Source organism: Microcystis sp. M144S2 (genome assembly GCF_020246065.1).
GTDB classification, from domain to species: domain Bacteria; phylum Cyanobacteriota; class Cyanobacteriia; order Cyanobacteriales; family Microcystaceae; genus Microcystis; species Microcystis ichthyoblabe_A.
Genome location: NZ_JADBTR010000033.1, coordinates 1 through 57671 on the forward strand (window position 1 = coordinate 1; position 57671 = coordinate 57671).

At 43.3% G+C, this 57671-nt stretch carries 57 protein-coding genes, 2 tRNA genes and 4 pseudogenes; 31 read left to right on the forward strand and 32 right to left on the reverse strand.

The genetic code is table 11. The features are described 5' to 3' along the window. Positions 1-1074: bluetail domain-containing putative surface protein (locus tag IM462_RS04240; protein WP_287700957.1), on the forward strand; the 1074-nt coding region annotated here is incomplete at its 5' end. A gap of 173 nt (positions 1075-1247) precedes the next feature. Next, a complete protein-coding gene (locus IM462_RS04245; protein WP_002766059.1) occupies positions 1248-1571 on the forward strand; it encodes a HesB/IscA family protein in 324 nt (107 codons plus the stop codon). On the opposite strand, the gene mraY is transcribed toward IM462_RS04245, so the two are convergent. From mraY to mutT, 3 genes are read right to left on the reverse strand one after another with little or no spacing between them, the layout of a single operon-like run. Beyond that, the gene (gene mraY / locus IM462_RS04250) at positions 1572-2639 is read right to left on the reverse strand and encodes a phospho-N-acetylmuramoyl-pentapeptide-transferase (protein WP_287700959.1); all 1068 of its coding nucleotides are present in this window, start codon (positions 2637-2639) and stop codon (positions 1572-1574) included. Positions 2640-2684: 45 nt separating this feature from the next. Further along, the gene (locus IM462_RS04255) at positions 2685-2948 is read right to left on the reverse strand and encodes a DUF3134 domain-containing protein (RefSeq protein WP_002735746.1); all 264 of its coding nucleotides are present in this window, start codon (positions 2946-2948) and stop codon (positions 2685-2687) included. Then, complete coding sequence (gene mutT, locus IM462_RS04260) at positions 2945-3367, reverse strand: 8-oxo-dGTP diphosphatase MutT (protein WP_287700961.1); 423 nt, start codon at positions 3365-3367, stop codon at positions 2945-2947. Before mutT ends, IM462_RS04255 begins: the two co-directional genes overlap by 4 nt. 103 nt (positions 3368-3470) lie before the next feature. On the opposite strand from mutT, the gene IM462_RS04265 reads away from it, so the two are divergent. After that, positions 3471-3794, forward strand: a complete 324-nt coding sequence (locus IM462_RS04265; RefSeq protein ID WP_002760450.1) for a 30S ribosomal protein PSRP-3 — start codon at positions 3471-3473, stop codon at positions 3792-3794. Positions 3795-3938: 144 nt separating this feature from the next. On the opposite strand, the gene atpC is transcribed toward IM462_RS04265, so the two are convergent. Both atpC and atpD read right to left on the reverse strand, forming a co-directional pair. Further along, positions 3939-4355 carry an ATP synthase F1 subunit epsilon gene (gene atpC / locus IM462_RS04270; protein WP_002735380.1) on the reverse strand — a complete coding sequence of 139 codons (417 nt, stop codon included), beginning with the start codon at positions 4353-4355 and terminating at the stop codon, positions 3939-3941. 74 nt (positions 4356-4429) lie between these two features. Further along, positions 4430-5878, reverse strand: a complete 1449-nt coding sequence (atpD, locus tag IM462_RS04275) for a F0F1 ATP synthase subunit beta (protein ID WP_149986192.1) — start codon at positions 5876-5878, stop codon at positions 4430-4432. A 591-nt stretch (positions 5879-6469) separates the two neighbouring features. Here atpD and IM462_RS04280 point away from each other — a divergent pair. Continuing rightward, complete coding sequence (locus IM462_RS04280) at positions 6470-6610, forward strand: hypothetical protein (RefSeq protein ID WP_170863676.1); 141 nt, start codon at positions 6470-6472, stop codon at positions 6608-6610. 54 nt (positions 6611-6664) lie between these two features. Here IM462_RS04280 and IM462_RS04285 read toward each other — a convergent pair whose 3' ends face one another. Next, positions 6665-9052 (reverse strand): ATP-dependent Clp protease ATP-binding subunit, encoded by a 2388-nt coding sequence (locus IM462_RS04285; protein ID WP_287700962.1) that lies wholly within the window; start codon positions 9050-9052, stop codon positions 6665-6667. 1210 nt (positions 9053-10262) lie between these two features. Next, on the reverse strand, positions 10263-10496 hold the full coding sequence (locus IM462_RS04290; RefSeq protein WP_287700964.1) for a hypothetical protein: 234 nt from the start codon (positions 10494-10496) through the stop codon (positions 10263-10265). Positions 10497-10562: 66 nt separating this feature from the next. Here IM462_RS04290 and IM462_RS04295 point away from each other — a divergent pair. Continuing rightward, positions 10563-10894 (forward strand): annotated as a pseudogene (locus IM462_RS04295) (transposase); the annotation flags it as partial. Positions 10895-11302: 408 nt separating this feature from the next. Here the strand turns inward: IM462_RS04295 and IM462_RS04300 are convergent. Together IM462_RS04300 and IM462_RS04305 are read right to left on the reverse strand one after the other, a co-directional pair. After that, positions 11303-11375 (reverse strand) — tRNA-Arg (locus IM462_RS04300). Positions 11376-11463: 88 nt separating this feature from the next. Then, positions 11464-12603 (reverse strand): ferrochelatase, encoded by a 1140-nt coding sequence (locus IM462_RS04305; RefSeq protein WP_287700966.1) that lies wholly within the window; start codon positions 12601-12603, stop codon positions 11464-11466. Positions 12604-12802: 199 nt separating this feature from the next. On the opposite strand from IM462_RS04305, the gene IM462_RS04310 reads away from it, so the two are divergent. Then, positions 12803-13561 (forward strand): LmeA family phospholipid-binding protein, encoded by a 759-nt coding sequence (locus tag IM462_RS04310; protein WP_287700968.1) that lies wholly within the window; start codon positions 12803-12805, stop codon positions 13559-13561. A 16-nt stretch (positions 13562-13577) separates the two neighbouring features. On the opposite strand, the gene yidD is transcribed toward IM462_RS04310, so the two are convergent. After that, positions 13578-13808 (reverse strand): membrane protein insertion efficiency factor YidD, encoded by a 231-nt coding sequence (gene yidD, locus IM462_RS04315; RefSeq protein ID WP_287700970.1) that lies wholly within the window; start codon positions 13806-13808, stop codon positions 13578-13580. A gap of 54 nt (positions 13809-13862) precedes the next feature. Here yidD and IM462_RS04320 point away from each other — a divergent pair, with 54 nt between their 5' ends. From IM462_RS04320 to tsaB, 4 genes are all read left to right on the forward strand, one after another. After that, entirely contained in the window at positions 13863-14549 is a 687-nt protein-coding gene (locus tag IM462_RS04320; RefSeq protein ID WP_287700972.1) for a diacylglycerol/polyprenol kinase family protein, read from the forward strand. A 67-nt stretch (positions 14550-14616) separates the two neighbouring features. Next, positions 14617-15489 (forward strand): aldose epimerase family protein, encoded by an 873-nt coding sequence (locus IM462_RS04325; protein WP_287700974.1) that lies wholly within the window; start codon positions 14617-14619, stop codon positions 15487-15489. 63 nt (positions 15490-15552) lie between these two features. After that, positions 15553-15624 (forward strand) — tRNA-Lys (locus IM462_RS04330). Positions 15625-15653: 29 nt separating this feature from the next. After that, positions 15654-16256 (forward strand): tRNA (adenosine(37)-N6)-threonylcarbamoyltransferase complex dimerization subunit type 1 TsaB, encoded by a 603-nt coding sequence (tsaB, locus tag IM462_RS04335; protein WP_287700976.1) that lies wholly within the window; start codon positions 15654-15656, stop codon positions 16254-16256. Between the two features lie 430 nt (positions 16257-16686). Here tsaB and IM462_RS04340 read toward each other — a convergent pair. After that, a pseudogene (locus IM462_RS04340) lies at positions 16687-17747 on the reverse strand (IS630 family transposase). An 88-nt stretch (positions 17748-17835) separates the two neighbouring features. Here IM462_RS04340 and IM462_RS04345 point away from each other — a divergent pair. Beyond that, a pseudogene (locus IM462_RS04345) lies at positions 17836-18162 on the forward strand (ISL3 family transposase); the annotation flags it as partial. 139 nt (positions 18163-18301) lie between these two features. On the opposite strand, the gene IM462_RS04350 reads toward IM462_RS04345, so the two are convergent. Next, on the reverse strand, positions 18302-18541 hold the full coding sequence (locus tag IM462_RS04350; RefSeq protein ID WP_287700978.1) for a hypothetical protein: 240 nt from the start codon (positions 18539-18541) through the stop codon (positions 18302-18304). An 8-nt stretch (positions 18542-18549) separates the two neighbouring features. Between IM462_RS04350 and IM462_RS04355 the strand changes: the two genes are divergently transcribed. Next, positions 18550-18816: a glutaredoxin family protein gene (locus IM462_RS04355; RefSeq protein WP_287700980.1), complete on the forward strand. Its 267-nt coding sequence runs from the start codon at positions 18550-18552 to the stop codon at positions 18814-18816. A gap of 268 nt (positions 18817-19084) precedes the next feature. Here the strand turns inward: IM462_RS04355 and IM462_RS04360 are convergent, their stop codons facing one another. Then, positions 19085-20266 (reverse strand): serine hydrolase, encoded by a 1182-nt coding sequence (locus IM462_RS04360; RefSeq protein ID WP_287700981.1) that lies wholly within the window; start codon positions 20264-20266, stop codon positions 19085-19087. A gap of 27 nt (positions 20267-20293) precedes the next feature. After that, a complete protein-coding gene (locus IM462_RS04365) occupies positions 20294-21094 on the reverse strand; it encodes an RNA methyltransferase (RefSeq protein ID WP_046662435.1) in 801 nt (266 codons plus the stop codon). Positions 21095-21130: 36 nt separating this feature from the next. On the opposite strand from IM462_RS04365, the gene IM462_RS04370 reads away from it, so the two are divergent. From IM462_RS04370 to IM462_RS04385, 4 genes are all read left to right on the forward strand, one after another. Next, the gene (locus IM462_RS04370) at positions 21131-21286 is read left to right on the forward strand and encodes a DUF2256 domain-containing protein (RefSeq protein ID WP_002801262.1); all 156 of its coding nucleotides are present in this window, start codon (positions 21131-21133) and stop codon (positions 21284-21286) included. A gap of 169 nt (positions 21287-21455) precedes the next feature. Continuing rightward, positions 21456-22604: a glycosyltransferase family 4 protein gene (locus IM462_RS04375; protein ID WP_271930172.1), complete on the forward strand. Its 1149-nt coding sequence runs from the start codon at positions 21456-21458 to the stop codon at positions 22602-22604. Positions 22605-22613: 9 nt separating this feature from the next. Beyond that, positions 22614-23948 carry a TrkH family potassium uptake protein gene (locus tag IM462_RS04380; protein WP_287700984.1) on the forward strand — a complete coding sequence of 445 codons (1335 nt, stop codon included), beginning with the start codon at positions 22614-22616 and terminating at the stop codon, positions 23946-23948. Positions 23949-24040: 92 nt separating this feature from the next. Continuing rightward, positions 24041-24730 carry a potassium channel family protein gene (locus IM462_RS04385; protein WP_002732601.1) on the forward strand — a complete coding sequence of 230 codons (690 nt, stop codon included), beginning with the start codon at positions 24041-24043 and terminating at the stop codon, positions 24728-24730. A 139-nt stretch (positions 24731-24869) separates the two neighbouring features. Here IM462_RS04385 and IM462_RS04390 read toward each other — a convergent pair whose 3' ends face one another. The 6 genes from IM462_RS04390 to pirA form a co-directional block, all read right to left on the reverse strand. After that, the gene (locus IM462_RS04390) at positions 24870-26468 is read right to left on the reverse strand and encodes a SpoIID/LytB domain-containing protein (protein WP_287700985.1); all 1599 of its coding nucleotides are present in this window, start codon (positions 26466-26468) and stop codon (positions 24870-24872) included. Positions 26469-26617: 149 nt separating this feature from the next. Further along, complete coding sequence (locus IM462_RS04395) at positions 26618-27667, reverse strand: hypothetical protein (RefSeq protein WP_002798288.1); 1050 nt, start codon at positions 27665-27667, stop codon at positions 26618-26620. Positions 27668-27790: 123 nt separating this feature from the next. Continuing rightward, on the reverse strand, positions 27791-29857 hold the full coding sequence (locus IM462_RS04400; protein WP_287714877.1) for a PP2C family protein-serine/threonine phosphatase: 2067 nt from the start codon (positions 29855-29857) through the stop codon (positions 27791-27793). 281 nt (positions 29858-30138) lie between these two features. After that, on the reverse strand, positions 30139-30594 hold the full coding sequence (locus IM462_RS04405; RefSeq protein WP_287700987.1) for a GNAT family N-acetyltransferase: 456 nt from the start codon (positions 30592-30594) through the stop codon (positions 30139-30141). Further along, positions 30587-30751, reverse strand: a complete 165-nt coding sequence (locus IM462_RS04410; protein ID WP_016516873.1) for a DUF8624 family small hydrophobic protein — start codon at positions 30749-30751, stop codon at positions 30587-30589. The genes IM462_RS04405 and IM462_RS04410 overlap by 8 nt, the downstream gene beginning before the upstream one ends. Positions 30752-30906: 155 nt before the next feature. Further along, positions 30907-31068, reverse strand: coding sequence for an arginine synthesis PII-interacting regulator PirA (gene pirA, locus IM462_RS04415; protein ID WP_002733724.1), 162 nt, complete (start codon positions 31066-31068; stop codon positions 30907-30909). A 134-nt stretch (positions 31069-31202) separates the two neighbouring features. On the opposite strand from pirA, the gene IM462_RS04420 reads away from it, so the two are divergent. Next, entirely contained in the window at positions 31203-32000 is a 798-nt protein-coding gene (locus tag IM462_RS04420; protein ID WP_287700989.1) for an SAM hydrolase/SAM-dependent halogenase family protein, read from the forward strand. A 61-nt stretch (positions 32001-32061) separates the two neighbouring features. Here IM462_RS04420 and nadC read toward each other — a convergent pair whose 3' ends face one another. Both nadC and IM462_RS04430 read right to left on the reverse strand, forming a co-directional pair. After that, a complete protein-coding gene (gene nadC / locus IM462_RS04425; protein ID WP_287700991.1) occupies positions 32062-32910 on the reverse strand; it encodes a carboxylating nicotinate-nucleotide diphosphorylase in 849 nt (282 codons plus the stop codon). Between the two features lie 71 nt (positions 32911-32981). Continuing rightward, positions 32982-33548, reverse strand: a complete 567-nt coding sequence (locus tag IM462_RS04430; RefSeq protein WP_287700992.1) for a Uma2 family endonuclease — start codon at positions 33546-33548, stop codon at positions 32982-32984. A gap of 161 nt (positions 33549-33709) precedes the next feature. Between IM462_RS04430 and IM462_RS04435 the strand changes: the two genes are divergently transcribed. Genes IM462_RS04435 through IM462_RS04445 form a run of 3 tightly spaced genes read left to right on the forward strand, consistent with a single transcriptional unit; the run spans position 33710 to position 35557 of the window. Further along, positions 33710-34177 carry a CBS domain-containing protein gene (locus IM462_RS04435; RefSeq protein WP_043997632.1) on the forward strand — a complete coding sequence of 156 codons (468 nt, stop codon included), beginning with the start codon at positions 33710-33712 and terminating at the stop codon, positions 34175-34177. Positions 34178-34219: 42 nt separating this feature from the next. Then, positions 34220-34471 carry a hemolysin XhlA family protein gene (locus IM462_RS04440; RefSeq protein WP_287700994.1) on the forward strand — a complete coding sequence of 84 codons (252 nt, stop codon included), beginning with the start codon at positions 34220-34222 and terminating at the stop codon, positions 34469-34471. A gap of 39 nt (positions 34472-34510) precedes the next feature. Continuing rightward, positions 34511-35557, forward strand: coding sequence for a S66 peptidase family protein (locus IM462_RS04445; protein WP_287700996.1), 1047 nt, complete (start codon positions 34511-34513; stop codon positions 35555-35557). Between the two features lie 389 nt (positions 35558-35946). Here IM462_RS04445 and IM462_RS04450 read toward each other — a convergent pair whose 3' ends face one another. The 5 genes from IM462_RS04450 to rimM form a co-directional block, all read right to left on the reverse strand. Continuing rightward, positions 35947-38037, reverse strand: a complete 2091-nt coding sequence (locus IM462_RS04450; RefSeq protein ID WP_287714881.1) for a secretin GspD/PilQ domain-containing protein — start codon at positions 38035-38037, stop codon at positions 35947-35949. Positions 38038-38110: 73 nt separating this feature from the next. Then, positions 38111-38884, reverse strand: coding sequence for a pilus assembly protein (locus IM462_RS04455; protein ID WP_287714882.1), 774 nt, complete (start codon positions 38882-38884; stop codon positions 38111-38113). Next, positions 38881-39651: a PilN domain-containing protein gene (locus IM462_RS04460; protein ID WP_287701002.1), complete on the reverse strand. Its 771-nt coding sequence runs from the start codon at positions 39649-39651 to the stop codon at positions 38881-38883. Before IM462_RS04460 ends, IM462_RS04455 begins: the two co-directional genes overlap by 4 nt. A 168-nt stretch (positions 39652-39819) precedes the next feature. After that, positions 39820-40431, reverse strand: coding sequence for a zinc ribbon domain-containing protein (locus IM462_RS04465; RefSeq protein WP_287701004.1), 612 nt, complete (start codon positions 40429-40431; stop codon positions 39820-39822). 661 nt (positions 40432-41092) lie between these two features. Then, positions 41093-41671, reverse strand: a complete 579-nt coding sequence (rimM, locus tag IM462_RS04470) for a ribosome maturation factor RimM (protein ID WP_287701006.1) — start codon at positions 41669-41671, stop codon at positions 41093-41095. A gap of 150 nt (positions 41672-41821) precedes the next feature. Between rimM and IM462_RS04475 the strand changes: the two genes are divergently transcribed. Then, on the forward strand, positions 41822-42619 hold the full coding sequence (locus IM462_RS04475; RefSeq protein WP_287701008.1) for a Tab2/Atab2 family RNA-binding protein: 798 nt from the start codon (positions 41822-41824) through the stop codon (positions 42617-42619). Here IM462_RS04475 and IM462_RS04480 read toward each other — a convergent pair. After that, positions 42602-43396, reverse strand: coding sequence for a CPBP family intramembrane glutamic endopeptidase (locus IM462_RS04480; protein ID WP_287701010.1), 795 nt, complete (start codon positions 43394-43396; stop codon positions 42602-42604). The genes IM462_RS04475 and IM462_RS04480 overlap by 18 nt on opposite strands. 405 nt (positions 43397-43801) lie before the next feature. Next, a complete protein-coding gene (locus IM462_RS04485; protein ID WP_002782369.1) occupies positions 43802-44188 on the reverse strand; it encodes an AbrB family transcriptional regulator in 387 nt (128 codons plus the stop codon). A gap of 532 nt (positions 44189-44720) precedes the next feature. Here IM462_RS04485 and IM462_RS04490 point away from each other — a divergent pair. The 3 genes from IM462_RS04490 to IM462_RS04500 all read left to right on the forward strand — a co-directional run bounded on the left by IM462_RS04490 (position 44721) and on the right by IM462_RS04500 (position 47971). Continuing rightward, positions 44721-45707 carry a succinate dehydrogenase/fumarate reductase iron-sulfur subunit gene (locus tag IM462_RS04490; RefSeq protein WP_287701012.1) on the forward strand — a complete coding sequence of 329 codons (987 nt, stop codon included), beginning with the start codon at positions 44721-44723 and terminating at the stop codon, positions 45705-45707. Between the two features lie 59 nt (positions 45708-45766). Beyond that, a complete protein-coding gene (locus IM462_RS04495; RefSeq protein WP_287701014.1) occupies positions 45767-46768 on the forward strand; it encodes a CsgG/HfaB family protein in 1002 nt (333 codons plus the stop codon). Positions 46769-47008: 240 nt separating this feature from the next. Then, positions 47009-47971 (forward strand): protochlorophyllide reductase, encoded by a 963-nt coding sequence (locus tag IM462_RS04500; protein WP_287701016.1) that lies wholly within the window; start codon positions 47009-47011, stop codon positions 47969-47971. 232 nt (positions 47972-48203) lie between these two features. On the opposite strand, the gene gltS is transcribed toward IM462_RS04500, so the two are convergent. After that, positions 48204-49412, reverse strand: a complete 1209-nt coding sequence (gene gltS, locus IM462_RS04505) for a sodium/glutamate symporter (RefSeq protein ID WP_287701020.1) — start codon at positions 49410-49412, stop codon at positions 48204-48206. 444 nt (positions 49413-49856) lie between these two features. Between gltS and IM462_RS04510 the strand changes: the two are divergent. The 7 genes and pseudogenes from IM462_RS04510 to IM462_RS04540 all read left to right on the forward strand — a co-directional run. Next, positions 49857-50057 (forward strand): annotated as a pseudogene (locus IM462_RS04510) (Uma2 family endonuclease); the annotation flags it as partial. Positions 50058-50229: 172 nt separating this feature from the next. After that, positions 50230-51294 carry a ParA family protein gene (locus IM462_RS04515; RefSeq protein WP_287701021.1) on the forward strand — a complete coding sequence of 355 codons (1065 nt, stop codon included), beginning with the start codon at positions 50230-50232 and terminating at the stop codon, positions 51292-51294. After that, complete coding sequence (locus IM462_RS04520) at positions 51278-52039, forward strand: HEPN domain-containing protein (protein ID WP_287701022.1); 762 nt, start codon at positions 51278-51280, stop codon at positions 52037-52039. Before IM462_RS04515 ends, IM462_RS04520 begins: the two co-directional genes overlap by 17 nt. A 146-nt stretch (positions 52040-52185) precedes the next feature. Then, on the forward strand, positions 52186-53904 hold the full coding sequence (locus IM462_RS04525) for an ABC1 kinase family protein (RefSeq protein WP_287701024.1): 1719 nt from the start codon (positions 52186-52188) through the stop codon (positions 53902-53904). 36 nt (positions 53905-53940) lie between these two features. Continuing rightward, positions 53941-54318 carry a hypothetical protein gene (locus tag IM462_RS04530; RefSeq protein ID WP_002734118.1) on the forward strand — a complete coding sequence of 126 codons (378 nt, stop codon included), beginning with the start codon at positions 53941-53943 and terminating at the stop codon, positions 54316-54318. A gap of 129 nt (positions 54319-54447) precedes the next feature. Next, positions 54448-55785, forward strand: coding sequence for an anthranilate synthase component I (locus IM462_RS04535; RefSeq protein ID WP_287701026.1), 1338 nt, complete (start codon positions 54448-54450; stop codon positions 55783-55785). A gap of 106 nt (positions 55786-55891) precedes the next feature. After that, complete coding sequence (locus tag IM462_RS04540; protein ID WP_287701028.1) at positions 55892-56857, forward strand: permease; 966 nt, start codon at positions 55892-55894, stop codon at positions 56855-56857. A gap of 192 nt (positions 56858-57049) precedes the next feature. On the opposite strand, the gene IM462_RS04545 is transcribed toward IM462_RS04540, so the two are convergent. Beyond that, the gene (locus tag IM462_RS04545; RefSeq protein ID WP_002760924.1) at positions 57050-57304 is read right to left on the reverse strand and encodes a type II toxin-antitoxin system RelE family toxin; all 255 of its coding nucleotides are present in this window, start codon (positions 57302-57304) and stop codon (positions 57050-57052) included. Then, positions 57301-57510, reverse strand: coding sequence for a DUF2281 domain-containing protein (locus IM462_RS04550; protein ID WP_287701030.1), 210 nt, complete (start codon positions 57508-57510; stop codon positions 57301-57303). The genes IM462_RS04545 and IM462_RS04550 overlap by 4 nt, the downstream gene beginning before the upstream one ends. Between the last annotated feature and the right edge of the window lie 161 nt (positions 57511-57671).

Sequence of the window (57671 nt, forward strand, 5' to 3'; positions counted from 1 at the left end):
AGCGTCACCTTTGCTGCTGGTTCATCCACTGCGACTGTAACCGTTGACCCCACTGCTGATACAACAGTAGAAAGTGATGAAACTGTTGCTTTAACTCTTACTTCTGGGACTGGTTATACAGTTGGGACAACTACCGCAGTTACGGGGACAATTAATAATGACGACTTTTCCCAACTCTCCATCAATAATATCACCGTTGTCGAAGGTCAAAATAGTAATGCAATCCTCACCGTTACTGTCAACAATCCCAATCCACAAGCAATTAGTGTCAATTATACTACTGCACCCGTTAACGCTACCGCTAATGTAGATTACACTAGCAAAACTGGAACTATCACCATTGCACCTAATACTTCCACTGCTACTATTACCATTCCCATCCTCAATGATAACCTTAATGAGGCAAACGAAACTTTTGCCATTAACCTCAGTAATCCCGTCAATGCAACTCTTACCAATAATAAGGGAATTGTCACCATCAGCGACACCTTAACCGCTAATGTCACCACTACCCTACCCGCTAATGTGGAAAATCTGACCCTAACAGGAACCGCCAATATTAACGGTACAGGTAACGCCGGTAACAATAAAATCACCGGAAATAGTGGCAATAATCAAATCAATGGACGTGCTGGAATCGATACTTTAACTGGTGGTTTAGGTGCAGATACTTTTATCTTCCAATTTGGCCAATCTACCAGATCAACAACCGATCATATCACAGATTTTGCCATTAATAGTGATAAAATTGACTTATTAACTCAAGCTGGAAACGCCACGAGTGCGCCTAGCAATTTCAGTCGTGCTGCTAATAGCACTGCTACCACTTTACAGAATTTAATCAATCAGGTATTTACTGATGCTAATGGAGCGATTACAGGTAATCAAGGATTAGGGGTTAATAGTGCCGCCTTAGTGCAAGTAACAACCGGTGCAATAGCTGGAACTTACCTCGTTATTAATGATAGCACGGCTGGCTTCCAATCCAGCAATGATTTATTAATAAATATCACCGGATTTACTGGTGCTTTACCAGCTTTAGGGAACATTAATGTTAGTAATTTCTTTATCTAAGTTTCTAAGTCACCTAGAAAACGGGTTTCTTCAAGGAACCCGTTTTCTGTGTTAAAAATTGTCAGCTACCCCCGCCATCCATTAGTCACATCTTTCTTAACATAAAGTTTGACAACAACTGTGGTATAACTTCACAATAACTTGATATTATTATTACAATAGTCTCAAAAACAATGATCGAATTAAGTCCCGCCGCCGCTAGAGAAATTGAACGTTGGAGTCAAAGCCGTCGTCTGACTGGTTCCTATCTGCGTTTGGCAGTAAAAAACGGTGGTTGTTCGGGACTTCACTATCATCTCGAATTAACCCCTATTGCGGCAGAAAACGATCGCTTTTATCAAAGTCAGGGTATTAATATTTTAGTCGATCCTGACAGCGATCGCTACCTACAAATTTTAAAATTAGACTATTCAGAAGATCTCATGGGTGGTGGTTTCCGTTTTACCAATGCCAACACCCAAAATACCTGCGGTTGTGGTCTTTCCTTTAGTGCTTAATTAACTACTCCAAATAGCCAGGACAACTAAAAGCGCATTAACCAGATAAAATGCTCCCACGATCTTGGTTTCGGTCCAACCACTTAATTCTAAATGATGATGAAAAGGAGCCATTTTTAACAATCTTTTGCCCTTGCCATCGGGTCCTTTTGTGGCTTTATAATAGATAACCTGAGCGATTACCGAAAGAGATTCCAGAAAGAAGAGACCACTAATTAAAAATAATCCCCAGAGATGTCCAGTAATTAAACCCACCGCAGCTAAAGCACCTCCCAAAGCGAGGGAACCCGTATCACCCATAAAGACTTTAGCGGGGTTGCGGTTATGAAAAATGAAGCCTAGACAAGCACCAGCAAAACAAGTGCAGAAAATCGCCAAATCTGGATGACTAGGAGCGATAATAATACCTAAACCCAAAAATGCGATCGCACCTGTTCCCCCCGCTAATCCATCCACCCCATCAGTGAGATTAGTGGCGTTACTTTCAGCCACAAGGACAAATCCCGCCAAAATCCAGAAGAAAAAGCCCAAAGGAATCACTAATCGACCCCAAAGGCCGATATCGGTACTCACCTGATTGAACGACATCCAGAGGCAAAAAAGCACCGCCCCCGTTATCTGTAAAATTAACTTCATCCGGGGAGATAGGCCCTTATTCGACTTATAACGCAGAATTTGCCAATCATCTAACCAACCGATACCCATGTAAACAAAGGTCAGCAAAGCAACCGCCACCACATTAGGAGTGAATTTAGACCAGATTAAAGCGAAAATAAGGGCTACTGGCACAAAAAAGCTGCCTCCCATTGTCGGGGTTCCTGCTTTCTTTAAATGAGCCTGTGGTCCATCTTCGCGCATGATCTGACCCATTTTCAAGCGCCGCAGCATCGGTACTACTTGACAACCAAGACCACCACTGATTAACGTTGTGGCCATCAGGGGGAGTAACAGGGAATTAGTGGACTGAAAAAAAACTACTAACAGAAATAGTAATCCCGTTAGTAGAATCAGGAGATGGGTTCCAGTGGGTTTTTTAAAGATAGGGGCGGAAAAAATGTTAGCGTTCACGACTAAAGCGCCAGATAAGGGTAAAATTTGCCAAAGAAGACGGGATTAATCTTCATCTAAGACTAATTCATCTTCGTCGTCATCATAACCGATATCATCGACATCCATCAGTTCAGATAGTTCCACATCTTCTTCGAGAGTCAGATCTGGTTCGGCGATTTTATCCCGGGGAATCATGCGATTATTTTTTTCTAACCACTCGACAATGGAAGCGTCTTTTTTTAGGGGAATAACCGCGGCCGGTTCGTAGCGGGGTTCTTGACGAATAGAAGGATTAAGCATAATCACTCGACGATTAACAGCAATCATTTCGAGTTTACCATGTCTTTTAAGGCTCTGATAATCTCTTGATTGGCAGCGGGGAAAGTGTAATGATCTAGTTCCTGGATAGTTACCCAGCGGATTTCTTCACATTCGATCGCCCTTGCTTTGCCGCTGAGATAACGACAGTTATATACTTGTAGATTAACCCGAAAATGACTATAGGTGTGATCGATAGTGATTAAATGACTATCCACTGCGATTTCAATGCCAATTTCTTCTAATATCTCCCGTTTAATACATTCCTGTACCGTTTCATTGCCTTCGATTTTGCCCCCGGGGAATTCCCAAAAACCGCCCAAGAGTCCCTTGGCTAGACGGCGATCGATTAAAATTAAATCTCGATCATCTCTAATTACGGCCACACCGATTTGTTTAGAAGCTAAAGAGTCTGTTTCGGGAATCATAGCGGTTATTGGCGAAAAAATAGGAAAAAATAGTTAAAAACTGACTGCGGAAAATTGAGTCAAAAGATGATATAATCGAGAATTGTACGATTAACGATTAACAATGACAGTCAGTTCCGAATCAAAGTTTATTTTAAAAGTATTGTGGTTAGATCAGAACGTAGCGATCGCTGTGGATCAGGTGGTCGGCAAAGGAACTAGCCCCCTCACCGCTTATTTTTTCTGGCCGCGCAATGATGCTTGGCAACAACTGCAAGAGGAGTTAGAAGCAAAACACTGGATTGATGAGTCCGATCGCGTTGATGTTCTCAACAAAGCCACAGAAGTAATTAATTTTTGGCAAGAGTTACGCAATCAAGGCCGACAAATCCCCATGGCCGATGCACAGTTAAAATTCCCCGAAGTTGTTTTTAGTGGTAGCAATTAATCGGCTTTTTAGCCGTCAGCTAGATAATCTTGATAATAGGCAGAAAAATGGCTAAAAGCTGATTGCTAAAGGCTAAAAAATTAATCGGGTAGGTTTATATAAACCCGCCCGATTTTGCTTTAATTTAATTTGATTTGGTTGGGTTTAAACCGATACTAAACCGCCGGCGGCCTGGTATCTAGCGCGAGCTTTGCGCCATGATTGTTGCGCTTGGATAGTTTTGCGACGGTCATCCCCTTTACTGACTTCATCGAGACGGGTTTGGGCCCGTTCGTATTCGGCGCGAGCTTTTTCTTTATCGATTTTTGAGCCTAATTCCGCCCCATTAACGAGGACTTTGATCTCATTATTTTCGACTTCAGCAAAACCGCCCAAAACTGCGATATTTTCCCAGTCTTTCCCCGGTCGAATTCGCATTACGCCAATATTCAGGGCAGTTAATAAAGGAGCGTGACCGCTAAGAATACCTAATTGTCCCGTGGAACTGGGTAGGATTACTTCTTCAGCCACGTTATCCCAGACAATGCGATCGGGTGTAATAACCCGTACTGTAATGCTCATTGGTGATAATAACGATAATTTTGGCAGATTTCTGGGTTAAGTAACCGCTAAACGCGGTTACTACTGACTTTTAATTAGCCTTTTTTGAGTTTTTCGCCTTTAGCGATCGCTTCATCGATATTGCCGACCATATAGAACGCTTGTTCGGGTAAGCTATCGAGTTCACCTTTGAGGATCATCTGGAAGCCTTTGATCGTATCGGCGAGAGTAACGTATTTACCCGGAGAACCGGTGAACACTTCGGCCACGAAGAAAGGTTGCGAGAGGAAACGCTCAATTTTGCGAGCGCGGTCAACGGTGAGACGATCTTCTTCCGACAATTCGTCTAAACCGAGAATAGCGATGATGTCCTGTAACTCTTTATAGCGCTGCAGGGTAGATTGGACGGCGCGAGCGGTGCCGTAGTGTTCATCACCGACGATATCAGCTTGGAGCATGGTGCTGGTGGAACCGAGGGGATCTACCGCCGGATAGATACCTTTGGAAGCCAGACCACGGGATAGTACAGTAGTTCCATCCAAGTGAGCGAAGGTAGTAGCGGGAGCGGGGTCAGTCAAGTCATCCGCAGGTACATAGACCGCTTGGATGGAAGTGATCGATCCTTCTTTGGTGGAGGTAATCCGCTCTTGCAGGTCGCCTACATCAGTGCCGAGGGTGGGTTGGTATCCTACCGCAGAAGGCATCCGACCGAGGAGCGCCGATACTTCCGAACCAGCTTGCACGAAACGGAAGATATTATCAATAAATAAGAGTACGTCTTGCTTGCTGACATCGCGGAAATATTCGGCCATGGTCAAAGCAGAGAGACCGACGCGCATTCTCGCTCCGGGGGGTTCGTTCATCTGACCGTAAACGAGGGCAATTTTCGAGTCTTCGGGGTTATCAGCGTTGATTACCTTCGATTCGATCATCTCGTTGTAGAGGTCGTTTCCTTCGCGGGTTCTTTCACCCACACCGCCAAAAACCGAGACACCCCCGTGTTGAATGGCGATATTGTTGATTAATTCCATCATAATGACGGTTTTGCCCACACCAGCACCCCCAAAGAGGCCGATTTTGCCACCTTGACGGTAGGGGGTGAGCAGGTCAATTACCTTGATACCGGTTTCAAAAACCGTCGGTGTTACTTCAAGATCGACTAATTTGGGAGCGGGACGGTGAATAGGAGAGGTTTCGGTGACGTTAACCGGTCCTTTTTCGTCCACGGGTTCACCAAGAACGTTAAAAATCCGACCGAGGGTGCATTTACCCACGGGAACGCTAATCGCTGCACCGGTATCGACGATATCCATACCGCGCACTAAACCATCGGTGGTACTCATGGCAACGGCCCGCACTTGGTTGTCACCGAGTAACTGTTGTACTTCACAAGTAACGGATAAATTTTGACCAGCGGAGTTGGTTCCTTTTACGGTTAAGGCATTATAAATACGGGGCAGTTTGCCACTGGGAAATTCGGCATCGATGACAGGACCGATGATCTGGACGATTTTACCAACGTTAGTTTCTGTTGTCGCTACCATTGTTTATGTCTACTCTGGGTTTTAGCTGATAACTCCCACAAGGGGAAAGTCTTAATTTTTTGTAAAATTAGCCAATACACAGCTTATCACGCTAGGGGATCAGATCAGTTATCAGTTACCAGTGATCAGATGTGAGTTTTCCGTGGACAGTCTGAGCGGTGATCGGTATTAAATGGCAATTTTCTGCTTACTGGTTACTGATCACTGATAAAAAGTAAGGCAGGCCTGAGCCTACCTTAAAACAAAGCGAGGTTGATCAACTTTGAAGATGCCGATGCGGATGCAGTGCATGGAATTGGTCTATTACCATATATTGTCGATTATAGCAAGGGTTTTGCTGGTTGTATAGATTCAATTAACAAATAATTGTAAGCTTGACCATAGATTTTAATCTATAAATCGATCCACAAGAACTATCTCCTGTCAAATTTTCAAGGGACAGCTTTACCGAGATGCACTCCCTTCTCTCAACTGTCCGGGAGAATTGTGCTGTAAGATATCCTCAGTTTCAATTGTTTAGGCTCGCAATCGTAGATGAGAATAAATTTCGGTAGCTTTTGCGGCAATCTCAGGAAATTATCGGTTAATTATATGAATTCTGGTAAAATTATCGCCATTATCACAGGAGCGATTTCGATTTTAATCGCCGTTGCCTATTTAATCCTAGTCCAGATTCTGGACTTTCGCACCGAGATGATTCCCGCTCCCCTAGAAGTTATTTTTCCAGGATGATAAAAATCGGGGTTGAAAAATTTTCAACCCCGAAAAAAGCAATTTTTGAGGGGATTAACCCACCGGTTGTAACTGTAATTGCGAGAGAATATCGCTCTGCTCAGAGCGCTGATGACTAGAGACTGTCACCACAGCTTCAGCAGTTACATCTAATATCGCATGGTCTCCAGAATTGACTTTTCCCGATAACATCGCCTCGGCTAAACTATCCTCTAAGCGTCGAGTTAAGGCACGACGTAAAGGCCGCGCACCGTAGCTAGGATCATAACCCTCATTGATGACCAAATCCTTAAAAGCGGCGGTAACTTGCACAGAAATGCCTTTTTCTGTCAATTGTTTGGCTAGATCCGCGATCAGAATATCGGCAATCTGGGTAACTTCTTCGCGAGTTAACTGTCGGAAAACAATGATTTCATCGAGACGGTTGAGAAATTCGGGACGGAAATATTGTTTTAACTCGTCTGTCACCCGATTAGAAATCTGTTGGTAACGGGATTGAGCAAAATCGTCAGCAATCTCGAATCCTAAGCTATTACCGCCCTTTTCGATGACTTTTGAGCCAATATTCGAGGTCATGATAATTAGGGTATTCTTAAAGTCCACCCGACGACCTTGGGAATCGGTCAAATGACCATCTTCTAACAGTTGCAGGAGAAGATTAAAAACATCGGGATGTGCTTTCTCGATTTCGTCAAACAAAACCACTCTATAGGGTTGACGACGCACTGCTTCCGTTAACTGACCGCCTTCATTGTAACCGATGTATCCGGGAGGCGCACCAATTAACTTAGAAACCGTATGGGATTCCATAAATTCCGACATATCTAGGCGAATCATACTGGATTCCGAGCCAAAGAGCAACTTAGCTAAGGCTTTCGTTAATTCAGTTTTACCGACTCCCGTGGGACCGGCAAAAATAAACGAGGCAATCGGACGGTTAGGATTCTTTAAATTTACTCGCGCTCGACGAATGGCACGAGAAACGGCATTTACTGCCTCCTGTTGACCAATAATCCGCTCGTGCAGTTGAGATTCCAGATTTAAGAGCGATTCTGACTCAGTTTCAGTTAATTGGGTAACGGGAATACCTGTCCAAGCGGCGACAATTTGGGCAATTTCCTCCGCATCTACCACGGGAATCAAAGATTCGGGGTTAATTAGGGGTGATTCTTCCCTAACCTCCGCAGGACTTTTACTTTGTAGGGAATAGCGTAGATGGGTGCGGGATCCCGCTTCATCAAGAAGATCGATCGCTTTGTCCGGTAAAAAGCGATCATTGATATAGCGAGAGGATAGATTAACGGCAGCTTCGATCGCTTTTTGATCGTATTTTACCTGATGGAAATCCTCGTAGGTGGCTTTTAAACCCTGTAAAATCTCGATCGCCTGCTCTTTAGTCGGTTCTCCCACCATAACTGGCTGAAAACGTCTTTCTAGAGCCGCATCTCGCTCAATATGCTGTTTATACTCATCGAGAGTAGTTGCCCCTAAACACTGTAACTCGCCGCGAGCTAAAGCAGGTTTCAGTAAGTTAGAAGCATCCATGGCTCCTCCCATGCTACCAGCACCCACAAGAGTGTGAATTTCATCGATAAACAGGATAATACTGCCCGATTTGCGAACTTCCTCCACAACACCCTTTAAACGTTCCTCAAAATCGCCGCGAAAACGGGTTCCTGCCAGTAAAGACCCCATATCGAGGGCAATTACCTGTTTATCCTGCAAAAGTTCGGGAATATCGCCATTATGGATGCGTTGTGCTAACCCTTCAGCGATCGCAGTTTTCCCCACCCCCGGCTCACCCAGTAAAATCGGGTTACTTTTGGTACGACGGCCTAAAATTTGGACAACTCGCTCGATTTCTGGCTCTCTACCGATTACAGGGTCAATTTTGCCATTTTTGACCTCTTGGCTTAAATTGCGACCATATTGGGCTAAAATACCGTCTTTGGGAGTATTTTTCTGGTCTTCATAGTCACTATCACTCGTGAAGCGACCACTAGCGACTTTTTCCCCGGCATTTTTAATTAAAAGGCCGCGAAGTTGCAGGAGATCAACACCCTGCATAATTAAAATTTTAGCGGCTAGGGATTCGGGATCGGCGGTGATAGCGAGTAATAGATGTTCAGGTGCGATCGCTTTTTCCCCTAATTGTCGAGCTTCCTGAAATGCTTGCTCGAACATCTTTTTCGCTTTCGGGGTAAAAGGGATATTAACGGGACTGTAACCCGTGCCGCGGCCGGTCATTCCTTCAATCAGGCGGCGACTTTCGTGCAGGGTGACTTTTAAATCCTTGAGAATTAAGGCTGCGGTGGCGGTGGCTTCTCCTATCAATCCTAACAGTAAATGCTCCGTACCCACGACACTGTGACCGGTACGACGGGCCTCTTCTTGGGCGAACATCACCGCTTTGATAGCTTTCTGGTTAAAGTATTCAAACATGATTGACGGCTTCCTGGCTACTGGGCTTTACCTGTTACTGTAACGTTTTCTTTACATTAGCCGGAAGGGTGATATCCGTATCAGTAGGGTGGGTTAGGGGACAGGAGTAGGGAGTAGGGGCAATTCATGAATTGCCCCTACTAGCGGGCGCATCGCACGGGTCATTTTCTACACCATCCAACGGGCGGCTTCTTTGGTAGGCCGCCAATTGCGAATCGAGTTGCTCTGATGAGCTTCTGGTATTGCATTATGAACTGGAGGCGGCGTAAATTCTGCTTAAGGGAAAACGCTATGGCTCAAGTAGCGGTTAGCGAAATTTTGAACCCTATTACCGAATCTGACACACCGCGCCACAATCCCTCACGGAAGGCGATAGGTCGCCTGAGAAGCAGTAAAACAGGGGAAAATACCTGAAACTCTTTACCCTGTGAATCCCTAAGCGAGGGAGAAGAATATAAAGATTTATTAAATTGTAGCTTTTGCTACAGTTGTGGGGGGGAGTGTGTATTAGTTTTCTATCTCATTTTGGTGTTGGGTTGGGGTGTTGCTTTACCTAGCTACGAAGAAGCGATCGCAATACCCGCAATTTCAACAATGGCATGGGCAAGGATGCGCGAGTCTATCTCGATTCGATAGAAACACTACTAAAAAGATTAATATTCATTATGGGTTGGAGAAATTCACTTTTACTAACATTGTTGATTTTTGTTGGTCTTAGACCTCTTGGAGTCTTAGTGACAGCACTTTGGGCAGCAATTGATTCCCATAGAATAGAAATTCATAAGTATAAAATTACAGGATCATTCGTACCCTCATTTGGTAATTCATGGTCAGTTTTTTTGTTTGTATTGCTCCTTTGGGTGTATTGTTTTCCTGTCTATTTGATTATTAGAGGAAAGATTCTTAAAGGAATTATACCTTTAAGAAACGAAGACGAATAAGGCTACTAATGAATCCAGACTAACTCCCCTCTCCTGCTCCCAGAGGGGTTGGGGGAGAGGTCAAATCATCAAACCATTATCTATCAACGAGTTGCTCATCGCCAAGAAATTTATAAAATTTTCCCTTAGTGCGATAACATGATCTTGTATGGTATTTTCTTCAAACGCAAACTAAAACCTTCCCAATCTACCGAAAAAGAAACAACAAAAGCCGGCTAAATTGTTTCTAAAAATACCATAAATGCCCCCTTGATTCAGTCAGACCAAGTTTAGAGTAAAACTCGTAGTTTGGGTTGACGCAAGGAAACCCAACAACTTCCCGGAATATTTTCACAATCTTGGTTGGGTTTCGCCTTTTGAGCCGATTGGTAATACCTGCTCAATAATGATAGCTCAACCCAACCTTGTATTCTTTCTTTTCCTGAACCAGTTTTTTCTTTTCTAAGCAGTTCCTTGAGTTCTGCTTCACTTTCAGATATTTCTATCTTATAAACTCCTGCCATATTTTTCCTTTAACTCTACTAATATGATATTCTAGCCTATCTGTAGTCACATTTTGGAGAATTGGTATCAATTACAGTTTCAAAAAAAAATACTACACGCGGCGGAAAAAGAAAGTGAAAGGGTACAGCAAAAAAGAGTGGAATACTGGTCTCAAGTGCGGGAAATTGAGGCATCAAAACTAATTTTTATCGATGAATCGGGGGTAAATTTAGCCCTTTTGAGACTCTATGCTAGAGCCTTAATTGGCCAAAGAGCTAGGGGAAGAAAACCACAAAAAAGAGGGAGAAATATTTCAGTAATTAGTGCTATAAGCTTAGAAAAAGTTGTGGCATCAGTCAACATATACGGTGCAGTGGATGCGGTAACATACGATACATCTGTACTAAAAAAGTGCCTGGCTTTTAGGGTATTTTACCTTTTTTTGGGCCTTTCTTATAGACTTTATTGAGTCGAAACCTTTTTCCTATCGGCATTTCAGGCTTTTTCAGCAAGCCCTAATTAATGCCGTTCTGAAAAAATATATGCTAGAACATAATCGTTAAGTGTGATCGCTACAAGCACCACAAATTAACAAATCTCTGCATTCCTCTCCCTAGCGGCGATTCATCTCGGACAATAGCGACATCCCCTCCTTCCGCCAGGAAACGCCTCCTCAACACCCAGATGAGTTTGGAGTTACAGCACAACCAGAATAAGGACTAATATCAACCGACGGGATTCAACTGACCTAATTCGACGCTCACCGCATCAAAGCGATTGTCCCCGGGACGATAGGAGAGAATTTTCAACCCCTAGTTAACAATAACGGGTACGGTAGGGATCGAACCTACAACCGTCCGCTTAGAAGGCGGATGCTCTATCCATTGAGCTACGTACCCAGGAAAGCACAATTATAGATCATACCTCCAAAAGTGACAAGTGGTAGGACTAATTTTCGCCGTTGCCCCTCTTTGCCACTGTCCAAGCTTAATGATGATGGTGATGTCCGTGGTGATGATGGTGGTCGGAATGAATGTGAGGAATTGTTACAGAACTATTGACAGATAAAGCCTCTTGTGATCCGAGAGCTTCGATATGTTCCTCGGCCCAATCGGCGACCATCTGGCAAAATTCGGGGTTATCGTTGACACAGGCCATCTGCACATAATTAACCTGGTCGTGTTTGCGGCGTAAAGCTTCGATAATATGCTCCACATCCAGTAAAGTTTCGTGATTTTCCGTAGCAAAGCCAATCGGCATGAAAATTAAGGCTTTGGCCCCCAATTCGATTAAATTCTTCGCCGCTAACTCTGCATTCGGTTGCGTCCATTTAATTAAAGGGGTTTGGTGATTTAACCAACCCACAGAAATCAAGGGATAACGATAGATTAATTTTTCCCGGACCAACTCGTATAAAGCTTGACTTTCATCGATTCCCGACGTAAATCCCTTAGCTTCGTGGGGACAACCGTGATTCATTAAAATAATGCCAATTTGCGAGGGAAGACAGCTACTAGCTACCTCGGCCGCGATTTTTTCCTCCACTAACCGCGCCATTAAATCTATATAAGCGGGTTGGTTATAAAACGAGGGAATATAGCGCAATCCTTTAACCCAATGTTCCCCCGTTTGTCCTTGAGCTAAAGCTTTGTTAACTTGTTCGATCGCAATGCCACTGGTAAAGATAGAATCAACCACGAGGAGAGGATAGATCAAAATTTTCTCGAATCCCCGCTCGCGGATTTCCGTTAATACTTGTGCTGGTAAAAAAGGCGCGCAGAAGTTAAACGCTTTGAATACCTCCACCCGATTACCCCATTTTGCCTGTAAATTGCGCTCGATTTCCTGTCTTTGATGCTCGAAAATGTGGTTATGGGGCGAAATAAAGTGATTATGCTGGTGTTGCCATTCGTGTAGGTCAAATAGGGCCAATAATTTCGCTAGGGGAGGATAAACCCAAGTCGGTACGGGAGCGAACTTAGCCGTCAGCAGATTTAAGGCCTGTTCATTATAGTTGGCAAAGTCCTCGTAACTCTCCACCTCCCCGTATCCCATCAATAATACCGCCACTCGATCGCTGTGGTTGTGGGTAGCGGCTAACTGTTGTTGATCTGAAATGGCAACCACGTTTTTAACCCCGATTTTCTTAAGTGAAAAACGCTATATCACTGGGATAGTAGCATTTTTCCATCCTATCCCCTCGCACGGGATAGACCGCTAAAAATTTATAACCTCTACAGAATCATACAGATTGCTTATCATCTTCATTAATAAAACGATATGTAAAGAAACTTTAAATAATGTTAAGATCGTTGCAGTCCCACCTATGAGAGATATGACAGCAGGCGTGTTTGGTAGCTTACCTTTTCCCAATCAGAGCGGCGATCAACTCATCAGTAAAGTGGTGAGTGCTGCGATCGCTGCATTATTCAAACGTACAGGCAAGCTGACAGCGACTGTCCGCGCCGAACCCGTAGCCAAATTACTGCAAGGCAGTATCGACGGTTTTGACTTTATCGGTCAGTCGATGCTGATGTACAATGGCCTACGCATCGAAGCCATGGAATTGTATGTGCAAGCGGTGGCGATCGATTTTAGTGCCATTTTTACCGGACAGGTAAAACTCCGTCAACCGACGCGGGCCACTTTGCGGGTAGTTTTAACGGAAGAAGACTTAACCACCTCTTTTAATACACCTTTTATTGTCGAAAAACTGCAAAGATTAGAGTACGAAGGTAAATCAATTCACTGTCAGAATACGGAATTAATTCTCAATGACGACAAAACTTTAACTCTGAAAAGTCTAATTAAATTAGGAGAAGAAGCACCAATTCTTCTAGAAATGACCACTGCTGTGGTTGTGGAAGAACGGCGAAAAATTCAATTTGTTGATGTGGTTTATCAAGGCGACGAAAGATCGAAAGCTTTAGGAGAAGCTTTAATCAGCCACGTTAACAACCTCATGGATTTAGATAAATTTGCCCTCGATGGTACTCAATTAAGGGTTGATCGACTACGTTTAAAAGATAAACAGATTATCTTTTATGGTATCGCCGATATCGAGCGTTTTCCCCAAAGAAAATAGGCAGTATTTTGGCCTTTTAATCGTGCTTGTGGCTACAGGGAGGTACAGGATCGTAACCTCCGGGGTGAAAGGGATGACAACGGAGAATACGCTTAATTGCCAACCAAGAACCCCGCAGCACACCAAAGCGATCAATCGCTTCCATGGCATACTGGGAACAGGTGGGTTGAAAACGACAGGAAGGGGGAAATAGCGGCGAAATAAACCGTTTATATCCCTTAATTAAACCAATAAAAATTCCTTTCATCAATGTCACCTCGATCGCCTAAACTAATAGATAGTCAATTTTCGCTTTTGCCACGTGGAACTATCCGACTCTCTCCTATTTTCGATCTTTTTAGTCGCCTGTTACCTAGTTGTTCTGATTCTGATCGCTGAAAAATTAAAAAGTCTTTTCAGTACCGATGGCGAAATTACCCGCAAAGTTGTCCACATTGGCACGGGAAACGTCATCCTTTTGGCCTGGTGGTTAAATATCCCCGCTTGGGTGGGAATAAGTGCGGCCATCCTAGCGGCAACTATCGCTATACTATCCTATTTTTTACCCATTTTACCTAGTCTTAATAGTGTCGGTCGCCGTAGTTGGGGAACTTTTTTTTATGCTGTTAGTATAGGTGTTCTCGTGGCTTATTTTTGGCCAATTTCTCACCCCGAATACGCGGCAATGGGTATTTTAATTATGGCTTTGGGAGACGGATTTGCGGCCCTAGTCGGACAAAATTTTGGTCAACATCCCTACAAAATTTTCGGCAGTGGCAAAAGTCTGGAAGGTTCCCTGACTATGTTAGCAATCAGCTTTTTAGTCAGCTTGATTATTTTATCTTTTATTAATGGCATGAATCCGCCAATTATTTTAGTATCTTTATTAACAGCGATCGGAGCTACTATTCTAGAAACTTTCTCGAAACTAGGTATAGATAATCTCACTGTACCGATTGGTAGCGCCGCCATTGCCTATTTTCTTACCCAAATTTTCATCTCAAGCTAGTCTATCCCAGCTTTCAAGCGACCGAAAACCGAAGATATTCACTGATAACTGATAACTGATAACTGATATGACCTTTACGATCACTCAAAACCAAAATCAATATCTTACCTATTGTCTCAAGGATGAAGAGGCCGACGCTTATCTGGAAGTGGTTCCCGCTAGGGGAGGAATCATCACCCGTTGGCAAATTTGCGGAGAAGATATTTTCTATCTGGACACAGAAAGATTCAAAGATCCTAACCTCAGTGTGCGCGGAGGAGTTCCGATTTTATTCCCTATCTGTGGCAACTTACCCGATAATACCTATCAATACCAAGGCCGAAACTATAGCCTTAAACAACACGGATTTGCTCGTGATTTACCCTGGCAAGTGAGCAAACAAAGCAGCGAAACTGCCGCTAGTTTAACCCTAGAATTAAACAGTAATCCGGCCACTCGTCAAGTCTATCCCTTTGATTTTCAATTAATCTTTACCTATCAACTGCAAGGAAACAGCCTCAAAATTCACCAAAAAGTGATTAATCTTTCTCCCGAAAGAATGCCCTTTTCTATCGGGTTCCATCCCTATTTTCAAGTCACCGATAAAACCCGATTATCCTTTGATATTCCCTCTTCCCAATACCTCGATCAACGCACGAAAACCTTCCATTCCTACTCCGGCAACTTTGACTTTAATCTCGAAGAAATTGATGCCGCTTTTCCGCAAATTACACGCCATCAAAGTAGTTTTAGTGATTCCTATCATCAGCGTCAAATTGTCCTCGGTTACGATAATCTCTATACGACTCTAGTTTTTTGGACCCTGAAAGATAAAAATTATATCTGTCTCGAACCCTGGAGCGCTCCCCGCAACGCCCTCAACACAGGCGAACATTTGACCTACTTAGAACCCCAGAGCAGCCGCGAGGCGATCGTGGAAATGCGAGTCAATCAAATTTAAATTACCCCTTGACTTAGCCCAAATAAGATGTTATATTGATAAATCGTGTGCAGAACACGAAACGGGTCGCTAGCTCAGCGGTAGAGCACTCGGCTTTTAACCGATTGGTCTTGGGTTCGAATCCCAGGCGACCCATAAAAACTTACTAATACAGAAAGATTGACTTGTCTTCCCCTGTCTATGGATTAGCCTTGCATACCAGCAGTCCCCAACTAGGACTGGCCCTCTCTAATTTCAGCGATGATAGTCGTCAACAAACTTGGGACTTAGACAGGGATTTATCGAACCTATTCCACCCCTATCTAAAACAGTTCCTAGCCCCGCAAAAATGGGCTGATTTAGCCTTTATAGCCACCGCTAAGGGGCCGGGTAGCTTTACCAGTACCCGCATCGGTATAGTCACCGCTAGAACCCTAGCACAACAATTACAGCTACCGATTTTTACCGTCTCCAGTTTAGCGGCCTTTGCTTGGTCACAAGGGGATTTTTACCCCCTTGATACCTATCTAGCCCTAGAAATGCCCGCAACTAGGGGACAATTGTATGTGGGCATCTATCGGGGTAATCGGGTTTATTTAGCTGATAGCCTGATGACTCCAGAACAATGGCATCAGACTTTAGAAAACTTAACTATTCCCTATCAAAGATTAGCCACACCCAGTTGTTTAGGCATAAATGCCACTGATATCCTCGATTTAGCCTATTTGGACTGGCAAATGGGAAAACGCCTCCATTGGTCGGAGGCGCTCCCATTTTACGGGATGTGATTAGGGTTGGCTGAAAAAGTTTCTCGTGGGGGCAGGCTGTGGGGTGTAGGGTGTGGGCTTCGGCCGTGAGCTCAGCCGAACGGGTGTGGGGTGTAGGGTGTAGGATGTAGGGTTTTAGCGATTTTGAGGGGGTCAATTACCTAATTTTCAGGGAAAAAGTACCTGAATTTTCCCCCCGATCCCTCCAATGGCTGGCACTTTTTGATTTCTCAAAAGTCTAAAAGTCTTACCCAACAAGGTTTTTAGATTTATTCAGCCAACCCTAATTAAGTAGTGATTCGGTAGTAGTGGTGAGCCATCTTGCTTATCTGGACTGAGTCGTGTAGAATGTTTATTGATAAAAATAATTGCTTGATAAATGTTGATGATTTGGTTTTTATGATTGCTATTTTTATCAATAGAACTCTTGCAAATTAATTATATAGTGCGCCTAAATGAATTGTGAAAAGGCATCAAATCTTTTCAAGTTAGGAAATTTGAAAAGATTATATTTGGCAAAAAATTCAAATAAAAGATTAATAATCTTAAAGTTTTTGCCGAAACGATAAAACCTCCTAAGCAAATTTTTTAATTGAAACCAAATTGCTTCAACTGGATTTTCTTCGGCGCATAAGGGGCAAAAAGTTCACAAGTAATTTTCCATTCTGATTTGGCTAATCCTTCATTTTGCTCTCCCCAAAAATTCTGCATATTTTCTCCTCTATGATGTCTAACTCTATCCCAAAATATCAACAATCTTTTTCCCGCATTTTTACTTTGTAAACTTTCTAGAAACTTGACGGTATTTTCTCCATTTACTCTGGGATATTTTTCTAAAATTAAATCTGGCTCTAACAAGTTTAATGCACCATAATAAGTTTGTCTATCTTTATAATTATTAATTGGTATTTCCCCTCGCTCTTTTGACTTATTCCAGGCTTTACCTGCGATATCTTCCCCCATTAGATGGCATTCGTCTATCGCATATACCATAAGCTTTCCCGACTCTATCTCCTCTCTATGCTCTTCGAGAATTTGCTTAATTTCTTCATTTCTTTGTTTGACTTTTTCTTCATCTTTTCTTGGGTTTACTTTTTCAGCTTTCTGTCTAGTTATCTTCGCTTTTCTGTAAATCTTATAGTAACTTTATTTTGATTCAAATACTACATCATACTCTTCTATTAAATAGATTTTTAGTTCTGATAAATCCCAATATTCTTGGCATAATAACCATTTTATTGTCTCTTCTTCTTTCTCTTTAGTCAGCTTTGTTTTGGCTCCTTTGTAACCTAGTCTTAGTCCTTCTATTCCTTGTTTGATAAATCTTTTTTTCCATTTACTTACATAACCTTGAGATACATTTAGTATATTTTCTATCGCTTTGTAGGCATAACCCTGTAGAGCCAATTTTACTGCTAAGGCTCTCTTCATCTCTCGCGAGTCTCCATTACTGTTTATAAAATTGATTAAACGCTCTATTTGTCTTTCTCTTTCATTTTGATTGGTTTCCATTTGCTTTTTTTTCTTTCATTTCTTGGCAGAACGTTTCTAATTTACCATAGCAAGCTCTATTTACGTATCAAATGGAATTGCTATATATATCAAAGAAAATTTCCCAAATTTGAAAAAGATGCAGGAATTAAAGGAAGAATTCAGAAAGATTTACGAAACCTCAAAGAATCCGACAGAAGGACTGCTATCCATCTCGGAATGGTTGGTAAAATCCTCCAGTGTTTTTACCAAGAGTTGTCAAAGAATCCGAAACTGGTTTGGAGAAATCATTAGTTATTTCGAGCCAAGGACAAGGAATGGGGTGGTCGAGGGAATCAACAATCAACTTAAACTAATAAAACGGAGAGGCTATGGCTTGAGAAACTTTCGGAATTTTTGGGTTAGAAGTATGTTATCTTGGCATCTTGTCTGTTGATTTAGCATAAAGAGTAACGAAGAGCCGATTTTTGTCAAGTCTGAACTCGAATTAGTTAACAATTCGGTGAAGGTGAATCAACGAGAGCCGTCAAGCTTTATTAACGGGGATTTGCCCTCAATTTCCTTCGTTGAAGGACTTATAAAAACCAGAAGAAGGCAACTAAAATAACAGTGAGAGTGGCGGCAAAAATGAGAGCATATTCAATTTTTTGATTGATAATACCAATAACCACAACTAGGGTAATTGCCAGAAGAAACACACCGATATAGACTAGATCTTGAGTACCTGAATTAACTAAATTATTATTTAAAGTCGGTGGGGGTGTGGGAGTTTGTATAATTGTTGACGAGAGACTAATCGTGGAAGTAATGAACATAAATATTTATGACTACCATAGAACTAATTTTATACAGTAAACCGGACTGTCATCTTTGCGAAGGGTTGCTAGAGAAACTAGAAAAAATCCGTCAACCGGAGTGGCAGTTAGAAATTAGGGACATTACCAGTCGAGAGGATTGGTTTAACGCTTATCAGTACGAAGTCCCCGTCCTCTGTCAAAAACTGGCCACGGGGGAAAAAATCCTTCCTCGTCTTTCCCCCCGGGCAAATGCCGAACAATTGGCCCGTCTTTTAGCCAATAATTTAACCTAGGGGCTAATTAGGGTTTGCTTAATAAATCTAAAAACCTTGTTGGATAAGACTTTTAGACTTTTTTTCCCTCAAAAAGTGCCAGCCATTGCGGGGATCGGGGGCAAAATTCAGGTACTTTTTCCCTGAAAATTAGGTAATTGACCACGGCTCGACTGAGCTTCGCCGAACGTCCTGAAAATGGGTAAAACCCCACACCCCACACCCGTTCGGCTGAGCTCACGGCCGAAGCCCACACCCCACCCCCACGAAAAACTTTTTGCCGCAAACCCTAATTACCCGGACTAGGAATAACGACCGGACTCGGAGAGGGAGAAGACTGGGGGACTGGTTGCTGTTTGGCTGCGGGTTTAGATTGATACCATTTAAAGTGTTGGTAGGCCGTGCGCGATATCTGTTGAATCAGAGTCCTAGCGTTACTATCATTGTGGGGACGTTTCACCATCACTGCTCCTAGATAGCGTTTCCCGTTGGGCATATCAATAATCCCCGCATCCGCTAACATCGAGCCAATATCACCGGTTTTATGGGCAATATCGGCGGATTTCTCGATACCTTGCGGCAGCAGGGTGCGAGTGCGCGTTTCCTGCATAATATTCAATAGACGATCTCTGGAACGTAAACTGAGTAATTCCCCTTGATTAACTTTTCCTAAGATTGTCACCAAATCTCTCGGACTTGTGGTATTGGTTCCTTCCAAGTCTGGTAAAGCGTTATTAATTACCGTACTGGTCAAACCCCAAGCTTGAAAACGCTGATTAAGAGCCTTTTTGCCGCCCATGCGCTTAATTAACATATTAGTAGCAGTATTATCGCTAATTACGTTCATTTTAGTGGCGGTTTCTAGGGCAGTATAGGTTTTATTCGCTCCTAGATACTGCATATCTCCGGACCCACTGGCCAGGACATCCTTACTGGCCACAAGGGGTTCATCGAGACGAATTTTTCCCGCGTCCACATCCTCAAAAAAGGCCACCAGAATGGGGATTTTAATCGTACTAGCGGCGGCAAAAATAGTATCTCCGCGAAAATTAGAGTAAGCACCGTTATCGAGGTCAATAAATAAAGCTCCCGCCTGTAATTTCGGATATTTGACCACTAAAGCCTGTAATTTCTGGTTAAGGCTGCTGAGATTTTCGTTGAAAACTAAGGTGGTCGGTTTTGGGGTGACGGGTTGGGGAGTCGGGGAATTAGTAGCGGTGGGTTTTGGGTGTAGAGGTAATTTGCTCGGATCCACCACCGTTAAAACCGTACCAGCGATCGCACCTAAACCGACACCAAGGATAGAGAAACGAAGAACCTGAAGGAGAAAAGAGGCGATTAGGTTAGGTTTACGCTGTTTTTTTGCCCTTTTAACCGGTAAAGACTTTTTTTTGTTGTTTGAGTCCAGGGACCTAGGGGACTCAGGGCCAGATTGGACTTTAGTAGGACGACGAGTTACTTGACGAGTCACGGTTTTCCTCAAGGGTATCCAGATTTATTATCGATCGCTAGGAGAATTTTTTTTCTTGCCCTTGAGACTATCAAGACCGAGAAAAAGTTGCCCGATACTTTCAATATGACCGATAATGCCCCGCAGCAGGGCTAATTCCTCCACCGTGGGCCGGGCCCGATGATAAAATTGCCGGAATTTCTCCATCCTAGCGGCGGCGGTGTGGGGGTAAAGATAGCCAATTTTGAGCAAAAAGCTCTCCAAGTGCTGATAATAGCCTTCTAGAGCCTCAAAAGTGGCATTAGGGAGCGTTTCTACCGGGGGTTCGAGCCTATTTTCCGTTGCCATTTGGTACAGTTCGTAGGAGCAAACCGCCACCGCTTGGGCCAGATTAAGGGAGGAATATTGAGGATTAGCGGGAATACCGACAAAACGCTGGGCGTGGTTCAGTTCGCTGTTACTTAAACCCCGGTCTTCTGGCCCGAAAATTAAGGCCGATTCCAGGTTAGGGGTGAGTAACCAGGGTAAGGCGGTCCGGGGTGTTTCGAGGGGAGTATTCAGGTGACGGGGTTTTGAGGTGGTGGCAATGATGCGATGACAACCCTGCAAAGCTTCCCCAAGGGTGGCTACCCGTGAACAGTTTTCTAGGACTTCAATCCCGTGTACTGCCATGCGTCGCGCTTCTTCTGCAAGGATATCACAGGCGGGATTGACGATAATTAAGCGACTTAAGCCCATATTCCGCATAATTCTGGCAGTGGAACCCACATTTAAGGCTCCAGCTGGTTCAACCAAAATAATTCTCAGGCGATCGAGTGGGGAACTCTGATTATTTTCATCTACACTCATAGATAAGGCGCAGTTTTTGACTTTTTAATTTTAATCATGGCACGTCAGGTCTCGAAGTCCGATCTTCCCAGTAAAATTTGTCCCGTTTGCGGTTTATCCTTTACTTGGCGCAAAAAGTGGCAAAACTGTTGGCATGAGGTCAAATACTGTTCAGAACGTTGTCGTCGTCGCAAGTCCTCGGCCAATCAGTAAAAAGCCGAGAATTTTAACTATCAAATAGGCACTCTTGCAAAGGGCAATTTTTAGCTGAGGACTTAGATGGGTAATTAATTTTGCTTGGGTACTCTATTAGCTTTTAATTTTACGGCTAATTTAGTAAGCTGATACTTGGCTAAATTAACTTTTTCTTAAGAGAATCTGAATGCACATTGCCTGGTTAGGAAAAAAATCTCCTTTTTGCGGTAACGTTACCTATGGGCGAGAAGTGACTAATTCCCTGCTCGATCGAGATTATCAAGTCAGTTTTCTGCATTTTTCTTCCGAAAAACCCACCGTAAGCGATTGGCCCGACTTTTACGACGAAATCACCCTGCCACGTCTCTATAGTTCCCAAGTCTATACTATTCCCACCCTGAAATCGAGTCGGGTTCTACAGGATAAACTCAGGGAACTGAAACCCGATCTAGTTCATGCGTCCTTACCCCTGTCTCCCCTCGATTTTCTGCTACCAGAAATTTGTGAGTCTTTAGATTTGCCTCTGGTGGCGACTTTTCACCCGGCTTTTGATAGTAAAATTCGCAATCTCATCTCCAGTACCCAATTATTAACCTACCAACTACACGCCCCTTTTTTAGCTAATTACGATAAAGTAATTATTTTTTCCACCTCTCAACGGGATTTTTTAGTTAAATTGGGAGTTCCCGAAGAAAAATTAGCAATTATTCCCAATGGGGTTGATGTTAATAAGTATTGTCCAGGACAATCGAATATTAAAGCGCAATATAATGCCGATTGTTTATTTATTTATCTCGGTCGGATCATGCCGGAGAAAAATGTAGAATCTTTATTGAAAGCTTGGAAAAAAACCAATTTAGGGGGTAGATGCAAACTGCTCATTGTTGGCGATGGTCCGTTAACTCCTTCCCTCAAACCTTTTTATGGAGAAGAAGATGGTATTATCTGGTTAGGTTTTATCGGCGATGAAAATAAACGAATTGAAATTTTGCGCGGGGTTGACGGCTTTATTTTACCCTCATTAGTGGAAGGTTTATCGATTTCCCTTTTGGAAGCGATGGCCTGCGGTGTTGCTTGTCTGGCTACGGATGTGGGTGCCGATGGGGAAGTGTTAAAAGGTGCGGGAATAGTTCTAGATACTAAAGGACTAATTACCCAATTAAAAACTCTCTTGCCTGTATTACGAGATCATCCCGAATTAACCACAATTTTAGGACAAAAAGCCCGTCAAAGAGTTTTAGACTCCTACACTCTCAGCAAAAATATTGACCGCTTACAGTTAGTTTATCAAGAAGTGTTAGCCAAAAAACAATCTTCTCTTAGCTACTTTCACTAAGGAATTTATATGACGATTGCCCGGACAATTTGCTTGGGATTTATGGCGGTAATTTTAGCGGGAACTTCCCTGTTGATGTTGCCTGTTTCTACCACCAGCGGCACTTGGAATGACCCAATTGTTGCCCTCTTTACCTCCACTTCTGCCGTCTGTGTCACGGGTTTAGCAGTAGTAGATACGGGGACTTATTTTTCTTTTTGGGGTCAATTATTTATTGCTTTATTAGTGCAAGTGGGGGGGTTAGGATATATGACCACTACCACTTTTTTAATGTTATTAATTGGGCGAAAATTTGACCTGAGACAGAAGTTAGCAATTCAAGAATCCTTCGATCGACCTTTCCTACAAGGTAGTCAAAGTTTAATGAAATCAGTGATTGCTACTACTCTAGTTTTTGAGTTAACAGCAACTTTGGTTATGTTAACTGTCTTCGCCCAAAAGTATGATTTTAGATATGCGGTGTGGTTATCTTTATTTCATAGTATTAGTGCTTGGAATAATGCGGGTTTTGGCTTGTTTAAAGATAACTTAATGTCCTATCAGTCTTCAATTATTATTAACTTATCTATCACAGGATTGATCATTTTTGGAGGTATCGGCTATCAGGTAATTATCGAGTTTTACACTTGGTTTATTTACCGCTTTCAATATAAACGAAAAGGCTTTGTTTTTTCCCTTAACTATAAAGTTGCTATCAGCACAACTATATTTTTATTAGTGATAGGAACCTTGGCTTTTTTACTTACTGAACAGGGAAATGGTGACACTTTGGCTAATTTATCAATTAAAGATAAATTGCTGGCTGCTTGGTTCCAATCGGTAACATCGAGAACAGCAGGATTTAATACTATTGATATTGGTAAAATTTCCGTAGAAGGTTTGTTAATCACCATGGCTTTGATGTTTATAGGAGCCAGTCCTAGCGGTACAGGGGGAGGTATTAAAACCACAACTTTTAGGATTTTATATAACTGTACCCGCTCGGTTTTAAGAGGCCGTGAAGAAGTTACTCTCTATCAAAGACGCATTCCCATGCCGTTAATTTTAAAGTCAATGGCGGTGGTTTTTGGTTCGGTTATAGCGATTATTATTTCCACCCTAGCCATCTCATTTGTGGAGACAGATTTTCAAATGATTCAACTGTTTTTTGAGGTAGTTTCTGCCTTTGGAACTGTCGGCTTATCTATGGGTATAACCGCCGCTTTATCGCCGATTTCTAAGTTAATTATTGTTTTTATGATGTATCTGGGACGGGTAGGAGTTATACTTTTAATAGCGGCTATTATCGGCGATCCGAAACCAACAGTTATTAACTACCCCGAAGAAAACCTTTTAGTGGGATAATTAATATCAGTTATCAGTTATCAGTTATCAGTTTCTCCTGTCTCCTCACTCATTGACACTAGCATTTTAAATGCGTAACAGTTTAACTTCTTATGCAATCAATTAAATTTTTTAGTAGTATGCGTCCCCAAAATCGTCAATTTGCCGTCATCGGATTAGGCAGATTTGGGCGTGCCGTTTGTGAAACCTTACGCAAACAAGGTTATCAGGTGGTAGGGACAGATATTGACGAAGGATTAGTAGCACAAGCGTTATCTGATCGGATAGTAGATAATGCGATCGAGCTTGATTCTACCAAACCTAACGCTCTGCGAGAAGCGGGAATTTTTGAAACCGATACGGTGATTGTCGCTATTGGTAAATACGTGGAAGAAAGTATCATTACCACTCTCAATTGTAAGGAAGCGGGGGTTAATTTTGTCGCAGCTAAAGCCTCCACAGAAATCCATGGAAAATTACTCAAAAAAGTTGGCGCAGATTTAGTAGTTTTTCCCGAATATGATGCCGGTTGTGAGTTAGCGCACCGTTTAACTAGACCATCAATTTTAGAACGATTTGATCTCGATCCCGAACATAGTATTGTCGAGTTAAAAGTCCCGGAGGCTTTTCACGGTAAAACCCTAGCAGAGTTAGAAATTCGTAATCGTTATGGGTTAAATATTGTCGCTGTTGGTAATGCGGAAAAATTCAAGATTAACCCCAATCCCCAAGAAAGATTACACAAGGATTTAGCCATGGTGGTAATTGGTTCTAACCGAGATATTCAGCGTTTACCGATGTAAAATTTAGTCAAATATTTGCTCTACTTAGTTTCTAATCATCTTTTTAGGTAGGAGAATTGTCAGAGCCTTTCTCTTGCCTTTTGCCTTTTGCCTCTTGCCTTCAGAAACTGATAACTGATAACTGATAACTGATAACTGCTTAATTTCCTCGCCAAAAGATAATCGAATTATTGAGAGGTTGGATGGTGGTACCGGGATAATAGAAAGCGAGAATTTGTTCAGGAGACCAACCCAAACGGGCTAAATTATAGGAACCAAATTGACTTAATCCTACCCCGTGGCCGAAACCGCCACCAATAAAGTTATAACCCTGGATCTGTCGATTGGTATCGTAGATAGGATCGATGTAGAATAGGGTACTGCGAGGCGGTCCTAAGGCACTACGCACCTCATTTTTATGCAGTTCCAAAATCCCCTTATCGGTTTGAATAGTCATAGTCAGAATCCGACCGGAAGGAGAGCGTTTAGTCACCTCCATCCATTGGATTTTCTGGAAGTCGGCCAGGGGATGTTTTCGCCGTGTTAGATAGGTTTCTAGGTCTTGACTCAAATCAGCTAAAGAAGCTTGTTTTTGCCAGCGAAAAACCCGTCGTCCCGTCTCATTAAAACCATCTTTAAGATTAATAAACTGGCGAAAAGTTGTCTCATTAGCGAGGGATTGTTTCGACAGATCCCAGACTCGATTAGGGGAGTCCACCACTGCCCGGAGATAAGGTCTTTCTTCCCCATCCCACACATCACTAAAGAGGGCAGTTACTCCGCCGGTGGTGGAGGAATAAAGGGCATCCACTAACTCATTTTGGTAGGTTAAAACCAGTCCTTGGGTAGCTGCGATCGCTTGATCAGCCCGGGGATTAGTTCCCGTCAATCCATAATAAACTTGACAATGGGTATCGGCACAGAGTTCGTAATTATCGGCTTGAAAACGGCGGAGATTGCGGAGGGCGTAGGTACGGGCGATAATAGTTTGCGCCTGGGTGGCACTTTCTGGAGCATCATGACCGATTTCGTGGGGGACAACCCCGCGCAGGTAGGTTTCGAGGGGAACGTTATTAACTAGGGTAAAAGTGCCGTAGGCGTTGGGCTGTAGGCGCATAGTCCCACCGTACAAACGTACCTGATCGGGGCCATGGGTAACTTGAATCAGGTTTTTTTGGCTCTCGATTTCCAATTCTTTGGGAAAATAGCGCACCCCGTTGATTTGGAAAGAAACTTGCGGCTTTTCTTTGAGTAAAACACTATTAATATAGGGTTGATTGTAGCCTTTGGCTTGCAAACTGGTCAGCAACCAATGTCGCACTAGGGGATTTTCATAAACTTCTCGCTTTGCCCAAACCTGCCAGCGTCCGGGTTGGGTGATTTCCACTTTAATGCCCATTTTTGCCCAGTTTTTGGCACTATTTTCGGCGGTTTCAAAGGTGGCGTGGTCGCTCAAAATGACTTTTTCTTGGAGGATGGGAGAAGCGAGAGGACGGGGAATAACTTCTAATTGTAGGCGATTGGTTTGCAGGGTTTGGGATTGGCCATCTTCTCCCACCACGCGCAGGGTGAGATTATCACCACTGGTACTACTCAGGGTTAATTTTTCCTTGGCTTCATCGCCAAAACGTTGGACAATGCCCACTCTCAGAAGCACATCCTTGGCTATAGCGGCAGGAATTAGGGTTAAACTGAGCAAGATCGCCGCAGTTATGGAACCGATGCTAATTATTTGTTTTTTTTCCTTGATTTTTAGCATAAAGTCAAGTATCTGTTAATAAGTTTTCATAAAAGTTGAGGATAATCAGAGATTATAGCAGCAAGCCGTTAGGGGAATGGGAGAATAGGGTAATGAGGGAATTTCAACTAAAACCCCAACACCCCAACACCCAACACTCAACAAAGCATCTAACTTCCCCCATCGCTGATAATGCGTAAACGTACCATTTTCTGGCCACCTTCATCCAGTTCTACTTCGATCACTTCACTGGTTAAACTTTCCAAACAGGTTAACATCGATCGCAGATGGGGATTACTTGCTCCCGTATCCACATAGAGGCGATCGGACAAACTACCTAAACGTTTCCAAGTAGTATAAAGTTTAGCCACGGCCTGCTCTAATTGTGTGGCTTGTTTAACCAGATCCGCCGCCGTATTTAGACAATCGACGCGCAAAGCTTCTTCTAGAGCCATTTCGATATCTAAATTACCCCGTCGGAGAGTTTGTACTTGGGCCGCCGCGTCGAGATATTTGGCTAAACTGCGTGCTTCCGAGGTGATTAATTTTACCGTATCTACATCGGGATTAGCGGCGATTTCTTGACGGAGAGTGTCGATATGAGTATCGGGTAACTTTTCTAATTCTTTCACTAGGGGAGCGAGATGACGCGCCGGTAAACTGCCGTCGCTGGCTTTTTCCTTCACTTCATCGGGTAGTAAGTCTGAACTCATCGCCGTCCATTCATCGGCCAATTGCTTCACCTCCCGACGGGTAATTCTCTCCCCTTGTCGGGCCGCATCACTGACTAATTTTTGAATTTCCGGGGCAGATTTGGCCGTTTCTACGAAGGCGCGTTTACTAAAATTATTGATACTATCGGGATCCAGTTGTCCTTCCGCCAGGAGAGTATCGGCACTATTAGCCAATTGAATCAGAGCATAAGCTTGACTTTTAGTGATTTCTCGCTGTTTTAACCAGTTTAAAAAGCCCGTACCGCGACTATCACCGCCTTGCTTCTCCCGGTCGCGAATAGCTCGCAAAATTCGCCCCCGCCAGATTTCCGTTTGCAAATCAAAGCGATCGCAAACTTTCCAAAAAGAATCCAGTTGCTGCTGAAAGTCATGATCTTGGATGGTTTCATCTTCGGGATCCGGCAGTTGAAAGTTAAACTCTAGAGGCGTTTCAAAGGCATCAATGATCGCGGAGGTGTCGGAGGAGAACGTCGCAGCATCAACCATATATGATAGACTCGGCAGTTAATCGGGCATTTTATCTTAACTCGCTCTGGCAACCCCCGACAAGTCGATTAATCTTCAGCCACATATAGGGAAGTGGGGAAGTGGGGAAGTGGGAATTATGAATTAGGGATTGGGGGGACTCGGACTGGTTACAGGTGCGGGAGGTGTCGTCACCGGACTCGGACTGGTGACTGGTGCGGAAGGTGTCGTCCCGGTTGTGGGACTCGGACTGGTGACAGGTGCGGAAGGTGTCGTCCCGGTCGTGGGACTCGGACTGGTGACAGGTGCGGGAGAAATCGATGGATTGGAAGCGGGATGACGACCCAAGAATTGCCAAGCGATCGCAGCCAGCAAACCGAGAACACCGACGGCGATCGCTGCCATGACTAGGGGTGAAACGGTAGTGGGTGGGGGGGGAGAGGTAGGACTAGGAACCGAAGAAGACGCGGGGGGGGGAGTGGGTATTGCCGTTACCACTTCTTCCCCGGGGTCGGTGTCCCCGTTGTGATCAAAATCTTGGTCATTAAGATGGGGAATAATTCGTTCTTTGGCCTCAGCATAAATTAAAGGCCTGACAGTTTCAGCCGCAGGAACTACCCGACAATAAACTAGGGCGATGGTGGAGTTATCGTGACCGTTTTTCTGGTTAGCTAGTTGTAATAAACTTTCCCCCACGGCCGTCACGGTTTTCTCTCCTCGCAAAAGAGGCAGAATTTCACTGTCCCAGTATTGTTCTACCCGATCATAATCACTTAAACCATCGGAACAGAGGAGAAAAACACAATCTTGATCAACAATCAACCTCTGAACAGTGGGATGGAGATTAGTGGCGCTACCCATGCCCAAAGCTTGCACCAAAGCCCCCGCGTTGGGATACTGTATGGCATCACGATAGAGGAGATAGCCTAATTTCACTTCCCTGGAAGCGAGATCATCATCCACTGTCACTTGATGACAACCTTGGGGAGTAATCCAATAGATGCGGGAATCCCCCACATGAGCTGCGTACATTTCCTGAGCATGGCCAAAGGCCATAACTAGAGTAGTACCCATGCGCCGGCGATCTTGTCTTGACTCCTGATCATTGCGTTGACTGATCAGATCATTGGTGACACGAATCGCCTGTTCGAGGACAAGACTGTAACTATCGGGATAGATTTCAATATCACTGGTGGGACTGGGATTAATTTCCCTAGGCAGGGTTTCGATCGCCAATTGAGCAGCGATTTCGCCCCCTTCCTGACCGCCGATGCCATCACAGACAATCGCCAGGGGCTTGCCCTGAGCTTTGTCGAAGGGATTTTGACCATGGCCGAGGGTGATGGCCTGATTAGCCGGGGGATAACAGGCATCCTCGTTATGTTCCCGCAGCGGACCGGTATCGGTGCAGGTGAAAATCTCATAGCTGCGTTCTTGACCCGCACCGTAGTGCTGTAGTGCATAATCGAGAATAGCGATCAGGGATTCTGGGCGATCGAGATCACCGGATTCTAGCTCTTGGGTCAGGGATGCGAGAAAACCTTGAATATTAGCGGCTGCCGTCGGGATCAGACCGGCCCAGAAAGCCCCTAAATTTCGTAAATTGGGAGCGGTAGCCTCGTCTTTGCTTAATTCTAACAATTGCAGCAGCTGATTATTCACTCTCGTCAGAAAAGGGTTAAGCAGACTGGAAACCACAGCTTTTTTCTGGAGGGGATGCCAGAGTTTGGCCATTTGCCATAACCAGTGAATTTGTCTTAAATCGGAAGCTTGCGACCAAACCTCGTCCAGAGTGGGCAATAGTTCTGGATAAATTAATTCTCCCGTTTCATCGAGGGGAATAGTGCCGTATTCTAACAGCCAGATGTCCATATTTAAGCGTTCGTCGGGACTGGGAATATAGCCATAGACTTGGGGAATATGAAGATGGAATGGTAACAATTTTAGGTAGAGGGAGAGCCAGCTAGGAGGTTCTTCCGGTGCTTCGGGTGCTTGAGCGGGTTTAGTATCAAGAACAATTTGTGGTTGTTTGACCAAATAACGATCATCAATTAGCTCGCCAACACGATAATAGCTTCTCACCCAATCACCGATCATCCATAAATAGCGCTTAACTAAAGGAGTGCCGCATTTTTCACAGAATCTATTAGTGAGAGCGTTCGGGGATAGACAGGTTAGGTTTTGACATTGGAGGGTTGTCACGGAATCCATGAAAACTGCTGACTCCTAAAGCGCGGTTAGTATAGGTTAATAAAATAGCGTGTTTTTATCCACGATGACTGCCAGCATATTGCAGTGTTTCCCAAATTTTACCCTTTGTCGCTCGATCGGAAATAATTAATGCTGACAGTGCCATCTCTATAGGTATGTCTGGGGTTGGGGAAGTGGGGAGTGGGGGAGTGGGGGTGTGGGGTGTGGGGAAGTGGGGAAATTGAACTAAAACCCCAAAACCCTATCACCCTATCACCCTATCTCCTGTCTCCTAACAGTTTCTAAATATTTTTCCACATCAGCAAAGAGCGAGTTTGAAAGCCGAGATTTTGGTAGAGATTGAGAGCATTGTCGTTATTGATGAAGACTTGTAAACCGATGTGGGTTTGTCCGCGACTTTTTGCCCAATCCTTAGCTCGATCGATTAGTGCGCTGGCGATACCTTGGCGACGATGCTGGGGATCGACGTAAATTAGAAAAATATGACCATAGCGATCGCCTGTCACCTGATCGACGGCGCTCCCCATCCAGAGACAAGCGATCGCCGTTTGTTGTGCTTCGACGATCCAGAGCGGAGTATCGAGGCAAAAAAACTGTCTGACTGTATCAGCTAGATGGGAGAGGTTTTTTTGTTCGGGAAAAAATTCTTGATAGCTGCGGGTGAGAAAATTAATTAGTAGATAGCGATCGCCCATTTTTCCCAGTCGCAGCTGATAATCTTCGGGAAGGTTAGCCATGCCAAGGATAAGAGAAAATTATGCCCAGGGATGGCTCGATCGGAGCGGGTGCGGCTAAATCTGCCGGTAAAAAAATCCGGATGCCGGTGGCAACCAGAGCAACTAAAAACACTAAGATAGTCAGGAACGGGGCGATATATTGCCGGAAAAAAGCCATAATTATTTGATCTCTAAACTGCTGTTCTTTCTATTTTAGGGATTGCCAGTGAAGATATCGGCAATTTTTTTCCTAAAAATTCGCCTAAAAAAAAGTGATCGGCATACCGATCACTAGAAACCGACAACTAGACTATGACTAAACACCGATTAAATCTAACGAAGGTGCAAATAGGCCGCCTCTGCTTCTAATTGACGCACTAAAGCTTCATTTCCCTGCGCTCTAGCTACTTCCAGTCGGTGTTGCAAATTTCTGCGAAGTGTTTCTCTATGAGCGACGGTGGCCTGTGTTAGGACTTGCTGACGATTTTTGTTCATGATGGACAGACTTTTGAGCGACTTAACTTACCTTATATCTAAATCATAACATTCTCCTTGGAGAACTGTATCTTTAGCTACTGAATTTCCCATTAAGATTTATTAAAGCCGTTGGCCACCCTAGGAACCAGTCAATGACGGAAAAGACACTGATAACCCTTACTAGCGATTTTGGACTACGAGACGGTTATGTGGGCATTATCAAGGGAGTAATCGCAGGAATTGCCCCCCATGCTCGCACGATCGATCTTAATCATCAAATTTCGCCCCAAGACCTTTACGCTGGTCGTTTTATTCTCCTGAATGCCTATCAATATTTTCCCCAAGGCACTATTCATCTGGCAGTTATAGATCCGGGGGTAGGAAGCAAAAGACGCGGGGTAGGGATTCGTTTTGCCGGTGGTTATTTAGTTGGTCCAGATAATGGTTTATTTAGTGGCATTTTAAGTCAATATCCCGCTATATCTGCCGTTAATCTCAATAATTATTCCTATTGGCGCACCCCTAACCCTAGCACTACTTTTCACGGTCGTGATATTTTTGCTCCTGTGGCCGCTTATTTGTCCCGGGGAGTACCCCTAGAAATGTTAGGTGAGATTATTGATCCCGATAGCTTGCAACAATTAGCGATCGCTGTTCCGCAAATCGAGGAAGATAAAATTAGGGGTCAAATTCAATATATTGACATTTTCGGCAATTTAATCAGTAATATTCCCGATTATCTCCTAGAAGGAAAAAATTGGTCAGTGCAGTTAGGACAAAAAATTATCCCCGCAAAAAACACCTACAGTGATGTTCCTTCGGGGGAAATAGTCGCTTTTATCGGTAGTCACGGGGGGTTAGAAATTGCCGTCAATAGTGGTAGCGCCCAAAAGCAATTACACTTAAATATTGGCGATGCGATCGAGGTTAGAATAGATAGGAGTCAGTGATCAAAACTGATAACTGATAACTGATAACTGACAACTGATAACTGATAACTGATAGAGCCTTTTAATCAATTTTCATACTAATATCTAACCAAGTAGAACGGGTAATCGGGGCGCTAGTGGAAATATAATCTACTCCTGTTTCGGCAACGTTGCGAATGCGATCGAGAGTAATATTTCCCGATGCTTCTATTTTGGTTTTACTATTAAAATTGCGGATCATCTCCACAGCAGTTTGCATCATCTCTAAATCCATATTATCTAACATAATGATCTCTACCTGCTGCTGCAGGGCCTGATTCACTTCTTCTAATTGGCTAGTTTCTACCTCAATTGTGAGAGGATAGGGCATATTTTGCCGTACACGACGCACTGCTTCCTCGATGCTGCCGGCTGCTTGAATATGATTATCTTTAATCATAATTGCATCATCTAACCCCAAACGATGGTTAATAGCGCCACCGATACCGGAGGCATATTTTTCTAAAATTCGCAATCCGGGGGTAGTTTTGCGAGTATCCACCAATCTTGTCGATAAATCGGCAATTTTATCCACATACTGACGAGTGGCAGTAGCAATCCCACTCAAGCGCATGGCAAGATTTAAAGCGACTCTTTCCCCGATTAACAGCGCATCGAAGGAACCTTCTATCTCGGCAATAACTTTAGACTTGGGGCAGAATTCCCCTTCGGCAACGGTGGGGGTAAAGTGAATAGTGGGGTTAAGCAGTTGAAAAACTCGTTCAGCTACGGGTAAACCAGCAATAACACCCGCTTCCTTGGCAATCCAAGTGGCTTGACCGATTTTAGCATGACCGAAGAAAATTGCTTGGGTGGTGCGATCGCCTCTACCGAGATCTTCTCGTAACCAGTTTTCTAACAAGGGATCAAGAACTAATAGGGGCGGTAACATAGAATTTATCGAAACAATCGGGACGTATTTATTTTAAGTTTAGGAATATTTGACCTTTTTGTAAACTTTCTTTAATCGAAACTTATCCCTTCATAGATTAACTCGATCGCACAGTGAAAATCGAGACTAGATAGAATAATTTCTTCCCCTTGACTATAAGCGCAGTAAAACCAAATTTTATCTTCACCGCGACGATAAACCTCAACACTGATCGATTCAGGATCGACTAAAACGTATTCTTGTAAACTAGGAATCTGACGATAATATTGTAACTTTTTAGTGCGATCATAGTTTCCTGTGCTGGGGGAAAGCACTTCAATAATCACTTGTGGATGTTGAATAAAATTACGAGATTCTCTATCCCTAGAATCGCAACTAATCACCAAATCGGGATAAAAATAACGACTATTATTAGCTTGGACTTTCGCATCAGATACATTCACTCGACAGCCTCGCGGACGGAGATGAAGTCTTAAAGCAGTATAAAAATTCAAGGTAATATCATTATGGGGCAGACTACCCCCGGTCATGGCGATAATTTCCCCATCAATATATTCATGGCGACCTTCCTGTGTAGCTTCCCATTCTAGATACTCTTCCGGGGTCATTCTTTCTGGGTATTGAGGTTGAGCGATCATTTTTCTTTTTCCTTGTCAACTAACTAAATTAATATCCCATTTCCTTTTTATCTTATACCATTTTCTCGCCCGAAGATTGAAGAATAGTCATAATTAAGCGGTGACTGATTACCCTAATGATAAGATGGAGAGAGAAAGCATTATTATCGCAGGTAGCTAAGATGACAAAAACAATTGCCGATATCATGACTCCCAATCCCATCACCGTCACCGCTAACACTTCTCTGTCGGAAGCAGTGAAGATTTTGGCCGAAAAGCGGTTTAGTGGTTTACCCGTGGTGGATGACAAGATGCGACTGATTGGGGTTATCTCCGAAACTGACCTTATGTGGCAGGAAACGGGAGTAGAAGCTCCTCCTTACATTATGCTCCTCGATAGCGTCATCTATCTACAAAATCCTAGCCGTCACGAGAAATTACTCCATAAAGCTCTCGGTCAAACCGTGGGGGAGGTAATGACCGATAAACCTATTAGTATCACGGCCGATCGCCCTTTGAAAGAAGCGGCCTCGTTAATGTACGATCGTCATGTGCGTCGTTTACCGGTAATTGAGGAAGAAACCCACAAAGTAATCGGTATTATCACTCGCGGCGATATCATTCGCGATATGGCAAAATCGGAAGCATAATTGTTTTTCTAAGGCAACAATTAACTAAAAGATCTTGAACAAATGAATCAATCTCAGGAAACGGTTACTTATTCCCTAGAAACTATCTTGATGCGGATTGAGGGAAAAATCGATTCGTTACAAAAAGATGTGACGGATTTAAAGGTAGGACAAGCGGTGTTAACGGGAAAAGTTGAGGGAATGGAAAATCGACTAAACTCATTAGAAGGAAACCAAAAATATCAGGCTTGGGCATTAATTGTCCTCTTAGCTGGCGCAATTGTGAAACCTTTTTTTCTGAGCAGTAATCCCTAAATTCTTATTTCCCTTGCAATTTCTCTAAAAACTATCAGGATGAAGCGCCGTCAATTTCTCACTACTACTGCCCTAACTGTTGTTAGTTTTTCCCTAATTCCTAGAAAAGTTGTTAGTAATAATTTTCCTCTAATTAAACCGCCACATCTACAACCCGGGGACGGAGTGGGTATTATTAGTCCGGCAGGGGCAACTTTTAAAGAAGATGATTTAAATATAGTTATCGAAGCAGTTAAAGCCCTAAAATTAGTCCCAAAAGTTGGTGAATACGCTTTAGATCGTTATGGTTATCTAGCCGGTAAAGATGGCGAGCGAGCGTCGGATATAAATCAATTTTTTGCCGATGATAATATTGCCCTAATTTTACCAATTCGTGGCGGTTGGGGCAGCGCTCGTTTATTACCTTATCTTGACTACGATTTAATTCGTCGTCATCCTAAAATCATCTGTGGTTTTAGTGATATAACTTCTTTATTATTAGCTATTTATGCCAAAACTGGTTTAGTTACTTTCCATGCTCCCAATGCCTTTTCTAGTTGGCGCACTGCTCAAACTGAAAGCTTTCGACAAGTTTTATTTTCTGGGGAAAAGTTAACTTTTAGAAATGTTCCCGATCCTGATGATGCTAATCGTTTAATGCAGGTAAAAAATCGCATTCAAACTATTACTAAAGGTCAAGCAAAAGGTAAATTAATCGGCGGTAATTTAACCACTTTAGCATCAATAGTTGGTTCTCCCTATCTACCAGATTTTACCGGAGCTATCCTATTTTTAGAAGATATTGGTGAAGATGTTTATGAAATTGATCGCCTGTTAAATCAATTAAAATTAGCGGGAATTTTCGATAATTTAGCTGGATTTATCTTCGGTCAATGTAGCAATTGTAGTGCCAATAGTGACTATGGTTCCTTGACGTTAGAAGAAGTGATCAGAGAATATATCCAACCCTTAAAAATTCCCGCTTGTTTAGGTTTAATGATCGGACATTTGGAAATTATTGAAACTATTCCCATTGGTATTGCAGTAGAATTTGATGCTAATCGGGGAACAATTACCATGTTAGAATCGGCGGTTAGTAAACCCTAAAAGCTGATTACTGATTACCGATAACTGAAAAAGCTAATTAGGGGCTGCTGAATAAATCTAAAAACAATGTTGGATAAGGCTTTTAAACTTTTTTTTCCTCAAAAAGTGCCGACCATTGGAGGGATCGGGGGTAAAATTCCTGGACTTTTTCCCTGAATATTATACCATTTCTCTAAATGAAAACTACACATCGAATTTAAGTCACCCTTTTTAAGGGGGATTTAGGGGGATTAAACTTCTGTAGTCAGACTTTGGAGAATTGGTATTAGGTAACTGACTACCTCAAAATCGGTAAAACCCCACACCCCACACCCGTTCGGCTGAGCTCACGGCCGAAGCCCACACCCCACACCCTGCCCGCACGAAAAACTTTTTGCCGCAAACCCTAATTACTGTCGCGGTTGTACGGGGAAACCTTGACGCTGAAGCATTTCCGCCGCATCTTGGCCAGGTTGATAGTTGATACCGAGGGTAGAAGTGGCCGAATCTTCGATGATTTTGGGAGTGAGGAGAATAATCACCTCCGAGCGACCGTTGCGATTGTTTCGACTGCGGAATAAAGCCCCTAAAATGGGAATATCGCCTAAAATCGGCACTTTTGTCTCAGAACTTTGTTGTGTTTCTTGGATAATCCCAGAAAGAATTAAACTCTGTCCATCCCGGAGACGAATTAAACCCGATAATAAGTCCCGGCTAATCAAAGGAGTCAATTCGTTCCTTGTCCCCCCACCGCTATTAAATGGAATCGGGGGACCTGGTTGGGCAATTGTAGGGGCGACATTTAAACTGATGTAACCATTATCGTCAATTTGATTCACCTCGACGGTTAAGGTCAGTCCAGCATCACCAAACACAGGAGTTGTAATTCTCTCACCGCTAATGTTATTGGTATTGGCCACAATGGTGGTTGTAACACTGACCAGCACTTTCCGAGTTAGCTTAACGGTGGCCTGTTGACCTTCCTGCACCACCAAGGAGGGATCGGTGAGAATCTTGGCATTTCCTGTCTTAATTGAGGCTTGCAGGGTCATCAGGAATTTTTGGGGATATTGGAATAGGCCGGGTAGTCCATACTCTATTGCATCTTCTGTAATTTCAGTTACACCGGGTTGAAAAGGGTTATTAAATGTCCCAAAATTAGGACGGGCATAACCAGCAAAATTTTGAGATAAAGGATTACCCAATGGCCCTTGGGTAATATTACTAAAAGGCGCACCATTCTGAACATCAAAAAAAGGTGATAGTTCTGCCCCCGTACCCGATATGATATTCCCAATAGGTACAACAGGCTGTGCAAAAGCCCCCGGTGTGGATACAGTTGATCTACTGGGTGGGTTCATATTACCAAAGTTCAGCACTGCCGCCCCGTTATCTTGAACGAAGAAACCATCGTTAAACCCGAAGGAAAAACTACTGCTAAATTCGTCCAAGTTCTCCAGGTTAACATCGATAACTTTGACATTAACCACCACCTGACGGCGACGGGCATCCAGTTGGGTTAATAAAGAGGTGGCGATTTGGACTTGCCGGGGTTCGCCGATTAAATTGATAGAATTAAGGCGCTCGTCGGCGGCAATTCTTAAACCAGTTAAAAGTAGGGCAGCTTTTGAGCCTTCTGTGTTTTGGGGTGCCAGTGGCTCTAGGGTGGGAGGAATATCCCGGCGACCGATGACTCGTCCGGTGAGGGGATCGACGATATCCTCGGTTTGGGTAACTAAACGCTGGTATTCTGCCCCTTGGGTGGCGAGGAAAGTAGCGGCGGCGACAGCTTTAACTTGATTGAGACGCAGGGTGCGGCTAATCAAATTACGAGCGCCTTGGGGTAATTGCGCCCCGACAAAGATGGTTTTACCCTGACGGTTGGCCTGGAGTCCAGAAATTAACAAGACGGCGTTAAAAATGTTTTCCACCGATTCGTTAGTAAATTCCAAGGAAACTGTCTGAGAAGTGGCGTTAGTTTCCCCTTGGGCGCTGGTGAAAACGACGTTATAACCGGCATAGTTAGCAAGGGTCATTAACACTTCTCTAGCGGAAGCTTCCCGCAATAAAACACGAGGTACAATCATACTACGCTCGAATTTGACTTTTTCGGCACTAGCATCGATGTTAGAGATGGCAATATCTCCCACCGGTGGGGCGACGGCCCGGGGTAGGGTGGGAGCGCCGGGGGCTTGAGGTATGCTTTGAATGATAATTTCGGGGTTGGGAACCATGGGCGCACTTTGGGCGAGCAGTTTTTCACTGGCTAAAATGCGATCGCTGATTTCCTTTTCTACGGCCGCGGTTGAAGGGACAAGCTGATTTGGCGATTTTTGTAAAGTTTCTTTACTAAGCCCTTGCGAAAATTCAATTTTTGATGTATGGGATTTTAACTCTGAACCATGGAAGGAAATGGGGGTTTCGGCCAAGACGCTCAGGGGAGCCATCAATAAAAACGAGGCAATTTGGGGGATAAATAGGACATAGCGGGACGGATTCACTTTAACTTCACTCCTCAACAATTACGCGATTCAACGGACAAAAAACGCAATACTCACACCAGATTGAAGACTATTATTGGGACGGACTAGCGGGGGGTTGACCCTCGGCGGGGGGTGGTGGTGCTAATTTCGCCAATTCTTCAGCACTGAGAGGAATAATCACATCGAGAAGAAAGGTGGTAGTCACGGGTTTATCGCCTTGGGGAACGATAGTGGCTTTATTTTTGCCGGTACTAAGCACTTTAACCGTCGATCCTTGCTTTTCCATCTGGGTATTGAGACTGTTCAGCAAAATGAGCGGCTGTAATCTTTCTAAATCCCGAATAACCTCTTGAGTTTTAGCATAGTTCCCTTCCATCTTGACGTTAAAAGTTTGACGTTTGAGCTTATTATTAACCTCACTACCGAGGGAACCATCGGAGACCACCACCTGTTCTAGTCCTTGGGGTTGAAAACTAACCAGCTTAACATCGCGAGACTTAAAGATATTACTAACATCTAAGAGAATAGTGCTTAAGTCCCTTTCTTTAGCAAAAAGCGAGAGAATTTTCTGTTTAATAGCTTTTTTTTGTTGTAACTGACTCTCGATTTTTTGGAATTCTGAAAATTCGAGACGGCTTTTTTGTTGATCTACCAGTTGTTTTTTGTCGGCTGCATCGGTTTGCAGTTGCTGCCAGGTATTATAAGCGGGCATCACCCAGTTAAAAAGCAGATAGAGGGAGCCAAGTAAACCTAGCACAGCGGCAGCGATGCCACTATTACGGGGAGTAAAAGTTATCCCGAAAGCGATAGGATACTCCTCAAATTCCTCTAATTTCAGCTTCTCAAATTCTTCGTTAAAGGTCATGGTTGAATGGCTCCTTGGCGTTTGAGAGTATTAATCCTAGTGATAACTCCGATCGCTCCATTCCGGGCAAGATTGGGCAGTTGTTGAGTGGTGGGAGTATCACTTAATTGGGCGGTGATCACAAATTGAACCACTTGCGGGAAAGTAATATTAATATTTTTGTACTGATTGTCCACCTCTACGGGTAAATCGGCCAGGGCAGCACTTTCGATCGCCGTTTTCTTCCCCTCTAAAAAAGGAGAAGCTTGCAGGGTTAAGAGATAATCATTGACTGCTTCGTAATTACTGGCAAAACCACTGATTTTTAAGCGAGTAGCCGGATTGGGTTGCCCTTGATTGGGGTTCGCGGGAACCTCCACCTGTTGCACACTATTTAACTGCACACTAGGAGGAGTTTGTTGGCGAATTTCTTGGAGAATGGCTGACCAAGGCCTAATCTGATTGAATACACTCACCAGAGCTTTATTTTCTACTTCTACCGCCTTTAGTTCCCCTCTGATGTCTTCTAGTTTTTTACTTTGGACTTGTACTTGACCTAATTCCCCGTCCAGTTGCTGAATTTTGACCTGAGTTTCGCTGGTTTTCCAACCGACGGTTAAACCGAGTAATCCCGTCAGTGTCAATAATCCAGCCCCCACTCCCACACCGATGAACAGGGGTATTTGTTTACTCAGGTTAACAACGGTGGAAATCTCGAAGTTAGACGTTGTTTGGACTGTTCGGTTAAGATGGCGATCTTTGAGAAAATTAACGTCAAGACTATACATAATTTCTGTCTATACCGATACTTTTTGCTAACATTGATTAAGCTAAGACGTATTTTAATCGCTTATTCTTGGATTAGCCGAATTTCCCCCAATCCCTTTACTGTTGCCTCTTGCCTCGTTTCAACAAGCAATTTGAATTAGGAACAGCTTAACATTTCTGTTAATGGGTTAACAATGCACGCTCAAAGAATCTTTGAACGAGGGTGTATCTACCAAAGCACGAAGGAAGACCCCCCCTGATCCATTAAGATACCTGTCCATTTGTTGCCCACCAATTTCTGATTTAATTACTTTTTTTCCACCCAAATTATCGATTAATTCACCATTCCAGCTAACTGTCTTTGACGTATAAGCTTCACAACAATCTATAACGGGTTTTCCGTACTCAAACGCCTTAGATTTTAAGAACATTTTAAACCGATAGTGTGACCACGTTAACATCTGTCTAACAGACTTTGATTTGATTTTTCTTCCAGACCTTAAGACCATTTCTGATACTTCAAATGTCGGCAATAAAATCCCATCGAAGTTTTCTACTAAGAATCTAGCTACTTTGTGATGTAGTTCATCAACTAGGTTTCTAATTCTTAATCTTAGTCGGTTACAGGTGTTATGATGGCATTTACAGGTTTTGGCTTTAACTTTAGTGGAACGAAAAATTAAGTCATCTAAATGATAGCACAAACGAAGACTTCTAATCACTTCAAAATGGGCGAGAATGCCTTCACTCTTTGACAGTCTTGCCCCTTTGAGAGCCAGTTTCAGATTAGACCTATTCATAATATTATCTTAAAACTAAAAGTTTTTCTAGTTAAGGAATCTAACCAAATAAAAATGATTTTAATTGTCTCATATTTTTTCAGTGAAATTGAATTAGCAACGATAGATATACATTTCAGGCATAGAAATAGTTAGCTAGTACACAAGCTAAAAGCAAGCTGTGATTGGGTTATAATTTTTGAGGATGTCTATTGTCGATAGTATCATCGGGTAATTTTGAGACGGCGTTCGGCGAGACTTGGGACGTTCGGCGAGCTCAGTCGAGCGGACGGTGAGACTTCGGACGTTCGGCGAGCTCAGTCGAGCCGTTGGCCAGGGTTCTTTTTTTGACTTGATCTCCTTCTCGATAGGAATCTGGTCGAAGAACAGCGGGAGGGTAATTAAGGTTAGGAACTTTTTCTATAAGTACCTAAGCAAAATTAATTACACATATCTAACCCCCTCCTTGCCTCTTGCCTTTTGCCTTTCTTCACTAGGAAATTTATTTTGCACGACTACTTATACATTACCGCCATTCTAGCAAATGGAGAGAATTCTTGTCCATTAATAAATGTTACAAATTACATGGCTACATCAAGAAAAGTTAATGGGTGTATCCATTGATGGATAAAGGTTTTCGGCTATTGTAGTAGATATGTATGGGGGAAGTTCAGTAATAAGTCTATGACAAATTGATCTCTAATAACCCCGGTGGTGGCGCAATCTCGATGCGTGCCGCTTTCAGATCCACCAGTGGAACAATTTCTTTGACGAAGGGAACCAGGGCCCTGGCCCCTGAGTCGGAGGATGGACTTTTTTTCTTGACAGAGGCGAGATTTGCTTCTAGTTGCACTGCTAAAATGTCATTACCCGCCCACAAAATATCCACTACAACCCCGATTTTTTCTCCTGTCAGGTGATGATAAACCTCCAAGTTCACTAGCTCACTAACATGATATTCATCCGCTTTTAGACGAGGTTTTTCTAGTTTATTCGCCCATAATTTATATCCGCGCAAAGCTTCGGCCTGTTCCCGATTTTCAACCCCCTCTAACTTGATAACATAAACATTTTTGCCCGGTAGCTCACGTCCCCTGAGCAGAGTAATTTCTTGGATTTCTCCCCCTTGGGATCTTTGTATTCCCCTAATACCTCGCTTCTGAAAACGTTCGGGAAAATCTGATACCGATAAAACTCGCAATTCTCCCTCCAGTCCCTGGGGTGCTACTATTGTCCCAATTTCTAGCCAATTTTCTTCCATTGTCTCGATATGTTTTGCTATAGCTTTCTCTAGTATATAGCCTTTTTTGTCTCGCTCCTAGATTTTAAAAGTCTTGGTAAGGTAAAATTTTTAGTTGACCTCTACTCCTGACCATTTTTTGACTTTTTACTGGTGGCTTGTTACTGAATTATGACTATTTGGCAAGCGGATTTTTATAAATCTTCATCTTCTTCACCTCTTGGCACAGTCTGGCAATTGTTAATTTCCGATTCTCTCGGTCATCTTATCTATGAAAATTCCTGTCCCCAATCCCAAGCTAATAGCGACTGGTTAACCCAACAGTTACAGCAAGCTTGTCAAGTCTCCCCCCCGGAAATTATCCAAGTTTTTCGCCCCCAATGCGCCAATTTATTTCTCCTCGCTGGTCAAAATTTACAGATCAAAATCGAGTTAACCCGTCACGTTAACGCCCTGAAAAAACAGCTAAAATTGCGGCAAATCCCCATCAATATCGACTCTCCTCCACCGCAACCCCTACCGGAGCAATTTTTAGGTCAAGAGTGGCGTTTTGCTCGTTTTCCCGCCGTTGATTTAGTTAAGTTTTTTGGCGATCGCCGAATACCGATTCTTTCCCTACCAGAGGCCTTTTCTCCTTTAAAATTAGGTTTAGCCTCCACTTTAATGATCCCCGGTCTGGTTATTACCGGTGGTAAAAAATCTTTGGCGATCGCTCGTTGGTTAGGGGAAATTAACCCAGTATTTATCGATCATATTCCCACAGAAACGGGGCGATCGGGCGGTTTAGTCTTAGAATCGGGCCTCAATGAGCGTTGGATTTTCCTAACCTACGAGGATGAAGAAGTGGCCTGGGCAGCCAATGTTTATCAGGCAACCAAAGAGGAAAGCCAAGGTTTGCACTTTCTCCTCATACAACCGGATGATTCTGGTCGCACTTTTACCGGCTTTTGGCTACTGAAGCAGGTTTAACCCCCAAGCTGTCCCCAAGAGGCAAAGAATGCCGGCTAAACCCGCTAAAGGTTGGTTATAGATACCTTTAATCCAAGCTAACCCAGAATCGCTGTAAGACATCAATTCGGCACTGTCTAGCAACGCTAATCCCCACACCCAACCGCTATGAAGTCCCCAAGCTAATCCTAAACTACCATGATCGATCGCCCGCGCCCAGACCAGAACCATCCCCATCAGAAATAAACCGGGTAGTTGCGGCAGCGTTTGCTGACGTTCCCAAAGCAGGTGCAGCAGGGCAAAAATTAGGCTAGAAATGGCTCCCGCCACCCAAAAATCGTATTCTTGGCTTAATTGGCTCAAAAAGATGCCCCGAAAGATTAATTCCTCGGTAATACCCACCCAGAGGGCCACTATCAACAGGGGTAAACTCAAGGAAAAAGCACGAGTTAGATTTTTGGGCTGCCAATGTACCCAGGTCAAAATCCCCTCTAGGAAAAAAATTATCCCTAATCCCACCACTGCCAGGATTAATCCTTTAGTTAGGGAGATAAATAGGGAAAATGACCAAATCAATCCGTAATTATGGAGGCTGCTCCCCTCTATCTTTAATAATCCCCAGATAACTAAGGGAGCCAAGGCGTAAAGAGAGGCCACTAGGGGCAATTTTTGGTCAGGTTTTGTCCCTTGCAGCGGTTGCCATCCCAAACGACTCCCTAAAACCATGGCAATGGGCAGCCAGAGAATTAACCAGGCTAACAGGAAAATAATAATTTTTATTAAGGCAGCAATGTCCATTGTCAATTAGGTGCCAGGGAAGTGGGGGTGTGGGGTGTGGGCTTCGGCCGTGAGCTCAGCCGAACGGGTGTGGGGTGTGGGGTGTGGGGTGTGGGGTGTGGGGTGTGGGGTATTAGTTGAAATTTCCCTACCCCCTACCCCTAACACCCATAAAACAAACCCCCTAGGCATACGATAACTGTGGAACTTTGCTCTGGTAAAGCCTAGCTCCAACAAAAATCCATCCCTAGGGGGTTGCGAAAAAGAAGAAAAAGTGCTTAAGGAAAACCCCTCGAGTTGATGAAAGAGGCGGTCAGGGGTTAGAATTAGGGATAAGAATCTATATTGTCTTTTTGGTCGGTCTTGTCAAAACTAGCCCTTTTGACTGCCGATTTTTTTTATCCTTATCCCTACTCCGTAACCTATTTAAGCTTCTACTGGTTCTTCTGATTCCATTTGTTTGAGGTGGATGTGCTTGTAGCCAAGTTTGATTTCAAATTCATCGCCGGGCTGCAAGTTCATTTGTTCGGTATAGGTGGAACCGATGACGATTTGACCATTTTTGTGGACGCTAACCCGGAAAGTGGGTTCGCGGCCGCGGCCATCTTTAGTGCCTTCGGGATCGAGGGGAACCCCTTTTGCACCTAAAACAGCATCGTAAAAGTCGGTTAAATTGACCCGAACTTGGCCATCTTTACTTTGAGAGTAGTAACCACAACGTTTTGCCGTTTCGCGACGGGGTAAGTGGGATAACTCTTTGACTTTTTGTAGTAGAGCTTTCCCGGTTAGGGGAGTAGGAGAGATATCACTCATGGTACTTTTTAATGTCCCTTGATTTTTGACTGACTGTCAATTAAGTTTACACTGACAAATTGATCATACCAAAAATCTTGCCAAAAATGTCTAGAGGGGAATAATAAATTTTTTAAAACTGATGGTTCGGTGATGACAATCGTGCTAAGAAGACCCCAGACTAGGTAGTAAGTGTAAACCTTGTGGGGGAGAGGAAATTTTTGGTTAAGACTGTCGCAATTTTTGCTCGGGTGGGAGGAAAACAGGGGGGAGAAAGTAAGGAGATAAAATGGATCAAGCTATACCTAGCAAGGAATTGAGAAACTATACTTGTGGTTGGAGTTGGCAAAAAACTAATGCCCCAGAGCAGTAAATCCGGGGGGATTAAACTGTTTTCCATCGACTTCCCCATCTATGATTAGGTCTAGATACCCACCCCTTGGCTCAACCGACCGGGGAAAATCTTAAGGATTAATTACCATTACTAGCTCCCCTTTGGCCCGTTAACATCGATTATCCTGAGTATTAGGAGTCCCTCACCCCCGTGCCGAGTATGGAAGTTTATTTTAAAATTCTGCGTCAACGACCCAACGACACCCCCTACCTAGAAAATTTTACCCTAGAGGTGGAGGCGGGAAATACAATTCTCGACTGCCTTAATCGCATCAAATGGGAACTTGATGGAACTTTGGCCTTTCGCAAAAATTGCCGCAATACAATTTGTGGCAGCTGTGCGATGAAAATTAACGGTCGTTCGGCCTTGGCTTGTCAAAAAAATATCGCCGGTGAATTAAACCATTGTAGCCAAAAAGATGCCGGAGAAATTCCCGAAATCACGATCGCACCCCTGGGTAATTTACCGATTATCCGGGATTTAATCGTCAATATGCAACCGTTTTGGGACGATTTAGAAAAGGTTGAACCTTATATCAGTAGTCAAGCACGCACCATTCCCGAACGAGAATTTCTGCAAACTCCCGAAGAAAGAGCCAATCTCAATCAGATGGGTAACTGCATTATGTGCGGCGCCTGTTATTCGGAATGTAATGCCAAGCAAGTGAATCCTGATTTTGTCGGGCCCCATGCTTTAGCAAAAGCGCAGCGCACCCTAGCAGATTCCCGCGATGGTAATCAGGAAAGTCGCCTAGAACTTTATAACCAAGGCACCGCAGGGGTTTGGGGTTGTACCCGTTGCTATTTCTGTAATGCGGTTTGTCCCATGGAAGTGGCCCCCATGGATCAGATCGGTAAAATTAAACAGGAAATACTCGCTCGCAAGTCGGCCGATAGTAGTCGTCCCATTCGTCACCGGAAAGTTTTAGTGGAATTAGTCAAAGCAGGGGGATGGGTGGATGAACGCCAATTCGGCCTCTATGTGCTGGGCAATTATTGGCGCGATTTACAGGGTTTATTAAGTATTGCCCCCTTGGGATTGCGGATGATTGCTAAGGGTAAATTTCCCACTTCCTTTGAAGCTTCCGAGGGAACCGAGGAAGTGAGAGGTTTAATTACTGCCATTCAAAATTCTCGCTCTCGATAGTTAGAGTAATTCTGAGATGATTATGATCTATATTCTATTTGACTGGAGAACCCCTTATCATGTTCGATCGAGATAGTATCCGTGGTTTTTCTGCCCTAATCACCCTTGTGGGAGTCGCTTCTAGTTTGGGTTTTAGCTTCAACGCACCGGCTTTCTCCCAAGCTACCTCTAACAATTTATCCCTACTCTTAGCCCAAAAAAGCGAAAAGGTGCGCGTAGCGGTTTTAGACTTCGATTATAGCGGTCTGAGTAATCCCCAATGGTTAACATTTCTCAATGGTGGAGCCAGTGGTGTTAGTGATATTCTCGTCAATAGATTGGTGGAAAGTGGTCGCTATACAGTCATTGAGCGCAGTCGCATTGATGCTGTCCTCAGAGAACAAAATTTTGGAGCTTCGGGACGGGTAGATGCCGCTACCGCCGCTCAAATCGGGCAAATTTTGGGGGTGGACGTGGTGATTATCGGTTCGATTACCCAATTCGATTTACAAAAAAAACAATCCGGTGGCTCGTTTATTATTTTTAGCACCTCCAAGACAGAAACCGATGCTTTTGTCAAGTTGAATGTCCGGGCAATTAATACCACCACGGCCGAAATTATTACCACCGCTCAGGGAGATGGTAGTGCCAATCAATCCGATGGTTCAACCGTGGTTTTAGGGGTTGGGGGTGGTTCCCAAACCTCCAACGAAGGGAAATTACTCAGTATTGCCACCGATAAGGCAGTGGCGCAGGTGGTGGATAATCTGAACAATAAAGCCGACCAAATCGCCGCTACACCTCGCTCGCTCCCGACTGTCACCGCTTTAGTGGCTGCCGTGGCGGGAAATCAGGTAATTCTCAATAAAGGTACGGGAGAAGGATATCGTGTCGGTTTACGCATTTCCATCGAAAGGACGACTCAAACGGTCAAGGATCCCCAAACGGGTAAGGTTATTCGTCAGATTACTCAACCGATTGGCACTCTCGAAATTGTCGAAGCTGATGGTCAATCTAGCGTCGGCCGCATCATTACCGGTAATGGTTTTAAAATCGGTGATTTAGCTAAACCCATTCGTTAATTGGGGAGGTGGGGAAGTGGGGTGTGGGAAGATCGGTAAACTTAAAACTCAAGTCTGATCAGTGATAACTGATAACTGATCACTGATAACTGATAACTGATAACTGATAAGTGAACACTCACGAAAATTTGAAGTTATGTAAAGGGAACCCTGGGGTCAGGTAAGACAACCGATAGAATTTATAATCGGAATCCCTTGGATATTCCCTAGACCAGAGCGATTAACGAAAACTATCAAAAAATGGTACAAGATCAAAAACCCACGGTGATCATTACTGGGACAACTTCTGGAGTCGGTCTCTACGCCGCTAAATCCCTTGCTCAAAGAGGTTGGTTTGTGGTTATGGCCTGTCGGGATATCCCGAAAATGGAACAGGCGGCCAAGGAATTAAACATTCCCCGGGATAACTACTGTATTGAATTTATCGACCTCGGTTCCCTCGATAGCGTCCGGCGCTTCGTTAAAAATTTCCGGTCTTTGGGCAGATCTCTAACCGCTTTAGTCTGTAATGCCGCTATCTATCTGCCTTTGCTCAAAGAACCCTTAAGAAGTCCCGAAGGTTATGAATTGAGCATGGCCACCAATCATTTAGGTCATTTCCTGCTCTCGAATTTGCTCTTGGAAGACCTAAAAAATTCCCCCTCTCCCGACCGGCGTTTAGTCATTCTCGGCACTGTCACCCATAATCCCGATGAATTAGGCGGTAAAATCCCTCCTCGTCCCGATTTGGGCGATTTAGAAGGGTTTGCCAAGGGTTTCAAAGAGCCGATTACTATGGCCGACGGCAAAAAATTTGAATCGGTCAAGGCCTACAAAGATAGTAAGGTGTGTAATGTTCTCACCATGCGGGAACTGCACAAACGCTATCACCAATCGACCGGAATCACTTTTACCTCCCTCTATCCGGGTTGTGTGGCCGATACACCCCTTTTCCGCAACCATTACCCCTTTTTCCAGCAGTTTTTCCCCTGGTTCCAGAAAAATATCACTGGTGGCTATGTTTCCCAAGAATTAGCCGGGGAAAGAGTCGCTATGGTGGTTGCTGACCCCGAATACCGTCAATCCGGTGCTTACTGGAGTTGGGGCAATCGTCAGAAAAAAGAGGGTAAATCCTTTGTTCAAAGGGTTTCTCCTCAAGCTCGCGACGATGAAAGAGGCGCAAAAATGTGGGAATACAGCGCTCAATTAGTCGGATTGGCCTAATTTCCGATTTTGAGCCTGAAAAGGGACACAAGGTAACTTGTGTCCTACCGAAGCGGGGAGCGCCGGAGCAGCAAGAAACAATCCATAACTGGGTTTTTAAAGTTGGATTGGCAGTTAATCATATTATTAAAAACGGATTTGGTATTATTCCGATTTTACCGCAAGCTTTGGCCAATCTTGACGGACAAGATTAGTGAACTTTCCTCAATGATCACTTGATCGGTAAAAATTTTTAAGTCAGAAAATTCAAAAATTGCTGGATGATAAAAGCATTAAACAAATCAATAAAAAATGCCCCCACCAAAGGAACAATAATAAATGCTTGGGGAGAAGCCCCAAAATTTTCCGTTACTGCTGTCATATTGGCGATCGCTGTGGGAGTTGCCCCTAGAGTTAAACCCAAATAACCGGCGCAAACTACTGAAGCATGATAGTTTTTTCCCATTAAGGGAAAGACCAGTAAAACAGTATAAATAATACTGAGTGAGAACTGCACTAATAACAGGATAGCAATCGGTCCAGCCAAATCAATCAATGTCCATAATTGTAAACTCATCAAGGACATAGATAGGAACAAACCGAGACTAACATCAGAAATTAAGGCTAAAGAGGGCGTATTAGCAGGCCAAGGAAAGCGTTTCAATAGCAAAGGTACGGTATTAGTCAGGATAATTCCTGCCAATAAACAGGTGACAAAATCTGGCAATTTTAAACCGAGGAGAGTTACCCAGTAGTTAATCTGAATACCCAAACCGATAGTTAAACCAATCACCAAGATCGAATGGAGCATCGTATTGTAATCGATATTAACATTCCTCTGGCTTTGTTTAATTCCCACCGTTAAATCTTGGTCTTGATTATTGGCTCGCAGTCGATTTCTAGTAATTAACCATTTAGCCACCGGTCCGCCAATAATTCCCCCTAAAACTAGCCCAAAAGTAGCACTAGCTACACCGATTTCTGATGCTTTGACGATGCCATAATTATCACGAAAAATAGGAGCCCAAGCAATGGCAGTCCCGTGACCCCCACTCAAAGAAACGGAACCAGCAATCAAACCGATGGGTAAATCTAATCCCATCACTTTTGCCACTCCTAGACCGGCTAAATTTTGTAGAATGAGATAAACCACGGCGGTTATTAATAAAATTAGCAAGGGTTTACCCCCTTGCAGCAGGGTTTTTAGTTTTGAGGACAGCCCGATAGTAGTAAAAAAAACGATTAACAGGGCATCCCGAACATTAAGGGTAAATTCGATTTGCCATTTAAAAACAGCAAAAAATAGACCGAAAAATAAGGAAGCTAAGACACCACCAGCAACGGCATCAGGAATGTTATAGTCTTGCAGAAATTTGATATTTTTGCTTAAATACTTACCGAGATAGAGGACTAGAATAGCAATAATAATTGTCTGGCGTTGGCTAAATTGGTAAATTTCCATTTTCTTAATCTTAGTTCTCCAAGATGGTTTACTTAGGGTTTGCTGAAAAAGGCCTAGGGTGGGGTCAGGCAGCAGTCAGAAGTTTCAGGCTTTGTTGCCCTCTTTTTGTACCAGTTTATGTACTACAAAAAGAATAATGCAAGGTTTTTGAAAGTCCCAATTCTATTTTCTGGCACTAACATCGGATTTTAACAGGTCAAAAGCCTTATTTTAAAAGGGTTTTACCATTATTCAGCAATCCCTAACTATTAATAAAAAAGGTTCTTCGGTTTGTCTTATGCAACGTACAGGGGTATAAGGAATGAAACTCTTATAGAGAAAGACATTTGGCGATTTTTGTCAATTGTTTTCGATCTAGAGCGAACTAATCAATTAAATCTCCTGCCAGATAAGAATTTAGTCGATTTATGCCACCCTATCGAACCATACTAGGTAACGAAGAACCATAAATTGCGCTATTTCACCGAGTCGGGTGAATTGGTTCCCACCCCTCAAGAGTCAGCCCGACAGGAAAGATTAGCCAAAGAACGGGAAAGATTAGCCAAAGAACAGGAAAGATTAGCCAAAGAAAGATAACAACAACGGGCGGAAAAATTAGCCGAAAAGCTGCGAGAATTGGGCATTAATCCCGATGAAATTGCTTAAATATCCGGTTGGGGGTGTTAGGGTGGAAACCACGGCGCAATTTTTCCTTAATTGCTAGGCATTAAAACGAGTAATCCGAAACTCTGATTCTAGCCTAGAAATCATGGCAAAATCTCCACACTGATGTTATAATAATGACCAAGGGCAACAATCTTCAAATATAATTAATGCCATGGTGCAAAAAATAGCTTTTTTTAATCATAAAGGTGGAGTCAGCAAAACTACAACCACTTTTAACCTTGGTTGGATGCTTGCGGAGAAGGGCAAAAGAGTAATTATTGTCGATACCGATCCCCAATGTAACTTAACTGGTATGGCTTTGACTAATGAAAGTGAAGATAGGGAGGAAAGACTACAAGCAATCTACAATACTTACTCTAACATTAAAACAGCTTTAGCACCTGCTTTTGAGTCTCAACCGAGATTAATTGAAGCTGTGGACTGTATTCCTATTGATGGTCGTGATGACTTATTTTTACTGCCCGGTCATGTGGGGTTGGCTGAATATGAAGTTAGCCTAGGTCTTGCTCAAGAACTTAGCGGGTCAATTCAGACTTTAAAAAATCTCCCCGGTGCGATTACATATTTATTAGACGAAACTGCCGAAAGATTTCAAGCTGACTATATTTTAATCGATATGAGTCCCAGTTTGGGGTCAATCAATCAAAATATACTGATGACCAGCAACTTTTTTATTGTGCCAACCACGCCAGATTTTTTCTCGGTTATGGCTATCGATTCTTTAGCTAAAATATTGCCTAAGTGGCACCAATGGGCTAAGGCAGCTAGTGCTTTACCAATTCTCAAAACCGCCAACTATCCCTTCCCCGAAGTTAACCTACATTTTTTGGGAACTATTGTTCAGAACTATCGAATCAGAGGTGGTCAAGAAACAAAAGCTTTTCAAAACTGGATTAACGAAATCGAGGAAAATATTGGCAATAAAATGATTCCAGCCCTAGAAAAAAATGGCATGATGCTACCGAAATTTATCTACGATCAGAATGGTGTACCAGACTGCTGTACTCTAGTAAAAATACCTGATTTTAATAGTCTTATTGCCTTATCTCAAGAGCATCAAACGCCCGTTTTTGCGCTAACTGCTGAACAATTAGAATGGCAAGGTAAAGTGTTAGATAAAGCCCAAGAAAAACAAGAAGAATTTAAAAATATTTTTTCTGACTTGGCAGACAAAGTTATCGGTCTTACCTCCGAGATTTATGCAGTTAGCAATTGAACAATTTCGCCTTAGCATTGCCCGCGTTCGTGACTTGATCGCTATCCACAATTCCCTCAAATCTCAGACTACTTCGGCCCTAGATGTATCGGATATCCTCAGAGCCGCTTTAGTCCTGACTGTGAGCGCTTTAGATTATTATATTCACGAAGTGGTTACTCTAGGAATGCTAGAAATTTATCGAGGCCAACGTTCAGAACCTTCTCCCACTCCTAACAGTTCTCAATCTGCCTTTTCTCGTTTTCAAGTCTCCTTGTATGGCGCACGACAAGAACGATTGATAGCTATTAGTATTAGCTCTTGGCTAGAGAACGAAATTCAACAAAACTACGGTTCTTTTTTTGGTCAAGAATCTCGCTCAATTTCCGAGGTACTACCAATGATTGAAAATCTCCTCACCAACAAACTTAATAGTAATTATTGGCTAGAGGCTGAAATTAGAGAAAACCTCAGATATAAAAGCTTTCAACAACCGGACAAGATAGCGGAGGCCATTAGATTAATTTCAGCCAAGAAATTGTGGGAAGAAGTGGCCAGCAAACTAAATAAACCAGCCAAAGATATTAAAAGCCAACTTAGCGCAATTGTTGAGCGAAGGAACAAAATCGCCCATGAAGCTGATATAGACCCGAGTTATGGCATTGGTAGTCGCTGGAATATCGATGAAAATATGATTAATGATGCCGTTACCTTTATAGAACAGCTTGTTGAAAATATCCATCAGGTACTTGAGGACATCCACTAGCCGAGAATTTCCCCGGCAGTCCAGCCATAAATACTTATGATTTCTCTGGGAATTATAACAATTATTAAATAATGTGTAGTTTTGTATACTGATGTCAAGAACTTAGCTACAATATCAAGTGGCGTAAGATATATAGAGATTAGCTTGTGAGTCGGCATCAAGACAGTCAAACTGACCGGAAACGAGAAGAAACACAGTTCACTCCTTACAGTGCAGAAGCGATCGCTCAACAATACCGTTACAAACCTTGGCAATTGTTTGGTCGCGCTTTCGTGATTACTTGGTCTTTAGGATTATTTCTCCTCAGTCTCCTCTGGGACAAATGGACAAAGCAAGAAGAAGCCAATAAATACCAGCGTGCCAGCGAACTTAGGCAAATTCTCACCCGTTTGGGTCCCACCTTCATCAAAGTCGGTCAAGCTCTCTCTACCCGTCCCGACCTAGTTCGCAAAGACTTTTTAGACGAATTAGTTAAACTGCAAGACCAACTTCCCCCCTTCGATAACGATATCGCTTTTGCCCTTATCGAGACAGAATTGGGGATGCCTGTAGAAAAAGCCTATCGGGAAATATCCCCCACCCCTGTGGCTGCCGCTAGTTTAGGCCAGGTTTACAAAGCGATACTCCCCACCGGCGAGGAAGTAGCCGTTAAAGTGCAACGGCCTGGGCTGCGGGAGCTTTTAAGCCTCGATTTATATCTAATGCGCTGGGCCGCCCAAAAATTTGGTAGTTTATTACCCCTCAATCTTGGCCACGACCTCACCCTGATTGTCGATGAATTCGGCACCAAACTGTTTGAGGAAATCGACTATCAAAACGAAGGTCGCAACGCTGAAAAATTCGCCACTAACTTCCAAAATAACCCTGAAGTTAAAGTTCCCAGTATCTACTGGCGTTATAGTGGTCGCCGCGTCCTCACCCTGGAATGGATTGATGGCTATAAACTCACCGATACCGAGAATATCAAAGCTTTAGGATTAGACCCCAATAATATCGTTAAAATCGGCGTCACCTCTGGATTACAGCAACTCCTCGAACACGGCTTTTTCCACGCTGATCCCCATCCGGGTAATCTTTTCGCCACTTTTGATGGTCGCATGGCCTATATCGATTTTGGCATGATGGACCAGTTAGAGGAGGAAACTAAAGAAACCCTCGCCAGTTGCGTCGTCGATTTAATTAACAAAGACTACGAAAACCTGGCCGCCAACTTTGTCAAACTGGGATTTTTAACCCCAGAAACGGATATAAAACCCATTATTCCGGCTCTAGAACGGGTTTTAGGCAATGCCATCGGTCAAAGGGTCGGTGACTTCAATTTCCGCACTATTACCGATGATTTCTCCGAATTGATGTACCAATATCCCTTCCGGATTCCCGCCAAATTCGCCCTGATTATTCGTTCCCTCGTCACCCAGGAAGGGGTGGCCCTCACCCTCGATCCTAACTTCAAAATCGTCCAAGTAGCCTATCCCTACGTTGCTAAACGTCTCCTGACCGGGGAATCGCCCCAACTGCGCCGGCGTTTACTAGATGTGCTGTTCAAAGACGGTAAATTCCAGTGGCAACGCCTAGAAAACATGATTACAATGGCTCGATCGGAAAGTAACTTCGATTTACTGCCCACCGCGCAATTAGGCATCACTTTTCTTCTCTCGGAAGAAGGTCGTTATCTGCGTCGTCAATTGCTATTAGCTTTAACGGAAGATGACCGTCTCCATACCGCAGAAGTACAACGTCTCTGGGGTTTAATTCAAGGAGAATTGCAACCGCGGCGACTCTTGGATGTGGCCATGAGCGCTTTTCGGGAATTATCCAGCCAAGGTGTGGCCGCTGTCCTTCCGCGAGAAACCAGTTCGCGTTAAAGTGTTTAAGGTCATCATCGGTTAATCACTTTTTCTATGGATTATTATTTTCTGCCCCAACCGCCCTATTTTCTAGTTTTTGCCGGTTTATTTATCGGTATTACCTGCGGGGCCGCTTTTGAAGCTAGTCTCAAGCAAGTGGTTAACAATTGGTATAAAAATAAGGGTTCAGACGATCAAAATCTTTTAAAATCCAGTTCCTTACAAATTCCTTTTATTGGTATTTGTGTAGGAATCTGTCTTTTCCTGGCCTCGGGATTAGATATATTTATTCTCAATGGTTGGGTTGCCTACGCTATCTCTCTCCCCATGACTATCTTTATCGGTGGTTTGGTTTGGAGTCAGTTAGGGGAATTATTAGGTCAATTACAGCGCGGCGGTTCTAAAGAAATTGACCTCGATTATCGGGGATAATTAGGAGGCAGCAAACATTTAGGACTAAGATAATAGGTGTTAGCAGATAGGAAAGATCAACTCCCCCACAACTAACACCAAAACCCTAGTTATACCCAATTTTCCAGCTATTTTGGCCCGCGATTTTAGATGCAAAAACCTTTAGCATGGCATTGGCGATCGCTTCCTCTGCATCAGCGCACTGGTTCCGAGGTTTTTGCCTGCTTATTCGCCCAAGATGCGATCGCTACTTTACTAGAAAGTCCCTATCCGGGTAATTCCCTCTCTCGTTACTCTCTTTGCGCTGGTTCCCCGCGTCAGCTTTGGACCCCCGCACTGGGCGAAATTTTGCCCTTTTTAAGCAGTTTACTCCCCCAAACTCGCTCGGATGTGCTTCCCGATCATCTTCCCTTCCATGGCGGTTGGTTGGGGTGGTTAGGCTACGATTTAGCTTGGGAAATAGAAAAATTACCCGACAGGAAAGCTGATACTCTCCCTTTTCCCGTCGCTTATTGGTATGAACCGGATAGTTTTGCCATTCTCGATCACCAAGCACAAATTCTCTGGTTAGCTGCCACTAAACCCGAAGATTTAGATAAATACGAACAATCTTTAACCACTAACCCCGATTTTGAGTTCATCGATCCTCATCCCTCTCCCTTAATCTTTTATACTTCTCAACTCGACTACGAAAAAGCTGTTAAAAAAGCGTTAGACTATATCAGAAAAGGCGATATTTTTCAAGCAAATTTATCCCTAAGATTTCAAAGCACAACTCAGGCAAAAGGATGGCAAATTTATCGCAGTTTACAACAGATAAACCCTTCTCCTTTTGCCAGTTATTGGCGCACTCCTTGGGGAGAAATGATTAGTTGTTCTCCCGAAAGATTGGTAAAATTAGAAAGAGGAATAGCCAGCACTAGACCAATCGCTGGAACTCGTCCCCGGGGTAAAACCGAGGCACTCGATCAACAATTAGCCGAGGAACTATTAACTAATAAAAAAGAACGGGCCGAGCATATTATGCTAGTGGATCTAGAACGTAATGATCTGGGTAGAGTTTGTGAATGGGGATCGGTTGATGTTGATGAATTACTGACGATCGAGCGTTATAGTCATGTTATGCACTTGGTCAGTAATGTTCAAGGAAAATTAGATAAAAAGTATCATGCTATTGATTTAATTAAAGCTCTTTTCCCGGGGGGAACAATTACCGGTTGTCCGAAAGTTCGTTGTCTAGAAATTATCGAAGAATTGGAACCGATGCGACGCAATTTATTCTATGGTTCCTGTGGCTATATTGACCTACGGGGTCATTTAGATTTGAATATTCTCATCCGTACTCTATTAATGACTGCTCAAGGGAATTTAAACACCGTTTGGGGACAAGTGGGAGCGGGAATAGTTGCCGATAGCGATCCCGAAAAAGAATGGTTAGAATCCCTTCATAAAGCTGAGGCACAATTAATCGCTTTACGTTCTTTTTAATTGTTGATTTCAACAAACTAACCTATTGTTGCATCTAAAACCGATCTTTTTACTTTTTACCTTATCTGCTATTTTGTAGGATAGCTTCCGATCTTGAACCCTATTCATGAATCAAATTTCTATCGCCGTTACTTTTTTTCTTAGTTTAGTCTTGACCTCGCTTCCCTTTTTACTTTTGGGGACAGCCGTTTCCAGTTTTTTGCTAGTTTTCGTCAATAAACAGCGATTAGCGGCGATATTTCCCCGTAATCGAGTCTTAGGAGCGATCATCGGCAGTGCCATCGGATTAATCCTACCCGTCGGACAATACGGCACGATTCCCGTCGCTAGAAGATTCTTATTAGAGGGAGTACCCCCAGGGGTGGTGTTTAGCTTTCTCACCGCTGCACCTACCCTAAATATCGTCACTCTTTGGCTAACTTGGCAGACTTTCACCTATTCTAGTATTTTCTTCTATCGATCGCTTTCGGTCTGGTTAATGGCAATTTTTATCGGCACTCTCTTTAGTTTCTATCGGGAAAAACCCCGCACCGATAGCGAAATTCCCCTAGAATCGAGTTTAGTTCTTTCCGGTAGTTTTTTACCGGAGGAAGCAGCCAGTCAACCCCTACAAAGAGTCGGCAGTCTTGTTTATGAGTATAAAACTAGAGATAGGCAAGCTTGGCCAATTTCTCTGCAGCTATTTCTCGATAACTTTATCGATGAAGCACTGGAATTAGGGGGATTATTAATTATTGGCTGTGCGATCTCTAGTGTCTTTCAGTTATTATTACCTCAGAGTCAATTAATTGCTTGGGGGAATACTCCCGTTACTCAAATTCTCGTGCAGTTGTTCTTTGGTTTCACCCTCGCTGTTAATGCCAGTCTTAGCACTTTTGTCCCCGGTTCTTTAATTACTAATCTGTCCGTCGGTTCCACTCTAGCTTTTTTACTGGTCGCTTCCCTCATTGATATTAAAGCTTTTATCCTCCTCCTATCAGCTTTCCGTGCTAAAATCGTCCTTTATTTCGGAATTTTATGCCTGTTAATGAGTTTTTTAGTGGCTCTGATCCTCAGTTTTTATCTAGGTTGAATTCCTTCCGGGTCAGAAAAATTTTTTCTTGACAAAAGCCCCTTGACATGATATTATATTCATAATGGAAAATCCGTGCGCCTACAAGCCCTATTTTCCCAAGCATTTAAACTCTAACTCATCTTAATTCTGCTTGCCGGAGTTGCGACAACATAGTTTTATAGTTCTCACTCCACCCACCTACTGAGAGGTTCAATAAGCATCTTTTCGATGAATACTACTCAATATGATAATAAGCATTTCTTGATCTTGAATTTTGTAAATGATGCGATAATCCCCTATTCTAATTCGGTAGGTGTCATCATATCCTTTGAGTTTCTTGACTCCGCTAGGACGAGGTGTATCGGTAAGTAGTCTAATGGCAGTAATTAAGCGTTCGCGTTGTTGTTTGGGTAAGTTGTTTAGTTGTTTTTGAACTGGTTTCGGAATAATAACTCTGTAGTTCACGCTTGAGTTGTCTCATATTCTTCGAGGGTTAGATAGTCTCCTGCTTGATAAGCTGATTCAGAAGCGATTATGTTAGCTTGCTCTTCTTCTGTAATTTCTATTTCAGTATGTCTTTCTTTGATAAAGAGCAAAAAGTCAAGTAATTCAGTCAAAAGGGTGTCAGGTGTCTGCTCGATTTCTTTAATTAGTTGTTCTTTGAGTGTCATAGCTTTATCAGTAATCAGTAATCAGTAATCAGTTATCAGTTATCAGTTATCAGTTATCAGTGATTAATTCCATCATAGTCCATCATTCAATCATTCCAATCATAGTCGATGATTAGGTGGTGGGTTACTGGACTAGGTAATAGGTGTAGGGGTAATTCATG

Coding starts and splice junctions, on each gene's coding strand:
- IM462_RS04245 (WP_002766059.1), top strand. CDS start 1,248: ATGATCGAATTAAGTCCCGCCGCCGCTAGAGAAATTGAACGTTGGAGT.
- IM462_RS04255 (WP_002735746.1), bottom strand. CDS start 2,948: ATGATTGCTGTTAATCGTCGAGTGATTATGCTTAATCCTTCTATTCGT.
- mutT (WP_287700961.1), bottom strand. CDS start 3,367: ATGATTCCCGAAACAGACTCTTTAGCTTCTAAACAAATCGGTGTGGCC.
- IM462_RS04265 (WP_002760450.1), top strand. CDS start 3,471: ATGACAGTCAGTTCCGAATCAAAGTTTATTTTAAAAGTATTGTGGTTA.
- atpC (WP_002735380.1), bottom strand. CDS start 4,355: ATGAGCATTACAGTACGGGTTATTACACCCGATCGCATTGTCTGGGAT.
- atpD (WP_149986192.1), bottom strand. CDS start 5,878: ATGGTAGCGACAACAGAAACTAACGTTGGTAAAATCGTCCAGATCATC.
- IM462_RS04280 (WP_170863676.1), top strand. CDS start 6,470: ATGAATTCTGGTAAAATTATCGCCATTATCACAGGAGCGATTTCGATT.
- IM462_RS04285 (WP_287700962.1), bottom strand. CDS start 9,052: ATGTTTGAATACTTTAACCAGAAAGCTATCAAAGCGGTGATGTTCGCC.
- IM462_RS04290 (WP_287700964.1), bottom strand. CDS start 10,496: ATGGCAGGAGTTTATAAGATAGAAATATCTGAAAGTGAAGCAGAACTC.
- IM462_RS04310 (WP_287700968.1), top strand. CDS start 12,803: ATGAGAGATATGACAGCAGGCGTGTTTGGTAGCTTACCTTTTCCCAAT.
- yidD (WP_287700970.1), bottom strand. CDS start 13,808: ATGAAAGGAATTTTTATTGGTTTAATTAAGGGATATAAACGGTTTATT.
- IM462_RS04325 (WP_287700974.1), top strand. CDS start 14,617: ATGACCTTTACGATCACTCAAAACCAAAATCAATATCTTACCTATTGT.
- IM462_RS04350 (WP_287700978.1), bottom strand. CDS start 18,541: ATGTTCATTACTTCCACGATTAGTCTCTCGTCAACAATTATACAAACT.
- IM462_RS04355 (WP_287700980.1), top strand. CDS start 18,550: ATGACTACCATAGAACTAATTTTATACAGTAAACCGGACTGTCATCTT.
- IM462_RS04365 (WP_046662435.1), bottom strand. CDS start 21,094: ATGAGTGTAGATGAAAATAATCAGAGTTCCCCACTCGATCGCCTGAGA.
- IM462_RS04370 (WP_002801262.1), top strand. CDS start 21,131: ATGGCACGTCAGGTCTCGAAGTCCGATCTTCCCAGTAAAATTTGTCCC.
- IM462_RS04375 (WP_271930172.1), top strand. CDS start 21,456: ATGCACATTGCCTGGTTAGGAAAAAAATCTCCTTTTTGCGGTAACGTT.
- IM462_RS04380 (WP_287700984.1), top strand. CDS start 22,614: ATGACGATTGCCCGGACAATTTGCTTGGGATTTATGGCGGTAATTTTA.
- IM462_RS04385 (WP_002732601.1), top strand. CDS start 24,041: ATGCAATCAATTAAATTTTTTAGTAGTATGCGTCCCCAAAATCGTCAA.
- IM462_RS04390 (WP_287700985.1), bottom strand. CDS start 26,468: ATGCTAAAAATCAAGGAAAAAAAACAAATAATTAGCATCGGTTCCATA.
- IM462_RS04395 (WP_002798288.1), bottom strand. CDS start 27,667: ATGGTTGATGCTGCGACGTTCTCCTCCGACACCTCCGCGATCATTGAT.
- IM462_RS04400 (WP_287714877.1), bottom strand. CDS start 29,857: ATGGATTCCGTGACAACCCTCCAATGTCAAAACCTAACCTGTCTATCC.
- IM462_RS04405 (WP_287700987.1), bottom strand. CDS start 30,594: ATGGCTAACCTTCCCGAAGATTATCAGCTGCGACTGGGAAAAATGGGC.
- IM462_RS04410 (WP_016516873.1), bottom strand. CDS start 30,751: ATGGCTTTTTTCCGGCAATATATCGCCCCGTTCCTGACTATCTTAGTG.
- pirA (WP_002733724.1), bottom strand. CDS start 31,068: ATGAACAAAAATCGTCAGCAAGTCCTAACACAGGCCACCGTCGCTCAT.
- IM462_RS04420 (WP_287700989.1), top strand. CDS start 31,203: ATGACGGAAAAGACACTGATAACCCTTACTAGCGATTTTGGACTACGA.
- nadC (WP_287700991.1), bottom strand. CDS start 32,910: ATGTTACCGCCCCTATTAGTTCTTGATCCCTTGTTAGAAAACTGGTTA.
- IM462_RS04430 (WP_287700992.1), bottom strand. CDS start 33,548: ATGATCGCTCAACCTCAATACCCAGAAAGAATGACCCCGGAAGAGTAT.
- IM462_RS04435 (WP_043997632.1), top strand. CDS start 33,710: ATGACAAAAACAATTGCCGATATCATGACTCCCAATCCCATCACCGTC.
- IM462_RS04440 (WP_287700994.1), top strand. CDS start 34,220: ATGAATCAATCTCAGGAAACGGTTACTTATTCCCTAGAAACTATCTTG.
- IM462_RS04445 (WP_287700996.1), top strand. CDS start 34,511: ATGAAGCGCCGTCAATTTCTCACTACTACTGCCCTAACTGTTGTTAGT.
- IM462_RS04455 (WP_287714882.1), bottom strand. CDS start 38,884: ATGACCTTTAACGAAGAATTTGAGAAGCTGAAATTAGAGGAATTTGAG.
- IM462_RS04460 (WP_287701002.1), bottom strand. CDS start 39,651: ATGTATAGTCTTGACGTTAATTTTCTCAAAGATCGCCATCTTAACCGA.
- IM462_RS04465 (WP_287701004.1), bottom strand. CDS start 40,431: ATGAATAGGTCTAATCTGAAACTGGCTCTCAAAGGGGCAAGACTGTCA.
- rimM (WP_287701006.1), bottom strand. CDS start 41,671: ATGGAAGAAAATTGGCTAGAAATTGGGACAATAGTAGCACCCCAGGGA.
- IM462_RS04475 (WP_287701008.1), top strand. CDS start 41,822: ATGACTATTTGGCAAGCGGATTTTTATAAATCTTCATCTTCTTCACCT.
- IM462_RS04480 (WP_287701010.1), bottom strand. CDS start 43,396: ATGGACATTGCTGCCTTAATAAAAATTATTATTTTCCTGTTAGCCTGG.
- IM462_RS04485 (WP_002782369.1), bottom strand. CDS start 44,188: ATGAGTGATATCTCTCCTACTCCCCTAACCGGGAAAGCTCTACTACAA.
- IM462_RS04490 (WP_287701012.1), top strand. CDS start 44,721: ATGGAAGTTTATTTTAAAATTCTGCGTCAACGACCCAACGACACCCCC.
- IM462_RS04495 (WP_287701014.1), top strand. CDS start 45,767: ATGTTCGATCGAGATAGTATCCGTGGTTTTTCTGCCCTAATCACCCTT.
- IM462_RS04500 (WP_287701016.1), top strand. CDS start 47,009: ATGGTACAAGATCAAAAACCCACGGTGATCATTACTGGGACAACTTCT.
- gltS (WP_287701020.1), bottom strand. CDS start 49,412: ATGGAAATTTACCAATTTAGCCAACGCCAGACAATTATTATTGCTATT.
- IM462_RS04515 (WP_287701021.1), top strand. CDS start 50,230: ATGGTGCAAAAAATAGCTTTTTTTAATCATAAAGGTGGAGTCAGCAAA.
- IM462_RS04520 (WP_287701022.1), top strand. CDS start 51,278: ATGCAGTTAGCAATTGAACAATTTCGCCTTAGCATTGCCCGCGTTCGT.
- IM462_RS04530 (WP_002734118.1), top strand. CDS start 53,941: ATGGATTATTATTTTCTGCCCCAACCGCCCTATTTTCTAGTTTTTGCC.
- IM462_RS04535 (WP_287701026.1), top strand. CDS start 54,448: ATGCAAAAACCTTTAGCATGGCATTGGCGATCGCTTCCTCTGCATCAG.
- IM462_RS04540 (WP_287701028.1), top strand. CDS start 55,892: ATGAATCAAATTTCTATCGCCGTTACTTTTTTTCTTAGTTTAGTCTTG.
- IM462_RS04550 (WP_287701030.1), bottom strand. CDS start 57,510: ATGACACTCAAAGAACAACTAATTAAAGAAATCGAGCAGACACCTGAC.